The organism is uncultured Sunxiuqinia sp. (assembly GCF_947495665.1).
GTDB classification, from domain to species: Bacteria; Bacteroidota; Bacteroidia; order Bacteroidales; family Prolixibacteraceae; genus Sunxiuqinia; species Sunxiuqinia rutila.
This window is the reverse complement of record NZ_CANLZV010000007.1, coordinates 57672-115342: the sequence shown is the minus strand read 5'-3', so window position 1 is coordinate 115342 and position 57671 is coordinate 57672. Positions and strand designations below refer to the sequence as shown.

At 44.1% G+C, this 57671-nt stretch carries 46 protein-coding genes (2 of these 46 cut by a window edge); 27 read left to right on the top strand and 19 right to left on the bottom strand.

Going from position 1 to position 57671, the window contains the following annotated elements; all coding sequences use genetic code 11:
* Positions 1 to 202, top strand: the 3' end of a protein-coding gene (locus Q1A18_RS10635) for an OmpA family protein (RefSeq protein WP_299579420.1). It extends 1106 nt beyond the left edge of the window; 202 of the gene's 1308 nt are visible here — the last part of the coding sequence; its start codon lies beyond the left edge, outside the window; it ends in the stop codon at positions 200 to 202.
* 162 nt (positions 203 to 364) lie between these two features.
* Here Q1A18_RS10635 and Q1A18_RS10630 read toward each other — a convergent pair whose 3' ends face one another.
* From Q1A18_RS10630 to Q1A18_RS10620, 3 genes are all read right to left on the bottom strand, one after another.
* Entirely contained in the window at positions 365 to 1156 is a 792-nt protein-coding gene (locus Q1A18_RS10630; protein WP_299579417.1) for a DUF1080 domain-containing protein, read from the bottom strand.
* Positions 1157 to 1234: 78 nt separating this feature from the next.
* The gene (locus Q1A18_RS10625) at positions 1235 to 1489 is read right to left on the bottom strand and encodes a DNA-binding protein (protein WP_053186667.1); all 255 of its coding nucleotides are present in this window, start codon (positions 1487 to 1489) and stop codon (positions 1235 to 1237) included.
* Positions 1490 to 1811: 322 nt separating this feature from the next.
* Positions 1812 to 4757, bottom strand: coding sequence for a glycoside hydrolase family 3 N-terminal domain-containing protein (locus tag Q1A18_RS10620; RefSeq protein ID WP_299579407.1), 2946 nt, complete (start codon positions 4755 to 4757; stop codon positions 1812 to 1814).
* A gap of 110 nt (positions 4758 to 4867) precedes the next feature.
* Here Q1A18_RS10620 and Q1A18_RS10615 point away from each other — a divergent pair, with 110 nt between their 5' ends.
* From Q1A18_RS10615 to Q1A18_RS10600, 4 genes are all read left to right on the top strand, one after another.
* Entirely contained in the window at positions 4868 to 6022 is a 1155-nt protein-coding gene (locus Q1A18_RS10615) for a DUF1343 domain-containing protein (RefSeq protein WP_299579405.1), read from the top strand.
* A 5-nt stretch (positions 6023 to 6027) separates the two neighbouring features.
* Positions 6028 to 7470, top strand: coding sequence for a sodium:solute symporter (locus Q1A18_RS10610; protein WP_299579402.1), 1443 nt, complete (start codon positions 6028 to 6030; stop codon positions 7468 to 7470).
* A gap of 97 nt (positions 7471 to 7567) precedes the next feature.
* A complete protein-coding gene (locus tag Q1A18_RS10605; RefSeq protein ID WP_299579399.1) occupies positions 7568 to 9013 on the top strand; it encodes a hypothetical protein in 1446 nt (481 codons plus the stop codon).
* A 9-nt stretch (positions 9014 to 9022) separates the two neighbouring features.
* The gene (locus Q1A18_RS10600; RefSeq protein WP_299579396.1) at positions 9023 to 10045 is read left to right on the top strand and encodes an endonuclease/exonuclease/phosphatase family protein; all 1023 of its coding nucleotides are present in this window, start codon (positions 9023 to 9025) and stop codon (positions 10043 to 10045) included.
* Between the two features lie 142 nt (positions 10046 to 10187).
* Here Q1A18_RS10600 and Q1A18_RS10595 read toward each other — a convergent pair whose 3' ends face one another.
* Entirely contained in the window at positions 10188 to 11600 is a 1413-nt protein-coding gene (locus tag Q1A18_RS10595) for an HD domain-containing protein (RefSeq protein WP_299579393.1), read from the bottom strand.
* Between the two features lie 186 nt (positions 11601 to 11786).
* Here Q1A18_RS10595 and trxA point away from each other — a divergent pair, with 186 nt between their 5' ends.
* Positions 11787 to 12155 carry a thioredoxin gene (gene trxA, locus Q1A18_RS10590; RefSeq protein ID WP_299579389.1) on the top strand — a complete coding sequence of 123 codons (369 nt, stop codon included), beginning with the start codon at positions 11787 to 11789 and terminating at the stop codon, positions 12153 to 12155.
* Between the two features lie 29 nt (positions 12156 to 12184).
* Here the strand turns inward: trxA and murF are convergent, their stop codons facing one another.
* Both murF and Q1A18_RS10580 read right to left on the bottom strand, forming a co-directional pair.
* On the bottom strand, positions 12185 to 13483 hold the full coding sequence (murF, locus tag Q1A18_RS10585; protein ID WP_299579386.1) for a UDP-N-acetylmuramoyl-tripeptide--D-alanyl-D-alanine ligase: 1299 nt from the start codon (positions 13481 to 13483) through the stop codon (positions 12185 to 12187).
* 64 nt (positions 13484 to 13547) lie between these two features.
* Complete coding sequence (locus Q1A18_RS10580) at positions 13548 to 14999, bottom strand: SUMF1/EgtB/PvdO family nonheme iron enzyme (protein ID WP_299579383.1); 1452 nt, start codon at positions 14997 to 14999, stop codon at positions 13548 to 13550.
* Positions 15000 to 15318: 319 nt separating this feature from the next.
* Here Q1A18_RS10580 and porU point away from each other — a divergent pair, with 319 nt between their 5' ends.
* The 6 genes from porU (at position 15319) to Q1A18_RS10550 (ending at position 23629) form a co-directional block, all read left to right on the top strand.
* Positions 15319 to 18933: a type IX secretion system sortase PorU gene (gene porU, locus Q1A18_RS10575; protein WP_299579380.1), complete on the top strand. Its 3615-nt coding sequence runs from the start codon at positions 15319 to 15321 to the stop codon at positions 18931 to 18933.
* Positions 18934 to 19049: 116 nt separating this feature from the next.
* Positions 19050 to 20216, top strand: a complete 1167-nt coding sequence (gene porV / locus Q1A18_RS10570; RefSeq protein WP_299579377.1) for a type IX secretion system outer membrane channel protein PorV — start codon at positions 19050 to 19052, stop codon at positions 20214 to 20216.
* Entirely contained in the window at positions 20213 to 20701 is a 489-nt protein-coding gene (gene ispF, locus Q1A18_RS10565; protein WP_299579374.1) for a 2-C-methyl-D-erythritol 2,4-cyclodiphosphate synthase, read from the top strand. Before porV ends, ispF begins: the two co-directional genes overlap by 4 nt.
* Positions 20698 to 21060, top strand: a complete 363-nt coding sequence (locus Q1A18_RS10560) for a CoA-binding protein (protein WP_299579371.1) — start codon at positions 20698 to 20700, stop codon at positions 21058 to 21060. The genes ispF and Q1A18_RS10560 overlap by 4 nt, the downstream gene beginning before the upstream one ends.
* A 1-nt stretch (position 21061) precedes the next feature.
* A complete protein-coding gene (locus tag Q1A18_RS10555) occupies positions 21062 to 21394 on the top strand; it encodes a thioredoxin family protein (protein ID WP_299579369.1) in 333 nt (110 codons plus the stop codon).
* Between the two features lie 60 nt (positions 21395 to 21454).
* A complete protein-coding gene (locus Q1A18_RS10550; protein WP_299579366.1) occupies positions 21455 to 23629 on the top strand; it encodes a tetratricopeptide repeat-containing sensor histidine kinase in 2175 nt (724 codons plus the stop codon).
* On the opposite strand, the gene Q1A18_RS10545 is transcribed toward Q1A18_RS10550, so the two are convergent.
* Positions 23626 to 25626: a urocanate hydratase gene (locus Q1A18_RS10545; RefSeq protein WP_299579363.1), complete on the bottom strand. Its 2001-nt coding sequence runs from the start codon at positions 25624 to 25626 to the stop codon at positions 23626 to 23628. The genes Q1A18_RS10550 and Q1A18_RS10545 overlap by 4 nt on opposite strands.
* 392 nt (positions 25627 to 26018) lie before the next feature.
* On the opposite strand from Q1A18_RS10545, the gene Q1A18_RS10540 reads away from it, so the two are divergent.
* From Q1A18_RS10540 to Q1A18_RS10510, 7 genes are all read left to right on the top strand, one after another.
* A complete protein-coding gene (locus Q1A18_RS10540) occupies positions 26019 to 26612 on the top strand; it encodes a LemA family protein (protein ID WP_299579360.1) in 594 nt (197 codons plus the stop codon).
* Positions 26613 to 26623: 11 nt separating this feature from the next.
* Entirely contained in the window at positions 26624 to 27064 is a 441-nt protein-coding gene (locus Q1A18_RS10535) for a TPM domain-containing protein (RefSeq protein WP_299579357.1), read from the top strand.
* Between the two features lie 6 nt (positions 27065 to 27070).
* Positions 27071 to 27874 carry a TPM domain-containing protein gene (locus Q1A18_RS10530; RefSeq protein ID WP_299579354.1) on the top strand — a complete coding sequence of 268 codons (804 nt, stop codon included), beginning with the start codon at positions 27071 to 27073 and terminating at the stop codon, positions 27872 to 27874.
* A gap of 159 nt (positions 27875 to 28033) precedes the next feature.
* Positions 28034 to 29005: a hypothetical protein gene (locus tag Q1A18_RS10525; protein WP_299579351.1), complete on the top strand. Its 972-nt coding sequence runs from the start codon at positions 28034 to 28036 to the stop codon at positions 29003 to 29005.
* A 243-nt stretch (positions 29006 to 29248) separates the two neighbouring features.
* Complete coding sequence (locus Q1A18_RS10520) at positions 29249 to 30067, top strand: GIY-YIG nuclease family protein (protein ID WP_299579348.1); 819 nt, start codon at positions 29249 to 29251, stop codon at positions 30065 to 30067.
* A gap of 1322 nt (positions 30068 to 31389) precedes the next feature.
* Positions 31390 to 32106: a DUF6261 family protein gene (locus tag Q1A18_RS10515; RefSeq protein WP_299579345.1), complete on the top strand. Its 717-nt coding sequence runs from the start codon at positions 31390 to 31392 to the stop codon at positions 32104 to 32106.
* Between the two features lie 123 nt (positions 32107 to 32229).
* Positions 32230 to 32772, top strand: coding sequence for a transposase (locus tag Q1A18_RS10510; RefSeq protein ID WP_299579342.1), 543 nt, complete (start codon positions 32230 to 32232; stop codon positions 32770 to 32772).
* A 156-nt stretch (positions 32773 to 32928) separates the two neighbouring features.
* Here Q1A18_RS10510 and Q1A18_RS10505 read toward each other — a convergent pair whose 3' ends face one another.
* The 4 genes from Q1A18_RS10505 to Q1A18_RS10490 are packed head-to-tail and all read right to left on the bottom strand — an operon-like array spanning position 32929 to position 36179.
* Positions 32929 to 33699: a C4-type zinc ribbon domain-containing protein gene (locus Q1A18_RS10505; protein ID WP_299579339.1), complete on the bottom strand. Its 771-nt coding sequence runs from the start codon at positions 33697 to 33699 to the stop codon at positions 32929 to 32931.
* A 25-nt stretch (positions 33700 to 33724) separates the two neighbouring features.
* The gene (locus Q1A18_RS10500; protein WP_299579335.1) at positions 33725 to 34819 is read right to left on the bottom strand and encodes a Nif3-like dinuclear metal center hexameric protein; all 1095 of its coding nucleotides are present in this window, start codon (positions 34817 to 34819) and stop codon (positions 33725 to 33727) included.
* 31 nt (positions 34820 to 34850) lie between these two features.
* Positions 34851 to 35195 carry a MerR family transcriptional regulator gene (locus Q1A18_RS10495; RefSeq protein ID WP_299579331.1) on the bottom strand — a complete coding sequence of 115 codons (345 nt, stop codon included), beginning with the start codon at positions 35193 to 35195 and terminating at the stop codon, positions 34851 to 34853.
* Positions 35196 to 35207: 12 nt separating this feature from the next.
* Entirely contained in the window at positions 35208 to 36179 is a 972-nt protein-coding gene (locus Q1A18_RS10490; RefSeq protein WP_299579328.1) for a M23 family metallopeptidase, read from the bottom strand.
* A gap of 301 nt (positions 36180 to 36480) precedes the next feature.
* On the opposite strand from Q1A18_RS10490, the gene alaS reads away from it, so the two are divergent.
* Positions 36481 to 39099 carry an alanine--tRNA ligase gene (gene alaS / locus Q1A18_RS10485; RefSeq protein WP_299579325.1) on the top strand — a complete coding sequence of 873 codons (2619 nt, stop codon included), beginning with the start codon at positions 36481 to 36483 and terminating at the stop codon, positions 39097 to 39099.
* Positions 39100 to 39313: 214 nt separating this feature from the next.
* Here alaS and Q1A18_RS10480 read toward each other — a convergent pair whose 3' ends face one another.
* Together Q1A18_RS10480 and Q1A18_RS10475 are read right to left on the bottom strand one after the other, a co-directional pair.
* Positions 39314 to 39556, bottom strand: coding sequence for a DUF2007 domain-containing protein (locus tag Q1A18_RS10480; RefSeq protein WP_299579322.1), 243 nt, complete (start codon positions 39554 to 39556; stop codon positions 39314 to 39316).
* Between the two features lie 22 nt (positions 39557 to 39578).
* Complete coding sequence (locus Q1A18_RS10475; RefSeq protein WP_299579319.1) at positions 39579 to 39791, bottom strand: DUF2892 domain-containing protein; 213 nt, start codon at positions 39789 to 39791, stop codon at positions 39579 to 39581.
* Between the two features lie 225 nt (positions 39792 to 40016).
* Here Q1A18_RS10475 and ccsB point away from each other — a divergent pair, with 225 nt between their 5' ends.
* Positions 40017 to 43061 (top strand): c-type cytochrome biogenesis protein CcsB, encoded by a 3045-nt coding sequence (gene ccsB / locus Q1A18_RS10470; RefSeq protein ID WP_299579316.1) that lies wholly within the window; start codon positions 40017 to 40019, stop codon positions 43059 to 43061.
* Positions 43062 to 43243: 182 nt separating this feature from the next.
* Complete coding sequence (locus tag Q1A18_RS10465) at positions 43244 to 45115, top strand: long-chain fatty acid--CoA ligase (protein WP_299579313.1); 1872 nt, start codon at positions 43244 to 43246, stop codon at positions 45113 to 45115.
* Between the two features lie 74 nt (positions 45116 to 45189).
* On the opposite strand, the gene Q1A18_RS10460 is transcribed toward Q1A18_RS10465, so the two are convergent.
* Positions 45190 to 45630: a hypothetical protein gene (locus Q1A18_RS10460; RefSeq protein WP_299579310.1), complete on the bottom strand. Its 441-nt coding sequence runs from the start codon at positions 45628 to 45630 to the stop codon at positions 45190 to 45192.
* 118 nt (positions 45631 to 45748) lie between these two features.
* The gene (locus Q1A18_RS10455; RefSeq protein WP_299579307.1) at positions 45749 to 46537 is read right to left on the bottom strand and encodes an FkbM family methyltransferase; all 789 of its coding nucleotides are present in this window, start codon (positions 46535 to 46537) and stop codon (positions 45749 to 45751) included.
* A gap of 349 nt (positions 46538 to 46886) precedes the next feature.
* On the opposite strand from Q1A18_RS10455, the gene Q1A18_RS10450 reads away from it, so the two are divergent.
* Genes Q1A18_RS10450 through Q1A18_RS10430 form a run of 5 tightly spaced genes read left to right on the top strand, consistent with a single transcriptional unit; the run spans position 46887 to position 53005 of the window.
* On the top strand, positions 46887 to 47597 hold the full coding sequence (locus tag Q1A18_RS10450; RefSeq protein WP_299579304.1) for a 4Fe-4S binding protein: 711 nt from the start codon (positions 46887 to 46889) through the stop codon (positions 47595 to 47597).
* Between the two features lies 1 nt (position 47598).
* Entirely contained in the window at positions 47599 to 48774 is a 1176-nt protein-coding gene (locus Q1A18_RS10445; RefSeq protein ID WP_299579301.1) for a radical SAM protein, read from the top strand.
* 5 nt (positions 48775 to 48779) lie between these two features.
* Positions 48780 to 50348 (top strand): polyprenyl synthetase family protein, encoded by a 1569-nt coding sequence (locus Q1A18_RS10440; RefSeq protein WP_299579298.1) that lies wholly within the window; start codon positions 48780 to 48782, stop codon positions 50346 to 50348.
* An 11-nt stretch (positions 50349 to 50359) separates the two neighbouring features.
* Entirely contained in the window at positions 50360 to 51184 is an 825-nt protein-coding gene (locus Q1A18_RS10435; RefSeq protein WP_299579295.1) for a hypothetical protein, read from the top strand.
* Positions 51185 to 51211: 27 nt separating this feature from the next.
* Positions 51212 to 53005, top strand: a complete 1794-nt coding sequence (locus Q1A18_RS10430; RefSeq protein ID WP_299579293.1) for a prenyltransferase/squalene oxidase repeat-containing protein — start codon at positions 51212 to 51214, stop codon at positions 53003 to 53005.
* Here Q1A18_RS10430 and Q1A18_RS10425 read toward each other — a convergent pair.
* The 4 genes from Q1A18_RS10425 to Q1A18_RS10410 form a co-directional block, all read right to left on the bottom strand.
* The gene (locus tag Q1A18_RS10425; RefSeq protein WP_299579290.1) at positions 53002 to 54105 is read right to left on the bottom strand and encodes an alanine racemase; all 1104 of its coding nucleotides are present in this window, start codon (positions 54103 to 54105) and stop codon (positions 53002 to 53004) included. The two genes, Q1A18_RS10430 and Q1A18_RS10425, sit on opposite strands and share 4 nt — an antisense overlap.
* A gap of 354 nt (positions 54106 to 54459) precedes the next feature.
* Positions 54460 to 55737 (bottom strand): adenylosuccinate synthase, encoded by a 1278-nt coding sequence (locus Q1A18_RS10420; RefSeq protein ID WP_299579287.1) that lies wholly within the window; start codon positions 55735 to 55737, stop codon positions 54460 to 54462.
* A 186-nt stretch (positions 55738 to 55923) separates the two neighbouring features.
* Positions 55924 to 56364 (bottom strand): transcriptional repressor, encoded by a 441-nt coding sequence (locus Q1A18_RS10415; RefSeq protein WP_299579284.1) that lies wholly within the window; start codon positions 56362 to 56364, stop codon positions 55924 to 55926.
* Positions 56365 to 56431: 67 nt separating this feature from the next.
* On the bottom strand, positions 56432 to 57671 hold the 3' portion of the coding sequence (locus Q1A18_RS10410; RefSeq protein WP_299579281.1) for a bifunctional (p)ppGpp synthetase/guanosine-3',5'-bis(diphosphate) 3'-pyrophosphohydrolase. 1013 nt of this gene lie beyond the right edge of the window; the window shows 1240 of its 2253 coding nt (coding positions 1014–2253); its start codon lies off the right edge, out of view; it ends in the stop codon at positions 56432 to 56434.

Below are 57671 nucleotides of genomic sequence, written 5' to 3'. Positions count from 1 at the left end.
TGAAATTGGAACAGAAGCTTACAATATGAAGCTTTCAGAGCGTCGGGCGAATGCTGCAAGAACGTACCTGGTTGAAAAAGGTATTGCTGCCAGCCGGATTGTAAAAGTTGTTCCTTTAGGAAAATCTCAGCCGGTTGCTTCGAACAATACTGAAGAAGGACGTGCAAAGAATCGTAGAGTTGAATTCAAGCTTGTTAAATAAACCCATGCAGAGTTTGCGTGGAATTTGAGTTTTGAATTATATTCGGACTTGAAGAGGGATCAAATTTTGATCCCTCTTTTTATTTGCTTCAAGCCTTGCCTTGGATACTGCAGGCTAATATTTGTCTGGTTTTAGCCCCAAAGGGGCGAGCAGTTTGTCGGACTATAGATTGTCCGGAAACGATTTGATGTTTCTGATTTCAGCTTTGCGGATAAACAATTCGCCGCCTTCTGACTGGATCTGAATTTTCCCTTTGCTGAGTGGCTGAACCTGGCCGTTTACCAACAAGCCGGTATTGTCGCATTCCATCACTTTTACGCCATTTACCACATGAATGGCTTTCTGTCCAATGCAATAAAGGTCAATTACATTCCATTCTCCAACCGCTTTTTCCTGGTTCGAATTTTTACGGGCAATTTTGCCGCCTTCCTGGTCATTTCCAAAGGCCAGCCGGTCTCCATTGGCCGCGTAAACCAGTTTGTCCCCTTCTTTTTGAACCGGAATTTCAGCATACGGATCGCCCATCATATAGGCATCACCAATATTGCCATGCATGAGTTGCAGTTCAATGGAACTCATCCAAGTGTCTAATCCAGCGCCAAAGTCACCCACGCTGTGGTAAAGTAAGCCGCTGTTTCGAGTGGTGTATACGTCGTCGCCCCATTTGAATTCCATGCGAAAGTGGTAATTTTTATAGGCTTTTTTGGTGGCAATGGAGGCGTTTACATCTCCGGAAATCCGAAGCAGCTTTTCGTTGTTTTGCTCTACCACGGAAAATGTGCTTTTGGGAGTGGCTTTTTCCTTCAGGTCATCAAAGCCGGTAAGGGCAGTACCAATAAAAAATTCCCAGTTGGAGAGGTTTTTACCGTTGAATACCGCTTTCATTTTTTGTGCATGAGCATTTAAACTCAGGCTTAATGCTAAGACAATTAGCAGGCTTAGGTTTCGAGTCATAATTTTTGAATTTAGAGGGTGAAAAAAAAGCTGCCTTATCGAAATAAGGCAGCCTAAATATAATGTTTTAAATGTTTTTTAATGAACCTGCTCTGCAATAAGTTGTTGTGCGCGTTCTAATATTTTTGTGTCGTCAATTAATACTACTCCCCCGTTGGGACCTGGTTCGATATGAAGCCCTACTGATTTTCCACGGTCATAATTTGCACCTCCAAAATAATTCCTGACGGTTTCCACTTCGATATCAAACTCCTGTGCTATTTGGCGAATTGAACCGTCAGGTAAACTGTCTTTAATTTTACGCAATTCGTTAAAAGTGATTTTTTTATCCATGGCAGTAAAATTTTATAGGTTATTAAATAAATTCGTTTAAACTCCCCTTAAAGTTAAAATTAATAATCTAATAATATAGGTTTACGGATTAAGTTATATATGCGTTTGAAATCTTTTGCAAATTTTTAAAGGACGGTAAACATTTTTATTTGAAGGAAAGCTTCAATTGGAGCGCATTGTGAGTATTCCAAATTGATTTATAAGGGCTTGGGTGTTAAAGAACATTTTAACATTTTTTAGCAATTGTTCCGATCGATTTAACAATTGAAAATCAACTTTAGAGTAGTTGTTTAATAGAAGTAACAGGCTTCTGACGAATGGGTTACTTCAGACTATCGTAGATGGCTTGATGCAGGGCCGGACGAATATTCAGCTGGAATAGTTTGGGATTGTTCCGCGTGGGGTAAACACGGTTGGAAAAGAAAATGAACAAGAGCTTGTTTTTGGGGTCGGCCCAGGCAAAAGTGCCGGTAAAGCCGCTGTGACCAAAACTATCGGCACTGGCATCAACAGCAGGGTAGGCGTCTTTCAGTTTATTTTTATGGTTGTCGATGTAGGGTTTGTCAAAGCCCAGTCCACGCCGGTTGTCATTTTCCGGAAATTGAATGCGTGTGAATTCACGCACACTGGAGGAGTCAAGCAGTTGTTGGCCTCCATACCGCCCGTATTGCAGGTACATCTGCATGATTTTTGCAGCATCGGTCGCTGTGCCAAATAGCCCGGCATTACCCGAAACGCCCCCCATCATCGATGCACCTTCATCATGTACAAACCCCTGAAGCAGCTCCTTGCGAAAAGAATCATCCTGTTCGGTGGGCACAATCTGATTTACGGGGAAATGTTTATAGGCATTGTAGGTTACCGAATTGGCACCAAGAGGGGCGTAGAATTGGGTGCGGATATACTCTTCGTAATCTGTATGTGTGAGATCCTCAATGATACGGGGGAACAAGTAAAAAGCCAATTCCGAATAAGTATATTTTTTGCGCGGAAGCAATTCTGAATCCCGGATTTCACTGTATATATTATTGATGTAATTCTGGTTCATATAGAGGTTTGAAGCCACCCGCAGGTTGAACATGGCTGTGGGATGATCTTTGAAAACAGAAGATTTCAGTTTCCCGTTTTTTCGAAGGGTGTTTCGGTAGTGCGGAAGCCAGGATTTCAGCCGTGCCTGGTGAGCCAAAATCTCACGGCTTGTCATTTTTGCTTTGTCGGTATTTCTAAAGTCGGGCCAATAAAACGAGAAGGGCAAGTCCAGGTTGAATTTTCTTTCACCATACAGTTTGATCAGTGCCGGCAATGGTGCCGTAATCTTGGTCAGGGAAGCCCAATCGTAGATATCCGTCTTTTGAACGGGCCTTTTTTGCTGGTAGGTAAAGTAGCCATAGCACTCATGAAAAATGATTTTGCCCTCTTTGGCTATCAAGACCTGGCATCCGGGAAAAGCTTCTTCTTCTAATCCAAGATGGATAATACTGTCAACCTTGGATTTTAAATTGGAAGAGGATATGCCTACCTCCTCGGGAATGGTGTACTTAAAACGGTCATTTCTTTTTAGCTCAATTCCCTGGTTCAACTGGAAGGTATCGTTGACGTTTACCGGGAGCTTTCCGTTAACATCGATGGCTCCAAAAATGGCCTGAGCAGCCAATTCCTGGGTTATCTGGTTTTCCTGGTAAGTGACTAAGATGCCCTGAGAATTTTTGGCTTTGCTGAGATGGTTTAGCGCATACGGATTTCCAAACAGAACGACGATTTGCGGCTTTTGTGAAAGGGCTTCCAAGGCTTCGTTAATGACGGGGGTTAAACCGTAGTTGCCGGAGACACTCAAACGCATATCGTGAATTCCGGTGATGATTAAGTTGTAGCCATTCAGGTTGGACTTCAGTTTAGCAACATCCTGAGAAGTCGCGTTCTTAGGCAGGTTGAAAAAGTCAACTTTCATGTAGTTGGCCAGCATGCGCTGAAAGTGGGTCTCTTTATCGGTTCCAATGGAGAAGGCCGCTATTTCCAAAGTGTCCAAACGTTGCAGAGGGAGAAGTTGTCCTTCATTTTTTAGCAGGGTTAACGATTGCTCATGTAGCAGGCGTTTGGTCAGCTGGTATTGCGGATTGGCGTAGTCGGTCTCCAGCTTATTGGGGCTGGCCTCTTGGAAATGGTCCAGCTGAAGCCATTTTTTCAGAGCCAGCACTTTTCGGCATTTTTGATTGATGGCTTTCTCTGTTAGCCGCCCTTCGGCGATGGCTTTCTTAACCGCCTCAATTCGAACCGGCAGGTTGGGAACAATTTCCAGCAGGTCGTTGCCTGCCAGCAGCGCTCGTACGGTAGCTTCTCCATCCGAAAACTGTTTGCTTACGCCGTGCATATTCATGGCATCAGTAATCACCAGCCCCTTAAAGCCAAGATCATCAATGAGCTTGTTTTGGGTGACGTTTTGGGACAGTGAGGCCGGAATATCAGATTCAGGATCATAAGCCTCTACATGCAGGTGGGCGGTCATAATGCCACCAATTCCGTTTTCTATCAGTTGTTTGAACGGATACAGCTCCACCCGTTCCAGCCGTTCAAAGTCATGTTTAATAACCGGCATACCCAAATGCGAATCAGTTTGTGTATCTCCATGCCCGGGAAAGTGCTTGGCGACTGCCAGTACGCCGGCATCCTGCATTCCTTTGGCATAAAGCCAGGTTTTTCGGGCAACATTCTCCGGGGCTTCACCAAACGACCGGTAGTTGATTACCGGGTTGGCCGGGTTGTTGTTAACATCAGCCACGGGAGCATAGTTGACATGAACACCAATGCGTTTCATCTGGCTCCCGATTTCATAGCCCATGCGGTAAATCAGGCTGTCGTTTTGAATGGCGCCCAAAGCCATTTGTACCGGGTATTTGGGAGCTCCGGTCAGACGAAACCCCGGCCCCCATTCGCCATCCATGGTTACCAGCAACGGAATTTTGCTGTGCTTCTGCAGTTGATTGGTTATTTTCAGTTGGTTGGCCGGCGTTCCCTGCATGAAAATCAGGCCCCCAATGTGGTATTTCGAGATTTTCTCATATAGCGGACTTTGCTCGGAAAGCGCTTGTTTAGAATAAACCTGGGCAACGAAAAGCTGACCGATTTTTTCATCCAGAGTCATGTCCTTCAGGGTGCTGTTGACCCAGGGATCTTGCAGGTAATTTAAGAAAGCGGGATTATTTTGAGAATAACTTCCCAGGGCATAACAGCCCAATAGCATCGTAACGAGAAGCCGGTTTAGGATTTGCATATTTCTAGAATTTCAAGGAGCAAAATTAGCAAAGATTGAGGAATGCTAAAATGCGGTTTGTTATATCTGATGTTTTCTTAACTTCGTGATGAATAGAACGATTATTTATTATGCGTATTGTTTGGATGTTATTATTTCTGATCGGTTGTCAGGCTTCAGCCCAGGAAATTCAGCCCGGTGCAGAACGAACGGATTTGTACTTATCTCAGTTGGAAGGCAAAACCATTGGCTTGGTTTGTAACCACACTTCAACTGTTGGCGAGTTGCATTTACTCGATTTTTTACTGAATAATAAGCTTGCTGTAAAGCGCGTGTTTAGTCCTGAACACGGGTTTCGTGGAAATGCGGATGCCGGAGAAGTGGTCGCTGATCAGCGTGATCCTAAAACCGGTATTGAGGTGGTTTCGCTCTACGGGGAAAACAAAAAACCGCGAGCCGATCAGTTGGCCGATTTGGACGTTTTGATTTTTGACATTCAGGATGTGGGGGTGCGGTTTTACACCTACATCAGCACCATGCATTATGTAATGGAAGCTTGTGCCCAAAATAACAAACCGCTTTTTGTTTTTGACCGCCCCAACCCCAATGGCGATTACATTGCCGGCCCGGTTTTAAAGCCTGAATTTCGATCCTTTGTAGGGATGCACCCCATACCGGTAGTGCATGGCTGTACGGTTGGTGAGTTGGCTCAAATGATGAATGGCGAAGGCTGGCTGGAAAATGAGGTGGCCTGCGACCTGACGGTTGTTCCGGTGGCTAACTACACGCATGACATGCCTTACTCTTTGCCGGTAAAACCATCTCCTAATTTGCCCAATGACCAATCCATACGCTTATACCCTTCCTTGTGTTTTTTTGAAGCAACCAGTGCCAGCATTGGGCGCGGAACCTATTTCCCGTTTCAGGTTATTGGTTATCCGGATGAGCGAATGGGCGATTTTCAGTTTACCCCTGAAAGCATTGAAGGGATGTCTAAAAATCCGAAGCAACTGGGCAAACTATGTTATGGCGTTGACCTTCGCAATGCCCCGCTTGATGAAACGTTTACGTTGAAATACTTTTTGGATTTCTACCATAAGTTTGAGGATAAGTGTGAATTTTTAACCCGTGAGCGCTGGTTTAACCTGCTGGCCGGAACCGACGAACTGTTAAAAGAAATTCGGGCCGGGAAGAGCCTGGAGACTATTGAAAAAGGCTGGCAAAAAGAACTGGATGCCTACAACACCATCCGGAAGAACTATTTAATTTACCCCGACTTCAACTAATTGGCATGGATTCTTATTTGGCGCTGGCTATTGTTGTAGGCTATTTTATTTTGCTCATGCTTGTCTCATGGCTTACTTCGCGCCATGCCGACCAGTTCACTTTCTTCAATGCCAATCAATCTTCTCCCTGGTATTTGGTGGCCTACGGAATGCTGGGGGCTACCTTGTCGGGCGTAACCTTTATCTCCGTGCCGGCTGAAGTGGGAAACTCTGCCTTTTCGTATTTGCAGTTTGTTTTTGGAAATTTAGTTGGGTACTGGCTGGTAGCTTTTCTGTTGTTGCCTTTTTACTATCGTCTGAAACTGATTTCCATCTATTCCTTTTTAGAAGAGCGGATGGGAAGCTTAAGTCATCAAACAGCTTCGTTCTTTTTCCTGATTTCAAAATTGATTGGTGCTGCTTTTCGGCTTTACCTGGTGGCGGTGGTTTTGCAGTATGCGTTTTTTGGCGCTTTCGGAATACCATTTTGGGCGAATGTCTGCATTACGGTGTTTTTGATTTGGATTTACACGTACCGGGCGGGGATAAAAACTATTGTGTGGACCGATACCTTGCAGACGACCTTTTTGGTGCTGGCTGTTTTGTTGACGATCTTTACGATTAGTCGCTTGGATATGCAGGACAGCACCGCCGGTATCTTCAGCCGGGTTTACCATAGCGATATGTCGCAGGTATTCTTTTGGGACTGGCGATCGCCAAATTATTTCTGGAAACAATTTGTAGCCGGCATTTTCATGACCCTGGCCATCAATGGGATGGATCAGGATTTGATGCAGAAAAACCTGACTTGCAAATCGAAGCGGGAAGCGCAGAAAAACATGCTGGTTTTCAGTGTGCTGTTTGTGTTTATTGTAATGCTTTTTATGAGCTTGGGGACCATGCTCTACCAATTTGCTTCGCATTCCGGAATTGATGTGTCCAATGCCGGAGATGATTTGTATCCGATGTTGGCATTGAATCATTTGGGAGGTGCGGTGGCTATTGCCTTTTTACTTGGAATTACCGCGGCTTCGTTTTCCAGTGCCGATTCCGCCCTGACTTCAATGACAACGGCCTTTTCAATTGATTTCCTTCAGATGGATCAACTGAAGAATAATGCTAAAATGAAGTATCGGAAATGGATTCATTTAGGATTCTCTGGATTATTGGTTCTGGTCATTCTTATTTTTCATATTATAAACGACGAAAACGTGGTTATTGCCCTTTTTAAAGCTGCAAGTTATACCTACGGCCCCATTCTGGGCTTATTTGTTTTTGCCATTTTATTTCAACGAAAAGTGCGTGATCGCCTGGTGCCATTCATTGCCGTTGGAGCGCCAGTGCTTACATTTTTAATAGCCCGTTTTTCGAAACAATTATTTAACGGATATGAGTTTGGTTTTGAGTTACTGATATTGAATGGTTTACTTATGCTTTTGGGGCTAATTTTTAGTTCAGAGAAGAAATGAACCCACTGATTGTTAAAAATGTTAAAATTTGTAAAAATCATTTCGTACTTTTGAAATACTATTAGCAATCTTTTTGGCGTTTAACCTAAAACAGCTTGTGAAAAAAATACTACACATAATCATTGGGCTTTTAATTCTTGTAGTGGTTATTTCATGCGAGGACGAGAAGTACGTTTCTATCAATGAGGTGCAGTTAGCGTTTTCTGCTGATACGGTCATGTTTGACACCATTTTCACATCAATCGGTTCAACCACCCAACATCTTAAAGTTTATAACCCCTACGATCAGAAATTATTAATTTCGTCGGTTCGTTTGGCAAAAGGCGATGAATCGAAGTTTCGCCTGAATGTTAACGGGATCGCCGAAAATGAAGTGTTTGATTTGGAGATTCCTCCCCAAGACAGTATTTACATTTTTGTTGAAGTAACCATTGATCCTACGGGAAATAACATGGCCATGGTTGTTCAGGACTCCATCGAGTTTACGACCAATGCTTCGTTTCAGGATATTGATTTGGTTGCTTGGGGGCAGGATTTTCACCTGGTACGGGATGCTCGGATAAAAACGACGACTTGGACGGCGGATAAGCCTTATTTGGTGTATAACTATGCCTATGTGGACAGCGGAGAAGTGTTGACCATAGATCCTGGAGCAAAGATTTACTTTCATGATAATGCCGGATTGTATGTTCGGGGCCGGATAAAAGCGCAGGGAGAGTTTGGGCAACCGATTGTTTTTCAGGGCGACCGTTTGGAGGATGTTTATCAGGATGTGCCCGACCAGTGGAATGGCTTGTTGCTGTTCTCCGGAAGCCATGGCAATGTGTTTAACTATGCTGAAATTAAAAATGCCAATATTGGCTTGCAGGTTGGAAATATCGAAGATGAGGGTTATGCGTCGGTAGAGTTGGGCAACACAAAGATTTACAACCATGCTTATGCCGGTATTTTTTCCCTTAAATCGAAAATTAAAGCCTACAATTGTTTGATCACGAATTGCGGCTTTTATGCGGCCGCTTTGCTTGTTGGAGGCGAATACGATTTTTACCATACCACCATTGCCAACTATTGGGGCGGATTTTCCGGAACTTCGCGTTCGTCAGCTTCTTTGGTGCTTTCCAATTTGCTGATCATTGATCAGTCTTCAGGCGAAAGTGTCAGCTATGTGGGTGATTTAGAAAAGGCCAATTTTGCAAACAGTATTATTACCGGGAATATTAGTTCGGGCAACGAGCTGGAACTAGGTATATCAGATGAGGCTGGTTTTAACTACAATTTTGATCACTGCTTACTGCAGGTGTCTGACACCTTTAATATTTCAGATCCGGACTATTTTTCTGGAATTCTCCGTGGTATCGATCCTAAGTTTAAAGATCCCTACGAAAAGCTAAACTTCGAACTGGATACTTTAAGCCCTGCTAAAGATGCTGGTTTGCGTCGTATTGGCCAGCAGTATCCTTTGGACTTGCTGAATCAGGGGAGAACCGATGATGCCGGTCCGGATTTAGGCGCTTATGAGCGGATTGAGAAGGTTGCCCGGTAAAACGTTGTCATGGTCAAACTTGGACTGTGTTTGTTGATTTATTTTATCTTTAGTTGGAACCTTTTCGGGCAGTCAGAATCTCCATCTACGATTCATATCCTTTTTTACAATGTTGAAAACCTTTTTGATACGGTGAATGATTCATTGACCAATGATGATGAATTTTTGCCGGAAGGTGATCGGCGGTGGACCAACAGACGGTTTTATGAGAAGCTTAACCGGCTAAGCAAAGTGATTTTGGCAAGTGCCGGTTTTGAGCCTCCGGAAATTATTGGTTTGTGTGAAGTTGAAAATAGCCAGGTCCTTGAGAAGTTGTTGGAAACAACGCCTTTGAAGAATTACAATTATTCGGTGATTCACAAAGACTCGCCCGATGAGCGGGGAATTGATGTTGCTCTTTTATTTCGGTCGGATCGCATAACGCCTGTTGATTATTACTATTGGCCTGTTTATGATGGTAAGCAGCGGCTAATGACCACCCGTGAGATTTTGTCAGCTACTTTTCAATTACCCGGGCGGGATACGATTCATGTGTTTTTTAATCATTGGCCTTCGCGTTACGGAGGTCAAGCCGAAACAGAAAACGAGCGCATGTTGGCTGCAAAAACTTTGCGTGGGGCTATTGATGGTATTCAGCTTTTAAAGCCGAACCCCAAAGTGGTGGTGATGGGGGACTTTAATGACCAGCCTCAAAACAAAAGTTTGCTGGATGGTTTACAAGCGAAGCGGAAAGACAACTTAGCTATCGATGGCGAGCTGATAAATCTGGCTAGTAAGTGGAAGCAAGGAACGATAAAATACCGCCAGGCCTGGACGGTTTTTGATCAAATACTGGTTTCTGATCAGCTTTTGAAAGTTCAGGGGTGGCACACACGTCCTGAATTTGCTGCGCCGGTAACATTACCTTTCTTGCTTGAAGCTGACGCCAAATTCAAAGGTCAAAAACTAAATCGGACGTATGTTGGGTTCAAATACCATGGTGGGTTTAGCGATCATTTGCCTGTATTGTTAAAGCTGGAACAAGCGAATTAGACTTCGCCTAAGAAAAAGATTTCGCCTGATGTATCGGTGAATTGATGTGTAATTTCGACCCGAAGACTGTTGTTATGAACAGCAAAGGAGATCATTGCTAACAATGCTCTCCTTTGAGTATCTGGTGAATTCCTATAGATTTTTATTCTTTCACTGGTTTTAATCCCATTTTCTCCGCTACTTTAATCATGTATTCAAAGGCTTCGTCATGGTTGTTATGAATCTCTCCTTCAAGAATTGCTTCTTTGATGGCACTTTTTATATCACCCACCTCGCGGGAAGGGGAGAGATTGAAAACCTCCATAATCTCTTCGCCGGAAACCGGTGGTTGAAAGTTACGGATATGATCCCGCTCTTCCAGGTCTTTTAGCTTTTCGCGAACCAGTTGGAAGTTTTTGAGGTACCGTTTTACTTTGGTCTCATTCTTCGAAGTGATGTCTGCTTCACACAAGGTCATCAGATCGTCAATTTCATCACCGGCCTCAAACAGCAGACGGCGTATGGCCGAATCCGTGACTTCTTCTTCCGACAGAACGATTGGACGCATATGCAGGGAAACCATCTTTTGGATGTATTTCATTTTTTCGTTCATGGGCAGCTTCATGCGGCGGAAAATGCCGGGAATCATTTTCGCTCCGATAAAGTTGTGGGCATGAAATGTCCAGCCTTGACCGGGAATAAATTTCTTGGTGCGCGGTTTAGCAATGTCGTGGAGCAGGGCTGACCAGCGCAACCACAAGTTATCGGTATTTGGAACAATGCGGTCCAGTACCTCCAGGGTGTGGTAGAAGTTGTCTTTATGTCCAATGCCATTAACCTCTTCACGGCCTTTTAGCTGGTTTAGCTCGGGGAAAATGAGTTTCAATAAACCGGTTTTTTCCAGTAGCTTAAAGCCTTTGGAGGGCTTGTCGGCTAAAATAATCTTATTTAGCTCCTCAATGATTCGCTCGTTGGAAACAATTTTAATGCGGTCCTTATTTTGTGCAATTGCTTCGAGGGTTTTTTCTTCAATTATAAAATTCAATTGGGTTGAGAAACGGATGGCACGCATCATCCGAAGCGGATCATCGGAGAAGGTGATGGAGGGATCCAGCGGAGTGCGAATAATTTTTTTCTTCAAATCTTCAATTCCGCCAAAAGGATCAATCAACTCTCCAAATTGGTCCTTGTTCAGACAAATGGCCAGTGCATTAATAGTAAAGTCGCGCCTTTTCTGATCGTCTTCCAGAGAGCCGTCTTCGACAATGGGTTTCCGGGAGTCGTGCTGGTAAGATTCTTTTCGAGCTCCAACAAATTCAACTTCCAGTTCCTGATACTTTAGCATGGCTGTACCAAAGTTTTTGAAAACACTGACGGGTGTTTTGGGACCAATTCTGCGCGCTACTTTTTTGGCAAGTTCAATACCACTGCCTAAAGTGACCACATCAATGTCCGGTGAATTTCTTTTCAGTAATAAATCTCTGACAAAACCGCCTATAACGAAACAGGCTTGTCCTAGCTGATCGGCTTCTTCCGAAATGATAGAGAATATAGGGTGTTGCAAATGTTTTTTCATGAAATAAATAAGAGGTTTTAAACCTTAATAAAAGATGCAAGTGTGACAAATTGTTTAAAACTGTGCCAAAATTACAATTATTTCTCTACCTTAAAGTCTAATATGGGGTAGAAAATAAAAATGGCACGGCGATTGATATTTAGATATCTAAAAATTTATATATTTGCATAATAAAAATAGGAAGTCATGTTAGAACATTTAACCAAAGAGACATTTAAAGAGAAAGTTTTCAACTTTGAACAAAATAAAGATTGGAAATACGAAGGTGATGCACCTTGCTTAATTGATTTTTATGCCGACTGGTGTGGCCCATGTAAAATGATTGCACCGGTTTTGGAGGAGTTACAAAAAGAGTACGGAGAGGCCATCAAAATTTACAAGGTCGATACAGAAGATCAACGTGAATTATCGTCGATGTTCGGTATTCAGAGTATTCCATCCTTGTTGTTTGTTCCAAAAGATAACCAACCCCAGATGGCGCAAGGGGCTTTACCCAAAGCGACACTGGAGCAGGCAATTTCAGAAGTGCTTAAAGTAGAGAAGCCAGTTGCTTAACGTTTACAAAAGCACTTTAGAGAATAAATTTACTGAAACAAGGAAAGGACGCGTTCGAGTTTTATGCCGCGTGAGCCTTTAATCAGAATCAATTTATTCGCAAGTGGTTTTTGTTGATATAGGTAGTCAGTGAGAAGTTCGACATGGTCGAACTTTTCTGCTTTTAGAGCGTTCGTTTGCGTTTTTTCGAATTCAGGGCCTACCAGGAGGACTTTCTCCAGTTCTTGCGTTTGTAAGAAATCGACAATCTTTTGGTGCTCCATAGCCGATTGTCCGCCCAGTTCAAGCATATCACCTAAAATGACAATTTTGCCAGCATGATTCATTGCTGTGAAGTTTTTCAGTGCAGCCATCATGCTGGTTGGGTTGGCGTTGTAGGCATCCATGATAAGCTTGTTGCTGCCTTGGGTAATGAGTTGCGAGCGGTTGTTACTGGGCAAGTAGCATTCAATAGCTTTCTGGATGGCCAGCGGATCAATCTGGAAGTGCAGACCAATGCGGGCTGCTGCCAGTATGTTTTCAAAATTGTAGTTTCCAATCAGTTTCGATTTCAGGTAAAGCCAGCCTTTTGGGAAAAGGGCTTTTACGGTGAGGTAGTACGGTGACTCCTGTACTTCGCCACGAAGTTGTGCCTGTTCTGACTGTCCGTAGCTTAACTGCTCAAGCCCTTGGGCTTGTCGGATTAGCAGCTCATTATCCTGGTTGATAAAGCAGGCAGCCTGCTTATTGCGCAGATAGTCATAAAGCTCTGATTTGGTTTGAATAACTCCTTCAAAGGAGCCGAACCCTTCTAAGTGTGCTTTCCCGATGTTGGTGATTATGCCCAGATCCGGATCGGCAATTTGGCAAAGGGCGGCAATCTCTCCCGGATGGTTAGCACCCATCTCCACAACGCCAATCTCTGTTTGGCTGGTCATGGATAGCAAGGTGAGAGGAACGCCAATATGGTTGTTTAAATTGCCTTGGGTAGAACTTACCTTATACTTTTGTTGCAGAACGGATACGATCAGTTCTTTGGTGGTTGTTTTGCCATTGGTTCCGGTAATCCCCAGTACGGGTATTGCCAGTTGCTGGCGATGATGGGCAGCTAGTTGCTGCAGGGTAGTAAGCACATCGCGAACGACAAAGAATCGGTCGTTTTCTGGCAGGTTCATGCTGTCAACCACAGCATAGGCTGCTCCTTTCTCCAAGGCATCGGCAGCATATTTATTGCCGTCAAAGTTGGGCCCTTTCAGGGCAAAGAAAATGCACCCCGGAGTAATTTGCCGACTATCCGTCGACAGGATGGGATGCTTTAGAAACTGTTCGTAAAGTTGTTCAATATTCATGTGTTCAGAAAAAATAAAACCCCATTTTTTCAAATGAGGTTTAAATGGAATTTGCTTATTTTTTTTAGAACCCCTGAGGGCTTCCTACTCTTGTCATTGCACAACGGAAACCAATATCATTGCTTGCCTGATCTTGTTCCAGATAACGTCGTGTCCCAGGAATGAGCCAGTAAGCACGATCTTTCCATGATCCACCTTTGTAAACCCGCACGTTGTCTGAAATTAACGAGGTGAATTGTCCGGCTTCGTCTGACTTCAGATACATATCTTCAGTGGACAGCTGATCCTGTAAGGCTTGCCAGTCCGGTCCTTCAATGATCTGAGAACTGTAGTCTCCATCCTTAAAGTTTCGGTAATCGGCAATGGTGTCCTGAATTAACTCGCCATATTCGTTGCGAACCAGATTTCCATCTCCATCCCGGCGATATTGCGTGAACACATTTCCGCGGAAAGGTTGAAATTCGTCAACATCCTGTTGGTTCATCGGACGGTATACGTCAGCAACCCATTCGTTTACATTTCCGGCCATACAATACAGACCATAATCATTGGGATGGTATGAATTAACTGGAGCTGTAATGTCGGCGTTGTCATTAAGAGCACCAGCCATACCCATCATATCTCCACGACCACGAACAAAGTTTGCCATCATCTGTCCGCGGTCTTTTTTGGAGTCATCGCGCAGGTAACTTCCATTCCAAGGGTAAAGTTTGCGCTCAGTCAATAATTCGCCATCGGCATTTCCAATCAAACCGTAGGCTGCATATTCCCACTCTGCTTCGGTTGGAAGCCGGTAATTGGGGAGCAGAACTCCATCTTCCCACTTAAGCTTGCGCGCATTTCCGGCAGCATCTTCAATGGGATTATCGCCTTCTGTACCTTCATAAAGTCCGGCCAAATAGCTGTTTGTCGTGTAGACATTCTGACCTGTTTGGGTATTGTCGTGTTGCAGTACGCCACGATCAACCAGAATTTGCTCGTTGACACGATCTGTCCGCCATTTGCAATAAGCGTCGGCTTGCAACCAGCTAACTCCAACTACAGGATAGTCGCTGTAAGCAGGATGTCTGAAATAGTTTTGGATATAAGGTTCGTTATAGCCCAACTCTTTGCGCCATACCAAGGTGTCAGGCAGGGCCGCTTTGGCTTTTCCCGGGTGCTCCGGGTAAACCCGTTGAAGCCAGAAAATGAATTCACGGTAGTCAAGATTCGAAACTTCGGTTTCATCCATATAAAACGAAGCGACAGTTACCCGTCGGGGCATGTTGTTCCAATCATACATAACGTCTTGCTCCACACGTCCCATTGTGAATGTTCCCCCTTCGATGAAGGTGAGTCCGGGGCCTGTAATTTGGTTGTAATCGCCATCGGCTTGAAAACCTCCGTTGTCAGGATTGTTGTATTCCCATCCGGTTGTACTTGATGCTTTTTTTGCTTTGCCACCTTTCCCTAAAAGCCCACAACCTGCCATCAAGACAGCCAAACTTAAGAATAATACGGCCTTAAATTTCATCATCTGTATTTTCAGTTTGATTTTATTATGCACAAATATAACTAAATTGTTCTATTCTTATTGTTTGGTTTGTACAACTTTTTAATAAGAAATTGTTGAATAGTCTTTGTATTTTTGCCTATTTGCAAGAGAAAACGACATTATTCTCTTTGATTAATGATCCTTAATTGTTAGGGATTTATGGTTGAAGGAGTTTCATTTTTAAATCAAGAGTCTTGTTTTGATGAGATCATATTTGTTTATTTTAATTATTTTCTTGTACTCAGAAGCTGTGTCTGGCCTTCCTGATCAGCGTCAGATTTTGTGGCAGAATGCTGCAACGATGAGCGATCTTCAACCAGTGGGAATATTTGAGAATGCTTATATCACCGACGAAGGACTGCCCATTTACCAAGAGGTAATTGAACTGGAGGGACCCCATAAACGGATTGATCTGATCAACCTTGTATTTGAGACGATTGATGGCCAAGGAACGGAGTTGAAAGCACTAGCAGACTCGCTTGTAGTTAAGCCCCGCTATGTTTCTTCGGATGGGAAGTTTTTTGCCATGCTTCATTTTATGCCAGTTATTCGGGAAGGTAATTCGTTAAGACGCTTGGTTTCATTTGATATCGAGACATATACTGTGTCGGCGAAGTCCGTACGTCTGAAGAATGAGGTTCAGACGCGATCGTCGGTTTTGGCTTTCGGAAAATGGGTGAAAATAAAAACTACTGCTGAGGGAGTACATCAAATTACATACGCTCAGCTTCAGGAGTGGGGCTTTAGCCAGCCTGAAACTGTTTGTTTGTATGGCAACGGAGGTTATATGCTGCCAAAAATGAACGACGAATTCTACTGGGAAGACTTACAACAAAATGCAATTTTTCATGGACAGAATGGTCAGGGGGAAAAGTGCCTGTTCTTTTATGCTACCGGAACAGTGCGCTGGGAGTTGGATGGAACTACCAGACAGTTCGTTCATGCTCGAAACGATTATTCGGATCATGCCTATTACTTTTTAACGGATCAGGGCAGTCAAATGACGATTGCCACGGCCCCTGAAATTATAGCCCCTGCCAATTACCAGACTTCCACTTTCGATGAGCGATTGGTTCATGAACTGGAACAGGAAAACCTGATCCGGTCAGGACGAAGGTGGTTTGGTGAAAAGTTTTCGAACGGGCAAAGCCGGTCTGTGGTTTTACCACTTTCAAACCTGGCCGACGCGCGAACTGTTCATGTTGATTTGACCGGGGCCGGACGTTCGGGAAGTAGTTCTGCCTTTCAGGTGAGTTTTAACAATTCGGATGTTGATGCCTTAAATTTCACCCCAGTGAATATGGGCGATGCTGTTGCCACCTATGCCGACCTGGAAAGTACCTCGTACGAAGTTACCTCTTCCGAAGAACGCCTGAATGTTGGCTTGCGCTACAGCGCTTCGAACAACACTTCCTTTGCCTGGCTCGACTTTATAAGATTGAACTATCGGCGCAAGCTCGAGGTGAAGGATCAACTGCTGTTTCGTGATTTAGCCAGTGTTGGAAGCGGTATGCTGACCCAATTTGACTTAACCGTTTCCGGCGGCGATTGGCAGATTTGGGATGTAACTGATTTTACTCAGCCTGTATCCATGCCTTTTTCCATTGAAAATAGCCGGGCGAGTTTTAAAGCAGCTACCGATGAGTTGTGTGAGTTTGTGGCTTTCAATACGAGGGCTGAATTGCCCCGGCCGGACTTGGTTGGACCGATTGATGCACAAAACCTGCATGGCCTGACCGGGATGGATATGGTAATTATTACACATCCTGACTTTTTGAATGAAGCCAATGCCTTGGCTCAATTTCATGGGCAAAATGGAGCCTTGGCCGTTGAAGTGGTGACTCCTGACAAAATTTACAATGAATTCTCCGGAGGAGCGCCCGATGTAGCTGGTATCCGCAATTTTTTGAAAATGCTTTACCAGCAGCCGAGTTCATCGCTGAAATATGTGCTTTTGTTTGGCGATGGCAGTTATGACAATAAAAACATCAGCGGGGAAGCCACCAATCTTATTTTGACTTACCAGTCGCCCAATTCCCTGCTGCCAACTTCGTCTTTTGTTACCGATGACTTTTTTGTGCTTTTGGATGAAGGCGAAGGTGAATATCAGGGGATGATTGATTTGGGAATCGGACGTATTCCGGCCAATACCGTTGCTGAAGCAAAAATTGCCGTTGATAAAATCAGGAATTATGCCAGCAACAGCTCACTGGGCAATTGGCGCAATGTTATTGCCTTTATTGGCGACGATGAGGACTCCAATGTGCATATGACTCAAGCGGAAGGCTTGGCCACGATTGTCAATGAAACCAGTTCGGCATTTTATACCGATAAAATCTATTTTGATGCTTATCAGGAACAGTCAACAACCAGTGGCAACCGGTATCCGGAAGTGAACGAGGCCATTAACAATAGGGTAAAAGAAGGGGTGCTGATCCTGAATTATACCGGACATGCCAGCGAAACGACGCTGGCAGCCGAAAAGGTGTTGACCCCCAGTGAAATTGATAGCTGGTCGAACTACAATAAGCTCCCGGTTTTAGTTACGGCAACTTGTGAGATTAGTCGGTTTGATGCCGATGAGAAGAGTGGGGGCGAGCATATTCTTTTCAATCCCAATGGTGGAGGCATCGGCCTTTTCAGTACCACCCGGGTTGTTTATTCCAATCCGAATTATGTGCTGAACAAAGAATTTTATGCCCATGTATTTAGCCAGGATGAGCAAGGAAATAACCTGCGCATGGGCGATGTGCTGAAGCGCTCCAAAAACGGGGTCAATACCGGAATTAATAAACGAAGTTTTACACTCCTGGCCGATCCTGCACTGCGCTTGGCTTTCCCGAAATTTCATGTTCAAACAGAAACGATCAATGGTCAGCCAGTCAGTGAACTGACCGAAGGGTTAGGAGCCCTGTCGGTGGTGACCATTGCCGGGAAGGTCACAGATCATACCGGTAAGGTGTTGACCGATTTCAATGGCGAGTTGATGCCGGTGGTGTATGACAAGAAATATCCGGTGGAAACGCTGGGAAATAATGGTGAAGAGCCTTTCAGTTTTGAAATGCAGGATCATGTTATTTACAAGGGAGTTACTTCGGTGACTGATGGCCGGTTTGAATTCTCATTTATCATCCCCAAAGACATTTCTTATGCTGTGGGAAGCGGTAAAATCAGCTACTATGCTAGCAATGGCGAGCTTGATGCACATGGCGTTTTTGATGAGTTTGAGATTGGAGGTGCGGTTGATGGTTCCGTTAATGATACGGAAGGGCCTGCCGTTGATCTTTATCTGAATGGTCCGGAGTTTAAATCGGGCGACCGGGTTGGGAAAAATGCGGTTTTAATTGTTAATATTGAAGATGAGCATGGAATCAATACCATCGGGGTAGGAATCGGGCATGATATTACGCTGGTTCTGGATGATGACTATTCGAATGTGCTGGTGCTGAATGATTATTTTTTAAGCGAAAAGGACAGCTATAAAAAAGGACAGGTTATTTTTCCCCTGAACAACCTGAGTGTGGGGGAGCACACGCTCAAGTTTAAAGTGTGGGATGTGCTGAATAATTCAACGGAGGTTGAAATTCGGTTTGTGGTTGATTCCAAGCTCGAAATTGTAAGTTTGGAAACTTATCCCAATCCGGCCAGTGCTGTTGCTAACTTTGTTTTTACGCACAATCGTCCGGATGAATCGTTCGATACCCAGCTGGAAATCTACAACCTGTCCGGCAGTTTGGTCGAGGTGTTAAAACAGCGTCTGGGTTCAAACGGAACGGAAAGTTTACCGTTGGTGTGGCCAATCAATGAAAGCCAGATGTTGGTGCGCAACGGCGCTTACCTTTATCGGGTTATCATTACAGCCGACGATGGTTATTCGGCCAACAAAGCCGGTAAAATTATTATTTCGCGCTATTAGTTTGTTCTGTGATATACTTTTTACGCCTTACGCTACGTTCTCCATTTTGGGTTTCCTGCTTGGGAACTCTTTTACGATGATCTATATTTGCAATTCAATACCTTGAAATAGTGATAATGAAAAAACGATTTACAGTTCTTGCTTTTTTGATTGGACTTATGCTCTTCTCCAACGAGACTTTTGCACAGGCCACTTCATCAACAACAGGAGCTAACACAATTTTAACCGGTGTGCCTTTTCTGACAATTGCGCCTGACTCACGGGCCGGAGCAATGGGAGACGCCGGAGTTGCCTCTACGCCAGACATGAATTCTCAGCATTGGAATCCTGCGAAATATGCTTTTATCGATAGCGAGATGGGGGTTGCTCTTTCTTATACCCCTTGGCTGCGCAACCTGGTTGATGACATTAACCTGGCCTACCTGGTGGGGTATAAACGCCTGGATGACTTACAAGCGCTCAGTGCTTCGCTCCGTTATTTTTCATTGGGCGACATTTCGTTTATGAGTGATTATGGTGATTTTCAAGGTCAGCAAAGTCCCAATGAGTTTGCGATTGATGTGGCTTACACGCGTTTATTAAGCGACCATTTTTCCGGATCGGTGGCCATGCGTTACATCCGGTCGGATTTAACCGGCGGGCAGTTGGTTAATGGAGTGCCATCAACAGCAGGTAATTCTTACGCAGCTGACATTGCGTTTTATTACCAGAATGAAATGCGGGTGAACCGGAAGGAGTCCGTTTTTTCGGCCGGTATTAATATTTCCAACATCGGTAGTAAAATTTCCTATACCGACGGGCAAACCAAAGACTTTATTCCTACCAACCTGAAGTTGGGAGTCGGTTATCAAACCGAGATGGATCAATACAACACCATCGGTTTTTATTTTGATATCAATAAATTATTGGTTCCTACACCAAGTACAGATTCAGTTGATATTGTGGAAGGTGGTTTTAGCGAGGATAAATCGGTAATTTCCGGTATCTTCAGTTCATTTGGCGATGCGCCCGGCGGGCTGAAAGAAGAATTGCAGGAGATTAGCTATGCCGTGGGGGCTGAATATTGGTACAACAAGCAGTTTGCCTTGCGCGTTGGTTATTTTTATGAGAATGAAAATAAAGGAAACCGGAAATTCATGACAGCAGGAGCGGGCTTAAGATTGAATGTTTTTGCCCTCGATTTTTCTTACCTGATACCAACGGTGCGGAATCATCCGCTTGAAAACACCTTACGTTTTACACTTTCATTTGATTTCGAATCTTTTAACAACCAACGCCGATGATGCCATTTCGTATTGGGTACGGCTACGATGTTCATCGTTTAGCTGTCGGAGAAAGCCTGTGGTTGGGAGGGATCCTTATTGAACATGATAAAGGAACCGTTGCCCATTCCGATGGCGATGTGATTATTCATGCTTTATGTGATGCGATGCTCGGAGCCGTGAAGCTTCGCGACATTGGTTATCACTTTCCTGATAATTCAGCCGATTTTAAAAATGTGGATAGTAAAATATTGCTGGCCAAAGTAAAAGAGTTGGTCGAAAGTAAAGGCTACGTATTGGGGAATGCAGATATTACCATTGCAGCCCAAAAACCTAAGTTGAAAAATCATATTCCTTTGATGGAGCAAAAGCTGACGGAAGTGCTGCAGGCTGATGATCAGGCCATTTCAATAAAAGCAACGACCACCGAGCAACTTGGTTTTGAAGGAAGAGAAGAAGGCATGTCGGCGCATGCTGTTGTCTTATTAGTGAAAAAAGAATCATGAAAAAAAATACCTTGGTCATTGGGGCCAGCGAAAACCCCGATCGTTATTCTCATAAGGCGATCAAAGCTTTACGCAACAACGGACACCCGGTGGTGGCCATTGCTCCACGTGCAGGAAAAGTGGAAGATGTTGAGTTTGACACGTCTAAAAAGCCTTACTCCGAAATTGATACAGTAACGCTTTATGTGGGGCCGCGCCATCAGCCCGATTATTACGATTACCTTTTTGAGTTAAATCCCCGACGGGTTATTTTCAATCCGGGAACTGAAAACCAGGAGTTGATTCAAAAACTGGAGCACAAAGGAATAGAGGCCGAAGAAGCCTGTACATTGGTGTTATTAAGCATTGGGGCCTACTGATATGTATCAAACCATTCAAACACTGGAAGAATATCAAGCGCTGGTTGCCAATGAACCTGCGCTTTTGGTATACTATTCAACGGTTGAGTGCCAGGTATGCAAAGTGCTGAAACCGAAAGTGGGAGAAATGATCCGGCAGCACTTTCCAAAGGTTAAGCTGGCCTATGTCAATCTCAATGAGTCGCCGGAGTTGGCGGCCCAAAACCGTATTTTTGTGGTGCCAACCCTTCAGGTGATTCTAGACGGGCATGAGTATATTCGGAAGAGCAGAAGTTTCAGTATTCATGAACTCCAGGAGCAGTTAGCCAGACCTTATCAGTTAATGTTCTCCTAAAAAATTTGGAAAAACAGATAAATTAAGGTTATTTTTACTAGTAATATTAAAGTTTTTGCTTTGAGGAAACTAGTATTAAGTTTTTTTCTTCTTTTGTTTAGCTCCATGACTTCCATTCATGGGCAGGTCCAAACTTCAAAAATAGATAGTCTGCTTGAGGTTTTACCCCGTTTGCATGGTGCTGATCTGGCTGATGCCAGCCTTGAATTGGCAGACGCTTACCTGTATCTTACTCCGGAAAAAACGATTGAGTATGGAGAAAAAGCACTTGCTTTGTTAGCTGACTCCGACAGGTCAAATGAACTCTGTTATGCTAAGCTGTTAATTGGTACCGGCTATATTGCAATCGGTGAATTTAACAAAGGAGAAGAGTTTATTACCCCCGCATTGTCCCTTGCCCGCAAAATAAAAAATGCCAAGTATATCAGCATTGGGTTAAGTGCTTTGGCTGCCTTTCATATGAATACCGGAAATTATGCCAAAGCCATGGAGTTGTTTAAGGAAACCCTGGAAAAGGCAACGCAGGCAGGTTTACCCGACTGGGAGGCCCGGGCCAAGTTAAACATCGGATCTCTTTTAACCAACCAAGGCGACCGAGCCGGCGGATTGCGCTATATGACAGAAGCTTTGGCTTATTTTGAGTCTTCGGGCAATGCGCCTGTTGTAGCGCGAATCATGAACAATATTGCAGTCAACTATCATGCCTGGCGTGACTATGATCTGGCCTTAAAGTATTATCGTAAAACGCTTCGTGCCTATGAAGTCTCGGGCGATTTGCTTGGAAAGGTGGTTGTCTTGAATAACATTGGCGAAATATACAAAGATAAAGGGCAGTATGACATGGCCCTGCAGTACTACGATCAGATTTTTGACCTGGCAGAGAACAACTCAATCAGCGACTTTTACCTGGCTATTGGAAAGGTAGGATTGGCTGAGACCTATTTGCTAAAAGGCAATAATTCGTTGGCGCGCGATTATGCCAATCAATCCCTGCATGTTTTTGACTCACTTGGTATGAAGGAGGGAGAGATTAATGCCAATCTGATTCTTTCTCAGGTTAATATGCATGAAGACAAGCTGGTTCGGGCCAATGAAATAGTAGATGCCTGTTTGATTGAGGCGAAGGCTATTGGTTTGAAAGAGTTAATTCAAAAAGCCTATCTCTTGAAATCAGAAATTCTTCAGAAACAAAAAGACGATAGCGGGGCTTTGGAGAATTACAAAAAATATGTGGCAATTGCTGACTCCCTGAAACTGGAGAAGCAAACCCATCAATTGGCTCTTCACCGGGCGGAGTTGGATCTTTCAGAAAAAGAAAATGAAATTGAGTTGCTGCAGAAGGATAATGAAATCAAAGATTTGCAGCTGATCAAGCAAAAGTCTCAATCACGAACATTTATTGTTGCCATTGCATTGCTGCTGGCTTTGGTGGGCCTTTCGTTAAGCTACAATAAAGCCCGGAAAAGAGCGAATGACTTGTTGCAACAGAAGAATAAGCAAATTATTGAACAGCATGAAGAGTTGCTGCGGGTTAATCAGACCAAGGATAAGTTTCTGTCGATTATCGGGCATGATTTGCGGAACCCGATAGGAGCCTTTAAAGACATGGTGAGCCAGTTGGCCGAATTTCCGGAAATGTTTGATGAAGCACTGCGCAGTCAGATTCTTGAGGAACTTCGCGATGAAGCAGAGAGTACTTATTTTTTACTGGATAATTTACTTTTATGGGCTAAAGCGCAGAAAAACAGCATTCAATTTAAACCGGAGAAGCTGAAGCTAAATCTGGTGATTAAGAATAACATCATTTTAAATTCGCGAACTGCCACCCGTAAAAAGATTGACTTGAAGGCAAACATTCCTGAAGAAGTGCTGGTTTATGCGGACCACAACATGGTTGATCTGGTTGTTCGTAACCTACTCTCGAATGCCCTGAAATTTACACCGGAAAATGGGAAAGTTGACATCCTTGTAAAACCGGTGGATGCCAATTTCATCGAAGTAAGTATCAAGGACACCGGTGTTGGCATTGCAGAGAACGACCTCCCGAGGCTTTTAGATCCCAACGACCACTTGTCAACTTATGGTACGAGCAACGAAAAAGGCTCGGGACTTGGTCTGGTTTTATGCCGCGAGTTCATCGAAATGAACGGCGGGAAACTAGAAATTCAATCCCGAGTAGGACGCGGAAGTACCTTCAGTTTTACGCTAAAAAAATACAGGGCAGATCAAGCCTAAAACAGCCCTTTTAAAACCTCGTCAGAGCTTTCATGAGGTAAGGTGACCTTAAGGTTGGGATTGGCTTCCATGGCTCGCTTAATGGCAAAAACAGCCGATGAGTTCCCAGCCCAGTTACGACGGGCAATCCCATTATTCACATCCCAATGAAGCATCATTGCTAAGCGTTTGTCAGATTCGGCACTGCCATCAATGGTGAGACCAAAGCCGCCGTTGATTGACTCGCCCCAGCCAACGCCACCGCCATTGTGAATGGAAACCCAACTTGCTCCCCGGAATGAGTCCCCAATGACGTTCTGGATGGCCATATCAGCCGTAAAGGCAGAGCCATCATAGATGTTTGATGTTTCGCGGTAAGGCGAGTCCGTTCCTGAAACATCGTGGTGGTCGCGCCCCAGAACAATCGGAGCAGAGATCTTTCCATCCCGAATTGCTTGGTTAAAAGCTTGTGCCAGTTTGATGCGTCCTTCTGCATCGGCATAAAGGATACGGGCTTGAGAACCAACAACCAATTGATTTTTACCTGCTTCTTCAATCCAATGAATGTTGTCCTGCATTTGCGATTGAATTTCAGCGGGAGAATGTTGGTAGATTTCGCGCAGTACTTCTGCAGCAATTTCATCTGTTTGCGCCAGGTCAATGGGATCTCCCGAAGTACATACCCAGCGGAAAGGGCCAAAGCCGTAATCGAAGAACAGCGGGCCCATAATATCTTGGACATAGGATGGGTAACGGAATTGCTGATCCGCTTTAAACACATCCGCTCCGGCACGGCCAGCTTCCAATAGGAAGGCATTACCATAGTCCCAGAAATACATGCCTTTTGAAGTCAGTTTATTGATTGCTGCAACATGCCGGCGCAGGGTTTTATAAACTTCTTCTTTAAATTGTTCAGGTTGTTCGGCAAGCATTTGTTTGGCTGTTTCAAAATCGATTCCGGCAGGATAGTAGCCACCTCCAAATGGGTTGTGCAGTGATGTTTGATCTGAACCGAGATCAACCACAATATTTTCGTTCGCAAATTTCTCCCACAAATCAACAATGTTACCTTGGTAAGCAATTGAAACCGCTTCTTTGTTTTGTTTGGCTTCCTGCATCCGAACGATTAGCTCATCCAAATTTTCATAAACCTCGTCAACCCAGCCTTGCTCATGGCGAACCTGTGTGGCTTTGGGGTTAATCTCAGCAACGACTCCAACCATACCGGCAATCTTAGCTGCTTTGGGCTGAGCACCTGACATACCGCCTAAGCCGGAAGAAACGAAGATTTTTCCAGCCATGTCGGTGGCTCCTTGCAGGCGAGCGGCGTTCATCACGGTAATGGTGGTTCCATGCACAATCCCTTGCGGCCCGATATACATGAATGAGCCGGCAGTCATTTGTCCGTATTGCGTGACTCCAAGGGCATTCATTCGTTCGTAATCGTCGCGTCCGGAATAGTTCGGGATCACCATCCCATTGGTGACTACTACCCGTGGCGCATTGGGATGTGATGGGAAAAGTCCCATCGGATGGCCTGAGTATAAAACAAGGGTTTGCTCATCTGTCATTTCAGACAAGTATTTCATGCAAAGGCGGTACTGAGCCCAGTTTTGAAACACAGCTCCATTGCCTCCGTAGGTAATGAGCTCGTGTGGATGTTGGGCCACGGCATAATCCAGGTTGTTTTGGATCATTAGCATGATACTGGCTGCTTGGGTGGAATGAGCAGGGTAGTCGCTAATTGGCCGGGCTTTCATCTCGTAATCCGGACGAAGTCGAAGCATGTAGATTCGCCCATAAGTGTTGAGTTCTTCAGCGAACTCAGGTGCCAAAATGGCATGTTGCTCTTCCGGGAAATAACGCAGTGCATTTTTTAATGCTTGAATTTTTTCAGCTTTTGATAGAATGTCTTTTCGCTTGGGAGCGTGATTGATAGCCGGTTCATAGGCTTTTTTAGGGGGAAGTGGATTTGGAATACCTTCTCGGATTGCTGCTTGAAATTCGAATTTTGTCATAACCGGATTTTTTGGTTCACCTTTTGAATAATTAGCTCTGACGACAAATTTGGGACTTTCCCCGAAAAGAAACATTGATTTTCATTCGGTTTTGTAATATTTATACACCGGATATTCGGTTTTAGACGTTCAGATATTCGAAAGCTTACGATTAAGTTGAAGGATTGAAGGATTGAAGGATTGAAGGATTGAGGAGGGAGGAACGCGCAGACCAATTGTTGTAGTGATAGAATGTTGAATTAAACTATGAATAAATAATTTTGGAATATAAAACACCCATGACAAAAGAATTTGGAGATAAAGGATAGCGATTTTAAAAACCGGGACTGCCGTCCGAAAATCAGAATATCTGACAATCTTAATTCTTGAGTTTTGGCTTTAATTAAAAAAATATGAAGAAGACTTGGATCATTTTAGCTGCTATTGCAGTTGTTGTGTTGTTGATGTACTCCTCGGTTAAGGGGACTTATAATACGATGGTTACTCAGGATGAAGCCGTCAATGCCAGCTGGGCACAGGTAGAAAACGTGTATCAGCGGCGGGCTGATTTGATTCCGAACCTGGTGAATACCGTAAAGGGTTACGCCTCACACGAGCAGGAAACCTTGGAAGGTGTGATTGAAGCGCGTTCGAAAGCCACTTCGGTTAATGTGAATCCCGAAAATCTGAATGAGCAGTCTTTGCAACAGTTTCAGCAAGCGCAGGCCGGTTTGAGTTCAGCGTTGAGCCGACTGATGGTGGTTGTAGAGCGGTATCCTGACCTGAAAGCGAACCAGAGTTTCCTGGATTTACAGGCTCAGCTGGAAGGCACCGAAAACCGGATTACGGTAGAGCGTCGGAAGTTTAACGAGAGTGCCCGCGCATTCAATACCTACATTCGCTCTTTCCCAAAGAATATTTATGCCAATCTTTTCGGCTTTGAAAAGAAAGCCTACTTTGAAGCAGATCAAGGCGCTGAGAAAGCCCCTGAAGTAAGTTTCGACTAAAACAATAAACCATGTCAGTACAAGATTTTTTTACAGACAAAGAGAAAAAACAAATTACCGATGCCGTAAAAGCAGCCGAGTTGAACACTTCGGGCGAGGTTCGGGTGCATGTGGAGGGCAAATGCCCGGAAGATGTGCTTGACCGTGCGGCCTATTGGTTTGAAAAGTTAGCGATGCACAAAACAGCCCTTCGAAACGGGGTGTTGTTTTACTTGGCCGTAAGCGACCGGAAGTTTGCCATTTTGGGCGATGCCGGCATTAACGCCAAGGTTCCGGCCGATTTCTGGGATGAAATTAAAGAGCACATGCTTTCGAAGTTTAAAGAAGGCCGGTTTGCTGAAGGTTTGGCTGAGGGAATAGAGAAGGCCGGCGAGCAGCTAAAAGCCCATTTCCCTTATCAAACGGATGATGTCAATGAATTGTCGGATGAAATATCATTCGGAAAAAAATAGCGTAGCATGTTAAAAAGACTTTCATTTTTACTATTACTTTTTTTGAGTCTGGCCGTGTCGGCCCAGGATTTGCCTGAACGGCCTAATCCGCCGCGATTGGTGAATGACCTGGCCGATGTGCTTTCCAATGCCGAGGAACAGCGCATGGAAATGGAGCTGGCGCAGTTTGCCCGCGAAACCTCCAACCAGATTGCCATCGTAACAGTTCCTAGCCTGAATGGCTACGATGCGTCGAGCTTTGCTTTTCGCCTGGGCGAAGAGTGGGGCATTGGACAAAAGGACAAGGATAACGGCGTGGTGGTGCTGTTCAAACCAAAAACAGCCAACGAGCGGGGGCAGATTTTTGTTGCTGTGGGCTATGGACTGGAAGGGGTTATTCCGGATGCTGTGGCCAATCGCGACATTATCGACTACGAGATGATTCCCCGTTTTAAGCAAGGCGACACCTTTGGCGGTTTATATGCCGGAACACAGGTGATCATGGGATTGGCCCGGGGCGAATTCACGGCGCAGGAATACCATGAAAAAGCCTCGGAAGGAAGTGGCGGATTTCCGTTTATCTTCTTGCTGTTCATCATTTTCTTTTTCATTATTCCCATTTTCCGCGGACGACGACGCTATTACAGCACCGGAACGCGTGGAAGCAGTTTGCCATTTTGGTTGCTGATGGGCGACATGATGGGATCAGGACGCAGCCATGGCGGTTCGTTTGGAAACTTCTCCAGTGGAGGCGGAAGCTTCGGCGGTGGCGGTTTCGGCGGCTTCGGTGGTGGCGGTTTTGGCGGTGGTGGTGCCGGCGGAAGCTGGTAATGCCAGACACTATAAAATATGACATTCAAATCCGGCTTTTCGAAGCCGGATTTTTTTATTGGCCGGTTCTCATCAAAAAAATGACGGGGAACAAAACATTCGATTAAAACAGGAGTTGTTTTAGAAACATTGGGTAAAAGAAGCCAAAAACTGAAAAATATGAAGCGATCAAAAAGAATATTGCTAAGCGGCTTGGTGGGAACCATGCTGTTTGCCTGCGGAACGCAGACGAAAAAACCAGAAGCCGAAAAAGAGTCGGTGGTTGTAGAGCAAGCGGTTGAAAAAACGGTGTCAGGAAACTATGTGACGCCGGATTATTTTAAGCGCAGTGAAGGCTACGACTGGGTAGGCATAAAGGTGAGCCAACAGGATGAGAAGCAGTTGGCCATTTCCGTTCGGTCGCGGGCGGATAAAAAGCGGCCAACCTGTACATGGGATGTCACGGCCCGGGAAATTTCGGAAGGTGTTTTTCGTGCCGTGGTGGATGGAAAACCGGTTTTGTTTGCCTTTGAAGGCGATCAATTAACCATTAAAGCCGAAAAGGCGGAAGATGAAGGCGTGTTGTATTTCTATTGCTCAGGAGGAGCAACCGTTGCTGGCAGCTATCAAAAGATTGCCGGGGAGCTGGATCCGGAGCAGGTCGATCAAACCCTTTTTAGCCAGGTGCTGCAACTGCAGGGAATTGGCTTTCATGTTTCGAGTAAGATGAAGGAGGGTAAAAACTGGCTAACCATTGCACCCTTTGGTTTGGAGATCTCGAACCGTTCGGTTGAGCACGAAATGGATGGGCAGGTGGTTTGGGCCGAAGTGGAGGATCTGAACAGTGATGGCTCGCCCGAAGTGGTGGTTTTCATTCGCAACGAAGAAACCACCAAAGGAACGGTGATTGCCTATTCGGTCAACAATCGCAAGTCGATGAGCGATGTTTACTTTCAGGATATCAAATTCGATTCCTCCATCAACCAAGGCTACGAGGGCGGCGATGAGTTTGCCATTGTGGAAACGACCCTGAGCCAGCGCTTCCCCATTGCCGGAACCAACAAGCTGCGTCAGGTAAACTACGAAATGGTCAACGGGGAATCTTCGCGCGTGTTTAAAGTGAAAAGCGTGAACGAGTTTGAACGGCCGTAAGCTTTGGTGCGGATACGTGTAACAAGGGCTCCGATCTTTCTCCCCAAAAGATCGGAGCCTTTTTTTTGCACGTACTTTGGAGGAGGGGAGCCCCTTGATTTTTTGGCAAGGATTCACCTAACTACCCCTTGTTGGAGCAATCAGCTACTTAAAACGGAAATAAAAAGATACTTACGGATTCGTACATTTTGTAAAGTTTTGTAACTTGAACAGCGAAACCTGAAACGACCTAAACGTAAGCATATGAAACTTCATGAAGCAATAGAGAAATTATTACAACAAAATGGTAGACCAATGACTACTTCTGAAATTGCTTATGAATTGAATAAAAATAAGTGGTATCAAAAAAAGGATGGTTCAGAAATTCAACCTTTTCAAATTCATGGGAGAACAAGGAATTATCCACAACTTTTTAATCGTAACGGTTCAACTGTTTCATTAATCGGACAAAAAAACATTAAAGTTTCTTCTCCCATAATTCAGACTGAAAAACCTAAAACAAAAATTACAGAAGTTTCAAAAAATCTTGTGCTTTTGGAGAAAGTTTTAATGAATGAAAAAAACTTTAAAAATGCTTCAGATATTGATAATTTAGTACCATCTAATTCAGGACTTTATTGTATCCGAATTAAAAATTATAAAGTTTTCCCTGAGCCATTTGACAGAGTATTAGAAGAAAGAAAACACAACATAATCTACATTGGGATTGCATCTCAAAATCTAAAGAAAAGATTTTTAAATCAGGAATTGCGCGCAAACGGACACGGAACTTTTTTTCGTAGCATTGGAGCCGTTCTTGGTTTTAAACCACCAAAAGGTTCTCTAAAAAATAGAGCCAACAAAAAGAACTATAAATTTTCGACCTCCGATGAAAGTAAAATTATAGAGTGGATAAATAAAAATTTGCTTGTAAACTGGGTTGAATTTAATGACGATTTTGAGAGTTTAGAAACCAACTTGATCCAGAAATATCTACCTTTAATAAATATTGCAAAGAATCCTCTTTCAGTTAAAGAATTATCAGATTTGAGAGCAGAATGTGTAAGAATTGCGAACAGTTAAAAATGAAAAACCAGCTTGTAAAACAGTACATATTGTATTGCGGGGTTCATGGTGTATCGTTCGCTGGATTCTCGTTACTCAGTTCCATGTCCTTCGGACAGGAGCGCTCTCCGAAATCCGTAACGACAGCATGTACCAAGCGTTAGGCAACATTTTGAAATGAGACTCTATACAAATTGCAAAAGGTGTAAAAAAGAAATCAGATTCTCCACATGGGAAACCGATAGGACTCGTCTTGCAATGACACAAGGAAAAAAATTGGAGTTAAAGTGTAAATAATGTACACTATTGTAGTTAAAATACTGGTAATCAAAATGGTGACAAACTGTGAGTGGTATTTCTTTCTTTTAAATTAAAAATTACTCATCAAAGATATTCTAAATTCCCAAGATATTCTCAAATACAAGGTAATCCTATGTCATTGACAGTGTGTTAGTTGCAAGGGTTGAGCTCACAAATTGTCCTACATTGCTCACATTTTGTCCTATACCACTCACAGTTTGTCCTATCGTACTCACAACTTGTCCTAAGTCGCTCACAAATTGTCCTACAAGGTGTTAATAAAGTCCTTCCGTGGCTATATCAAGCTAATAACCAGCAACTTAAGAGGGAGTGAGAATAACACGCACATCGCCTTAAAAAGAACTCACTCACAGTTTGTCCTACTAACTGTTCATAGCTGCTCACAATTTGTCCTATTGTTTGTTGACACCCACTCACAGTTTGTCCTACCCCTGTTAACAAGCTTGTTAGTTTTTTCAGGAAAGTTTTTAACACATTTATCCTACCTTTGAAGCAGTAGGATAAAATTGCCAATCCCCATCTCCCCCTTGTTTGAGCAAAGCGGTAACAAGGAGTTCGCTTTGTGTCGTTTTTAACGACCATTAAAAAATCGGCAGCCAACTTTTGCTTCCGGTGGCGCGGAAATGAAAATCGGCAGCCAACTTTTGCTTCCGGTGGCGCGGAAATGAAAATCAGCAGCTAACTTTTACTTCCGGTGGCGCGGAGATGAAAATCAGCAGCCAACTTTTACTTCCGGTGGCGTGGAGATGAAAATCGGCAGCTAACTTTTGCTTCCGGTGCTGCGGAAATGAAAATCAACAGCCAACTTTTGCTTCCGGTGGCGCGGAAATGAAAATCAGCGGCCAACTTTTGCTTCCGGTGGCGCGGAGATGAAAATCAGCAGCTAACTTTTACTTCCGGTGCTGCGGAAATGAAAATCGGCAGCCAGTGACTACTGTTCTTTAATTTTTGCATTCCTATTGTTAAATTGATCATTTTGTTGTAATTTATGGTTCTTAATCATTTAAAAATCAATAGTTATGATCTTAAAAATTTTATACTCTTATTTCAGCCTTGCCCACTTAATCAGTCTTTCACAGCGGATGATACAGTTGGTGACCGACCGGTTTCCCGATCATCCAATGATTTCATCGTTGCTGGCCACCATTCGCCTTAAGCAGGAAATCGCTGTTCAGGCGGTTGGCAGCAGTAGCTGGCAAGCATTAACCAGTTTGATCCGGAAGGCCGATCAGCGGCGCGATAACAGTTACCGCTCCTTGCGCGATCATGTAGCAGCGGGTTTACTGCGCGAGAACGAGGAGTACCGGCTGGCTTGTGAGTCGCTGTGGCCTCTTTTTGAAAAAAACGGACTGAGTCTTTACTATGCTTCTTATGCTGAAGAAACAGCAGCAATTACGAGTTTGTTAAAGGACCTGAATGACCAGGCGATGCAAGCGCATCTGGTAACGATTCATGCGGTGGAATGGATAACCGAGCTGCATCGCGACAACCAGTCGTTTGTCAATCTTTCGCAGGAGCGGACTGCTGCCCGTTCGACCGACGACACGGTGACTGATAAAGAGGCTTTCGAGCAGTTAAAAACATCCTTGGATTTGCTGTGCAACATGCTTAATGCCCTTAATGCGCTCAACGAACCGGAAGGAATTCGTGAAACGGTTGAAGAACTTGATCAAGCGATTCGTGAGGCTACGGCAGCGGCGCGGCAAAGTGGCAGCCGTCCGGTGGTCAATCAGTAGGAGCGCCAGAGCAGATCCAGCGGCTTTGCAATAGGACTGTGGCTGGATCGGATTTTGAATCCGATCCATACTAACAATGGATTTGGAATCCATAAGGTCCAACTGTTAAATAACCTGATGCCCATGGGAATTCGTAATAAAATATCACCAGGATATGTCTACTATCTGACCTTAACGATTGTGGAATGGATTGATTTGTTTACCCGCCCGGTATACAAGCATCTGATTGTTGACTCTCTGAATTATTGTATTGCCCATAAAGGGTTAAGGGTGTATTGCTGGTGCCTGATGTCGAACCATTTGCACCTGATTGCCGGAGCTGATGATGACGATAGTTTATCTGATGTTCTTCGCGATTTCAAGAAATTTACCAGCAAAGCCTTGGTTGATGCCCTAAAAACAGGAACTGAAAGCAGGCGCGACTGGTTGCTGAATTTGTTCTGGTACGCGGGGAAAAACAATAAGAAGATACGCAACTACAAAGTTTGGCAGGATGGGAATGATGCAAAGGAAATCCATAGGACCATTTTTCTGGAAGAAAAGATGGCGTATATCCACAACAACCCGGTCAAGGCAGAGTTGGTGGGGAATCCGGAAGATTACTTATACAGTTCGGCAAGAGATTATGCGGGTGAAAAAGGATTGGTTAATATTGAATTTGTATGAATGTGATGATTCGTTTAGTAGGATTGCAAATCCCGGGTTAGATGGGATCGGATTGCAAATCCGATCCAGCTGCCTCCAGTACGAGTTAACAGCAACAAAAAAAAGCCTTTAGAGCATGCTCTAAAGGCTTTTGTATATCAATTGGTCAACGAGTGCTTACTCGCTCACTTGGTCTGGTTCCAGAATATCTTTGTCAACCAGGATTCGTCCGCAATATTCGCAAACGATAATTTTTTTGCGGTTGGCAATGTCCATTTGGCGTTGTGGTGGAATCTTCGCAAAGCAACCGCCACAAGCATCACGCTGAACGGTAACTACGGATAGTCCGTTGCGGGCATTTTTACGAATCCGTTTGAAAGCAGTTAATAAACGGGGTTCAATTGCGTTTTCAATTTTCTCCGCTTTTCCTTTCAGCTTTTCCTCTTCAATTTTCGTTTCAGCGGTAATTTCTTCCAACTCTGATTTTTTGCGATCCAGGTCTTCCTGACGTTCCGAAAGCAGTGTTTTAGATGATTCGATGGCTTCTTTTTTAGAGGCCAGTTCCGCTGTAAACTCTTTAATGCGCTTTTCAGAAAGTTCGATTTCCAGCTTTTGGAATTCAATTTCCTTGTTCAGCGAATCGTATTCGCGGTTGTTGCGCACGTTGTTTTGCTGCTCGGTATACTTGGCAATCAGGGCCTCAGATTCTTTGATCGCAGCTTTCCGGTTTGTGATAGACGTTTCAAGGGTTTTGATGTCATCACTGTAATTGTTAACACGGGTAGTTAAGCCAGCAATGTCGTCTTCCAGGTCTTGTACCTCAAGCGGAAGCTCTCCGCGAAGCGTTTTAATCTTGTCGATTTCAGAAACAACTGTTTGCAACTCGAAAAGGGCTTTTAGCTTTTCGCTAATTGGAACTGATTTGTCTTCTTGGTACTGTGTATTCATATTTGGAATGCTCTAATTTTCTATGTTAAAGGTAGTTTACCGGGTTGGTGTTCACCTCAGATAAACGGACTGCAAATTTAGGGAATTTTTTTGTAAGTAATTCATAAAAAACTTCTTTAGTGAATTGCTCGCTTTCAAAATGCCCAATGTCGGCCAATACCATTTTGTTTTCAGCTTCAAAAAACTGGTGGTATTTCAAGTCGCCGGTCACAAACACATCGGCTTGTTCCCGAATGGCTTGTTTGATTAAAAAGCTTCCGGAACCCCCGCAAACCGCAATCCTTTTCACCTTTTTATCCAGCAAAGGACTGTACTTGATCAGGCCTGTTCCAAATATTTTTTTGAGTGAACGCAGAAAGCGTTTTTCATCCATTTCGCGCGGAAGTTCGCCCACCATGCCAATGCCTACCTGCGGGTGTTGGTTGTCGATGGAATAAATGTCGTAAGCCACTTCTTCGTAGGGGTGCGCCTGAGTTAAGGCCTGCACAACGGCTCCCTGCAAGTGAGCCGGGAAAATGGTTTCGATGCGAAGTTCATTTTCGTAGTGAATTTCGCCGGGTTTCCCCACAAATGGGTTGGTGGTGCTATTGCCTCTGAAACTGCCTTTTCCGGCAATGGAGTAGGCACAGGAATCGTAATTCCCAATTTGTCCGGCTCCTGCGGCAAACAAAGCTTCCTGTACCTTTTCGGCATGATCGAATGGTACAAAGGTGACCAGCTTTTTGAGCTGCCCGCTAACAGGCGATAAGATGCGGCAGTTCTCCAGTCCAATTTTTTCACAAATCTTGCCATTCACTCCCTCGGGCACACTGTCGAGGTTGGTGTGCGAGGCATAAATGGCAATGTTATGCTGAATGGCTTTGATGACGCAACGTTCCACTTCGTTTTTGCCGTTCAGTTTTTTCAGCCCGCCAAAAATCAGCGGGTGATGCGCAATGATCAGGTCACATTTGCGGGCAATGGCTTCGTCCAGCACCGTCTCAGTCACGTCGAGGGTGATGAGGGCCTGTTTGACTTCCTTGCCCGGTTCTCCAACCAGCAGGCCTGCATTATCGTAGGATTCCTGGTAGGCCAGGGGAGCAACTGATTCGAGGTAGCTTGTAATTTCGCTTAATCTCATAGTGTATGTTTTCAGATTCAGGCCGATTGGTTTAGGACTCGTCCATTTTTGCCTGAATTTCAAGCAGCATGTGTTTGATGGATTTCAACCGATCGACTAATTCATGTTTGTTGAGCGTGTCTTCCTTGTTGTCTTTCAACTTTTGCTTGGCTCCTTTCAGGGTCAGGCCACGCTCTTTTACCAGGTGGTATATCAGTTTAATGTTTTCAATATCTTCCTTTGTAAACAGGCGGTTACCTTTCTTGTTCTTTTGGGGTTTCAGAATGTCGAATTCCTTCTCCCAAAAGCGAATGTGAGAGGTGTTGACCTGAAACATGTCAGCGACTTCTCCAATCGTGTAAAAGACTTTTTCTATCTTGGGTTTTTTGTAAGGCACGGTCACCTGGTTTTAATCATAGGATTGTCCCATGTTGGACGAAATGGCAATCATCCGTTCGTATTCCTGAGGCGTTAAGTCCTTGAAATAGTAATATTGCGGATTTACGGCTCTTCCGTTTTTGTGCACTTCGTAGTGTAAGTGCGGGCCTGTTGATTTTCCGGCATTACCCACGTAAGCAATTACGCTACCCCGTTTTACCTTTTGGCCTTTTTTCACATTGAATTCGTTGAGGTGTCCGTAAAGGGTTTCGTAACCAAAGCCATGGTCAATAACCACCCATCTTCCGTAACCTCCGCGCGAGGTTTTTACTTCTTTCACCACGCCATCGCCGGTAGCATAAACCTCGGTGCCAATAGGGGCGGTAAAGTCCATACCATAGTGAAACTTCCGGATTTTATAAACCGGATCAATGCGGAAACCCCAGCCGGAAGCAGTTCGTTTCAGGTCTTTATTGGAGATGGGCATTACTGCCGGAATGCTCGAAAGCATTTGTTCTTTGTCTAAAGCCAGCTTGAGTACCTCGTCGTAAGATTTGGATTGAATGTAGGCTTCTTTGGCAATGATGTCCAGCTTACGCGCCGTATTGATTACCAGTTCCGAATTGTCCAGATTTTCCAGGTGGGCGTATTTGTTAACACCACCAAAACCGGCTTTACGCAAAGAGTTGGGGATCGGATCTGCTTCAAAAATAATCCGGTACAGGTTGTCATCCCGGTGCTGAATATCGGTCAAAACCTCTTCAATGCTTTCCAGGTTCTGATACATCAATTCATACTGTGACATCAACCGCTGGTTCTCAAGTTTTAAGCCGCGCATCTTTGGCGTTTCGTAAAACTGAAGGAAGATAATAGCCAACACGGTTCCAACGACGATACTGGATGAGAAGAAGACTAAAAAACGGTGGATTTTCGATTTTAAGTTGCGTTCAACCTTTTCGTAACTGAGGGTTTCGGGGTTGAATTTATACTTAACTTTTGCCATAAAAAACCAATTTCTTTTTTACAGGATGTAACAAATTTAAGTAATTAATCTAACTTTGCAAGACTTAAAAAATCAGGCAGATTAACTACGAAAACGCAAAAGTAATTGAAATATTGAGTTAATAAGTTTGATTGCAGTGCTGAGAGGTGCTTTTTAACAAAAATTAAAGGTATTCAATCCTGTAATCCAGAAGGGGAGGATTCAGTCGGTTTTGGTAGGGCTTTCTTGCGAACAGCCTGGCTGGGGCATGACTCCTGATTCGAAAATTACAGCATCATATAAATTTGAAAAAGACAGACACATGAATTCCAAAGCGATCAGGAAGGCTTTCCTGGATTTTTTTATTTCAAAGCAACATACCATAGTCGATTCGGCTCCCATGGTGGTAAAAAATGATCCAACGCTGATGTTTACCAATGCGGGAATGAATCAATTCAAAGATATTTTTCTGGGGAACCAACCGGCCCAATCGGCACGGGTAGCTGATACTCAGAAATGTTTACGCGTTTCGGGTAAGCACAACGACCTGGAAGAAGTAGGACACGATACCTACCACCACACCATGTTTGAAATGTTGGGTAACTGGTCCTTTGGTGACTATTTCAAAGAAGAAGCCATCAACTGGGCGTGGGAATTTCTGCATGATAAAATGGGAATTCACGCGGACCGCATGTACGCGACTGTTTTTGAAGGAAGTGAAGACGATAAACTGGCTTTGGATGAAGAAGCCAAGCATTTTTGGTTACAGCACTTGCCGGCACACCATGTGTTGAACGGAAGCAAAAAAGATAATTTCTGGGAAATGGGCGAAACGGGTCCTTGTGGTCCTTGTTCCGAAATTCACGTGGATTTGCGTGATGATGATGAGCGAGCCAAAATTCCCGGAGCAGAACTAGTGAACCAGGATCATCCGCTGGTGATTGAAATCTGGAACCTGGTGTTTATTCAGTTTAACCGCAAAGCAGACGGACGTTTGGAAGAACTTCCGGCTAAGCATGTGGATACCGGAATGGGCTTTGAACGCCTGTGCATGGTGTTGCAGAATAAAAAATCGAATTACGATACCGATGTCTTTCAAACCATCATTGGGAAACTGGCCGGACTGTGTGGTAAAAAGTATGGCGAAAATGAGAAAGATGACATTGCCATGCGCGTTATTGCCGACCACTTGCGGGCCATTGCCTTTGCCATTGCCGATGGACAGTTGCCGTCAAACAACAAAGCGGGTTACGTTATCCGTCGTATTTTGCGGCGCGCAGTACGTTATGGCTATACCTTCCTGAATTTCCGCGAGGCATTCATTTACCGCCTGGTGGAAACGCTGAAGGAAAACATGGGCGATGCTTTCCCCGAATTGCAGGCTCAGCAAGAACTGATTGAAAAGGTAATCAAGGAAGAGGAAGAAAGTTTCCTGCGTACGCTGGAAACAGGAATTCGCTTGCTGGATGAAGTGATGGTTAAAGCGAAAAAAGAAAATGTGTCGGAAGTTGCTGGCAAAAGCGCTTTCGAATTGTACGATACATTTGGGTTCCCGCTGGATTTAACGGAGCTGATTCTGCGTGAAAATGGCTTAACGGTGAACCGTGCCGAGTTTGATTCAGAAATGAAGAAACAAAAAGACCGTTCGCGGAATGCGGCAGCGCAGGAAACCAGCGACTGGGTAGAGCTGAAGAAAATTGATGAGGTTAAGTTTTTGGGTTACACGACCTTGGAAGCCGATATTCAAATTGCACGTTACCGCCAAGTGAAGCAAAAGGATAAGCAGTTTTTCCACCTGGTTTTTGATCAAACACCTTTCTACGGAGAGTCGGGTGGTCAGGTTGGTGACACAGGCTACATCGAATTCAATGGGGTGAAAACAAGTATTGTTGACACGCAAAAAGAAAATAACCTGATTGTGCATATTGCCAAGGAATTGCCGGCTGATCCATCAGCAACTTTCCGGGCTGTGGTTAGCAATCAGAAACGAAAATTGACGGCCAATAACCACACGGCAACACACTTGCTCGACCAGGCTTTGCGCGAAGTGCTGGGAACGCATGTGGAACAAAAGGGGTCGTTGGTGAATGCCGATTACCTGCGGTTTGACTTTGCCCACTTCCAGAAAGTGTCGAAGGAAGAGCTGGATCAGATTCAGGCTCGTGTTAATGAGTTGATTCGTCAGAACTTTCAACAGGAAGAAAAGCACGATGTTCCCTTTGCCGAAGCACAGGAAATGGGAGCGATTGCCTTGTTTGGCGAAAAGTACAGCGACAAAGTGCGGGTGATTAAGTTTGGCGACTCGGTGGAATTGTGTGGTGGAACGCACGTTCCTGCAACCGGACAAATCGGGTATTTTGTCATTACTTCAGAGAGCGCTATTTCGGCAGGTGTTCGGCGTATTGAGGCCATTACGGCTGATAAGGCGGAAGCATTCATCACTAAAAACATGGATGAATTGCACGAAGTGCGTGGTTTGTTCAGCAATACTAAAAACCTGAAAAAATCGGTTGAAGATTTGCAGGATGAAAATGCCAAGTTGAAAAAGCAACTGGAGGCCTTTGAAAAGCAAGCTGCAGCTGGGGTGAAGGATGAACTGAAAAAGAAAATTACCGAGATTGATGGCGTGAATGTGATTGCCGAAAAAGTGGCGTTGGATTCTCCACAAGCCATCAAGGATTTGGCTTTCCAGTTAAAAGGCGAGGTGGATAACTTGTTTTTGGTGCTGGGCGCTGAAATCGGTGGAAAACCAAGCCTAAGCATTATGATTGCCGATAACCTGGTGAAAGAAAAAGGACTGAACGCCGGACAGATTGTACGTGAAGCAGCCAAAGAAATGAAAGGTGGCGGTGGCGGCCAGCCATTTTATGCTACGGCTGGTGGAAAAGACGTGGCCGGTATTGAAGCGGCTATTGCCAAGGCAAAATCATTTGTCGGATAAAACCGGCTCTGTTCAAAAAGATATAAGATTGAAAGGTTTCACTTGCATGGTCAGGTGGAACCTTTTTTGTTGCGCTGAAGTCTTGTTCATGCAACGAAGAACATACCTTCCCTAAATCACTTATTCGTTTAGACAATAAGCGGGGGAGCCTTCGGGGGCATTGGATTCTCCTTTCGAACTACTTGCTGAAACGATTCTCTTTTGAATGGAAGGTTTAATCGATGTAATGAAACTCTTTAAGCAGTTGACGTGCCAAGGCTTCATCGTCACGGTTAATAATAATTTCTACCGGCTCAAAGCCGCCCGCTGAAACTTGCCAGGGGGCAATTTGTCCCATCAGATGATTGCTCATGAGGGTGACAATGCCCCGGTCATTCAGCAATTGGTTGACCATTTCGGCCTCTAAAGGCTTACCGCTGTATATAACCAGGGTTTCGTGCTGCGTTTCTTTGGTCATCGTTTTGGTTTTTATGGCCCGGTCAAAGTTTGTCCGACTTTCCACAGGTGTTTATTCCCAAGGGAAGATACAGCGGACAAAAACTCACCACGCTGGTTAATAAAAATACACAAGCCAGAATTAGCAGAATAAGTCCCCAAATTCCGGTAAGTATGCCGGCAAAGTAAAGAATTGCGATAACAACTGCAATTACAGAGCGAATCACGCGATCGGCCATTCCCATGTTCTTTTTCATTGTATCTGAATTTTAGTGTTAAAGTTGCTCTCTTTTACCTACGGAATCCGGTTTGGGTTTCGAATGGCGCTTTGTTTTTTTGAACTGTGTTCTTGCTCTTTCGAGCCGAATTTTAAACCAAAAATCCCAATAAATGTTAATGTGATAGCTATTTAAATAAAAGCATTTTTTTACTCAGTTTTAAAAATTTACTTTACACTTCTTTTTAACAAAAGCCACTATCTAATGAATAAAATCTATCAATTCCTGGTTTCCACTTCTTTTATGGGGTTCTTATTGCTGATTATGGCCTTTTCGATGGCCATTGCTACATTTATTGAGAGTAGTTACGGTACTCCGGCAGCTAAGGCCCTGGTTTATAATACCCATTGGTTTGAACTTGTTTTTTTACTACTGGGCATCAGTTTGATTCATAATTTCTTCAAGTACCGCCAATTTACGGCCAAGAAACTGACCATTGGCATTTTTCACTTATCATTTATTGTTATTTTGATTGGTGCAGGCATTACACGGTACATTAGCTTTGAGGGAATGATGCATATCCGCGAGGGAGCTTCAGCCGATTATATTGTTTCAACCGATTCGTACTTCACGGTAGAAACTGACCAGCAAAAGTTATCCGATAAGGTTTTGTTTTCAGAATTGAGCGCAAAAGAATTCAGTGGAAAACTGACGATTGAAGGAGAGCATGTACGTGTAAAATCGGTTGGCTTTGTAAAAGATGCCGTGGGAACGCCGGTAGAGACTGAATCAGGAGATCCGGTTGTTGATTTTGTAATTTCAGCCGGACAAGGTATGGAGAGCTTTACTTTTGGTAAGGGGCAATTGGTTAACCTGGGGCCTGCTACGGTGGGTTTTGAAGGGCAGGCCGATGTTCGTTTTGAACAAGAAGGTGCGAAACTGTTTGTTGTAGCAGATCGCGACATGGAAATACGCTCCATGGCAGGAGGGGAGCCGGAGCAGGTGCCGGCAGGAACCCGCTCTGAAGTCAAGTTGATGCATTTGTACGCGTTTGATGGTTATCTGGTGTTGGTGAAAAAGTTTTATGAACATGCCAGTTTGCGGGTGAGTAAATCCGGTTCCGGCGATACGGGTGAAGATGCTGTTATTGTTGAAATCTCCAATGGAGAGCGGCAGGCGATTGTCAATGTTTTTGGGCGTGCTGGTCAAATTGGTGCCCCGGTAACTTATATGATTGGGCAAACCCCGGTTAAGTTAACCTATGGTTCGCAACCGGTTAAGCTGCCCTTCCGTTTACGATTGAAAGACTTTCAATTGGAGCGTTACATTGGTTCTGAAAGCCCTTCTTCGTTTGCCAGTGAAATTGAATTGATTGATGACGAACGGAATGTGCAACGCGATGTTCGTATTTTTATGAATAATACCCTGAAGTACCGCGGATTTCGCTTTTATCAGTCGTCGTATGACCAGGATGAATTGGGAACAATTTTATCGGTAAATAAAGACTTTTGGGGAACTTTGGTAACTTATATCGGCTATTTCCTGTTGACTGTGGGGATGATTTTATCGCTGGGAAACAAGAATTCCTATTTCCAGGTTTTGGTGCGTCACCTGAAGCAGTCAAGCAAAATCAAATTTGCAGGTCTGTTTTTGGGACTTATGCTCCTTGGAGGGGCCGGGCAGGCTCAAAGTACTGCTGGTATTCCCCGGCTGGATGAAGAATTGGTGAGTGATTTTTCGGAGTTGTGGGTGCACGGGCATGACGGCCGTATTGAGCCGATGTCTACTTTGTCAAGCGAAATTCTTCGGAAACTGAGCCGGAAGTCATCGCTCAATGGCATGTCTCCTGATGAAGTTGTGTTGAGTATGAATTTGTATCCCGAGCTGTGGCGTTCGATACCCTTCATCAAGATTGACAAGGAGATTGCGGCTTCTATAGGAGTACGTGAAAAATATGCACGAATTATCGACTTGTTTGATCTGGAAGGAAACTACCGGATTACCGAGCAAGTGCGGGCTGCTTTTGCCAAAGCACCGGCTTTGCGAAATAAATTGGATAAGGAATACATTTTCCTGGACGAGCGGATCAACATCAGTTTTATGGTTTTTAAAGGTGATTTGCTAACCTTCTTTCCGCCGGTAAACCAAACAGATGCCTGGTGGGCTGTAGGAAGCACCCCAACGGGGTATCCTGCCAACGATTCCCTTTTTGTCAATCGCAGCTTCAACCTGCTGGCTGGAGGAATTGAGTCGGAAGGCGGCGAGATTCAACCCCGACAGATTATTGCAACGATCGCGGCTTTTCAACAAAAATTTGGCGCGGAAATTTTACCGTCAGCACAAAAGAAATCGGCTGAAATGGTTTACAACAAATACCAGCCCTTTAAGCGGGTTTTTCCGTGGTATCTGTTAACCGGTTTTATTTTACTAGCCATTTTATTTGTCAATATCTTCCGGCAAAAGCCCATTCACCGGGTCACCCGAATCACCTTTAGCGGGCTGATCTATTTGGGCTTTGCAGTGCATACGATAGGCCTGATTGTTCGCTGGTATATTTCGGGACGTGCCCCTTGGAGTAATGGCTACGAATCGATGATTTATGTTGCCTGGGCTGCCATGCTGGCCGGAATTATCTTTGGGCGAAAGTATCCGATGGTTTTGGGTACTGCGGCCGTTTTAACCGGTATTACCCTGTTTGTCGCTCATCTCAATTGGATGAACCCTGAAATTACGCCGTTGGTTCCGGTGCTGAAATCCTATTGGTTGATGATTCATGTGTCCATCATTACAGCAAGCTATGGTTTTCTGGGGCTAAGTGCTTTCCTGGGCATCCTGGTGCTCGTATTGTATGCTTTAATGAATCGAAGGAATCAAAAGAATATCGACTACTTTATCGATCAGTTGACGACCATCAGCGAACTTTCGGCGACCATTGGTTTGTACATGCTTACCATTGGAACCTTTCTGGGAGGGGTTTGGGCTAACGAAAGCTGGGGGCGCTACTGGGGCTGGGATCCTAAAGAAACCTGGGCTTTAATTACAGCGGTCATCTATGCGTTCATTGTACATATGCGACTGATCCCTTCGCTACGGGGGCGTTACAACTACAACCTGGCTACGGTTATTGCCTTTACATCGGTACTGATGACTTACTTTGGTGTGAACTATTTCTTGTCAGGACTACACTCCTATGGAAAAGGTTCGGCTGATGGCATTCACTGGGCGGTGTATGTTTCGTTCGGTTTAATTACGGTTTTGGCACTGTGGTCGTACAGCCAGTACAAGAAGTATGAAGCAATAGACGAATAGAATAACGTGTTAAAAAAAAACATTTTATATTCCTGTAAGTGTTTGCTGGATAGCGGGGTATCGTTGTTTTGATTTGCTCTAAATAGATTTTATCCATATCTGAATAGATTTATATCAATTTTCTAGAATTCCTGAAATGTTAACTTTGTCGGGTTAACTTGAGTGTAACTAAACAGAGAAATATGGAAAACATGGTTAGGAGGACATTTGACATCCTTGACTGGTGTGAAACAAATTATCCTCGCGAAGATGCGCTGGGCGGAAAAGCCAATGGCAAGTGGTACACCTATTCAACTTCGGAGTATAAAGCAAAGTCCCACCTATTTGCAATGGGCATGTTGGCTAAGGGACTTCAGAAAGGGGATAAAGTAGCAACAGTTACAACTAACCGTCCCGAGTGGAATTTTGTGGATATGGGACTGGCCATGGCCGGTTTGATTCATGTGCCCATTTATCCAACTATTGGCGATGATGAGTATCGCTTTATTCTGGAACATGCAGATGTTCGCTATGTGGTGGTAGGCGACAATAAATTGTATGAAAAAATAAGTGCAATAGCAGCCGAGATCCCGGCAATCGAAGGAATCTATGCTTTTGAAGATTTTGAGGGCTGTCCGCATTTCAGAGAGATTATGGAGCTGGGGGAAAGCAAGCAAGCAGAGTGGTCTCCGATCCTGGAGCAAATTAAATCCGCTGTTTCTCCGGATGATCTGGCAACAATCATTTATACATCAGGAACAACAGGTGTGCCTAAAGGAGTGATGCTTACCCAAGAGAACTTGGTGGCCAATTTTACAAGTCATGCCCGGATGCATAACCTGGGGAAAGACCATCGGGTGATCAGTTTTCTGCCGCTTTGCCATGTGTACGAACGAAGTGTCAATTATCACTTTCAGTACAAAGGAATGGGGGTTTATTATGTTGGAAACCTGGGGCAAATTGTGCCGGCAATCAAAGAAATCAAACCTCACATGTTCAACTCGGTTCCCCGTTTGCTTGAGCGGGTTTATGACGGGTTTATATCGAAAGGGAAAGAACTTACCGGCCTTAAAAAAGTGATTTATTTTTGGAGCGTCAGTTTAACGCGTCACTTTGAATACAACAAGAAATACAACTTTTTTCTTCGGATGAGAATTCGGGTGGCCGACAAGTTGGTTTACTCGAAATGGCGCGAAGCTTTAGGAAACAACATTGTTTATGTGGTTTCGGGTGGAGCCGCTTTGCAACCCCGGATTGCGCGCGTAATGGGCATGGCTGGCATGTACACGCTGGAAGGCTATGGTTTGACTGAAACCTCGCCGGTAATTGCTGTAAATAACCCGGCATTGCGCGAAATGAAAGTCGGAACAGTAGGGCCGGTTCTCGATAATGTGGAAGTTCGGATTGCTGATGATGGCGAAATTCTGTGCAAGGGCCCATCAATCATGAAAGGGTATTACAAGGCACCGGATCTGACAGCCGAAGTGATTGATGAAGAAGGTTGGTTTCATACCGGCGACATTGGTGTTTTGGAAGAAGGGAAATACCTGAAAATTACCGACCGCAAAAAGGAGATGTTCAAGATGTCAGGCGGAAAGTACATTGCGCCTCAGATGATTGAGAATAAGTTGAAAGAATCATTTTTTATTGAGCAGGCTATGGTGATTGGTGAGAATGAAAAATTTGCCAGTGCCCTCATTTCGCCGAATTTTGAATATTTGCACGACTGGTGTTCGCAACACAAGATTCACTTCCGCGACAATGAAGATCTGGTTCAAAAGAAAGAGGTCAATTCTCAGTTTTTTAAAGAAGTTGCTGCCATAAACAAGACACTGGGACAGCACGAAGAAATTAAACGTTTCCGCCTGGTTTGCGAGGAATGGACCCCTCAAACGGGCGAGCTTTCACCGACCTTGAAGTTGAAGCGCAATTTCGTTACCAAGAAATACAAGCACATTATTGATGCAATTTATGCTGCAAAGACACCGAATGGGGGCAATGGGTTAAGGCTACCCAAAGTGAAGGTGAATTTACGCTTTGATATGAATGAGCTACTGAAAAGAATTAAGCTGTAATAGCAAAGAGGCTGTTTCGAAAGGAAACAGCCTCTTTGTTTATGTTTTTTTGCCAATCTTCTGAAATTAACAGCTTAAGCGATAACTCTGCTCCATGGAATGGCTGCCAGCATAATGATATAGGCAATTCCGAAGAAGACCAGTGACAGTCCAAACTTTTTTCGCGAATGGGAGGCTTTTTTCGACTTGCTGCGACCGATATGAACCAAGACAACAGCAATAAGCATCATTAAGAAATGTTCGACGGCGTAAAAGCGTAAATCTGCGTTTTTCATGGCTGCACCAAAGTTTTGGAAAGCCGCACTGGTAATGGGGCTTAAGAAAAAGTACAGCACCAGCCCGGTTAGCAGCTGAAGGTCCATGGCGGCCGTGAAAATGATTCCCAGAATGTTATCGGATTTTCCCCATTTTTTTTGACTAAACCAGCCCATGAAATATTTGAGCAGGGAGACTAAGGCAATCAATAAAATTAACCACCGTAAGGTGTTATGCAGATGTAAGAATCCTGTGTACATAGTTTCAATTTTAAATTATTCTCTTTAAACGTTTTGCCGGACTTTTGGTTGAGAATATTTTGTTGAATCGAAAGGATTCTATTTGTAAATTTCTGGTTTAATATGCCAGAGTGCTCGTTTACAGCTGAATGTATTGGCCGGCCAGTTTGTCAAGCTTGTCGGCATGAAAGAAAAAGATATCACGCGATTCATGCTCAGTAGCCGGTCTTAACTTTCCGTTCAGTAGGATAACGGCTTTATAGTTTCGGGCATTGAAAAAATCAAGCATCTCCCGGCGTTTTTCGCCACCACTTTCAACCAGTAATGTTGGTTGAAAACGATTAATCAGAGGCTCCATCTCGGGCAGGACCACCGTTTCAAATCCTTCAATGTCGCACTTGATAAAGTCGATGCGATTCAATTCAGCGAATAACTCACTGCCGCGTCTCATTTCAGCTTCTGAAACAATGTCGGTTTCGTCAGCGGCCTGGCTGGGTTTGTCAATGACAAAATGGGAGCCCGAACCCACATATCCTTTTTTGATTCGGGTGTTGTTTCCCAGCTGAATTCGTTTGTTTTCGTTGCCTAGTGCAAAAGGATATATCCGGACATTGTTAAGGCGTTTGGTATTTTTTTGAAGTACTTGCCTTACTGGCGCCACAGGCTCTACGGAGTGCACCTGCCCCTGTTTCCCCACCAATTTCGAAAACCAAACGGTGAGGTAACCCAGGTTGGCACCAATGTCAATCACAAGCTCTCCCGGGTGGATGATCTGCTTGAGAAAATAGGGGTATTCAAACGATTTGCTCAGCTTTAGCAAACCGGTGTTGAACGTAAAGAAATACGCTTTGCTTAATACGTAAAGGTAATTTTCAAACGAGAGCGAACGGTAGAGTATTGTCCGGATAATAGTTCCAATTTTTTTCATTGGTTGAATCGATTCTGATTTTTGGAATTAGCAGCAGGAGTATTGAGTTCAATACTGCCTAAACTACAAATATAGTATTTCCTTTTTCTTTATAACCTGTCATCTTGGTCTGAAATAGCTATAACTTGTTGTATTTTTATTGCTTTTGAAATTCAAAAAGTAAAATCTTTTCAAGATATGGGGCACCACTTTTTTTGTGAAAACTTGTTAATGCTGTTGTATAAGTTTGGGAATGATTTCCCAATTGAGTGGATTTTAATTTATTTAGCTAACTAAATGTACCGAAAGCATGATTCAAACTACATGTATTCTTTTTTGTCGATGTGGAGCAGGTGTAATTTCGAAGGAAATGACAGACCAACTGGCTGAGAGCTTTCATCAGCTGGATGTGGATGTTTATGAGTTGAATGATTTATGTGCGTTTTCGGTGAACGAAAAAGATGTTCTGGAGCGGATTGCCGAAAAGTACTTGCGCAAAATTGTGGTGGCCTGCTATCCGCGTGCGGTGAAGAACATGTTTAAGCAGGCTTCGATTAAACTGGAAAATTTTGAGGTGCTCAACTTCAGGGAATTTACCGTAGATCAAATTCTGGATAAGTTGAAAACGGATTACCAGTTGAAGGAAGGGAAAGCGCGCTATCAAATTCAAATGAATGAGTTGTCAGTACCTGCCTGGTTTCCGGTGATTGACGAGTCGCGTTGCACGCTTTGTGGACAATGTGCTCGTTTTTGTCTGTTTGGAGTTTATGCTTATGACAAAAAAAGCCTGACGGTGATTAATCCGTTGGCATGTAAAAATAATTGTCCGGCTTGTGGCAGAACTTGTCCAGCCTCGGCCATTATGTTTCCGCGACTGGTTGAGAATACGGCATTGGCCGGAGCCGAGCCGGGAGAAAAATCTCCGCGGTCATCTGCACCGAAAGAAGGATTGTTTGTTTTGCTGAATGAGCGTAACCAAACGCGGAAATCAATATTTAAACAGGACGTGGTTCAGCTGGCTGAGGAAGAACGACGGAAAGCCTTGGAAGAGTTTAAAAAAGGGATTGGAAAAGAAAAATAGCATGCTGAAACAACTACTGTTTAAGACGGATAAAAAGTGTCTCTATAAATTTGTGTACAACCTTGGAATAAAAGGAACACTGAGCTTTAATCGTTTTCAGAAGCGACTAAAGAAAGGCACGTTCTTTCCAGCCTTTCACTTTATTTCAGTAACCGATGACTGCAACCTGAATTGCCAGGGATGTTGGGTGACTGGGAAAAAGAAAAATAGCCGTCTGACAGCTGAGCAAGTCGATCAGATTATAACCGAAACCAAAGCTCAGGGCTCTTATTTCTTTGGAATTTTGGGAGGAGAGCCTTTAATGTACAAACCACTTTTTGACGTTTTCAACAAACATTCGGACTGCTATTTTCAGCTGTTTACCAATGGTACTTTATTGTCGCCGGAGGTGGCAGAAAAGTTGAGGCAATGCGGCAACGTTTCGCCCTTGATCAGTTTTGAAGGAGATGAGGACGTGGCGGACGTGCGTCGTGGCGGAAAAGCAGTTTATCAGCGAACCCGGCAGGCAATTGACCATGCAACAGATGCCGGCCTGGTTACCGGAGTGGCCATGAGTGTTTGCAAGTCAAATTTAGACCTGGCGCTTTCGCCTGATTTTATTCAGTCATTGATCAATCAGGGAGTCACTTACCTGTGGTATTATATTTTCAGGCCGGTGGGCGAAAACGCTTCGGCCAATTTGAGCCTGAGTCAAGAGGAAATACAACAACTTCGGCAGCATATGGTCGAAGCACGCACCAAATACAAGCTGGTTATTATTGATGCTTATTGGGACGGCGAAGGACGTGGATTATGTCCGGCAGCCTCGGGGCTGAGCCATCATATCAATGCCTCCGGATACATCGAGCCATGTCCGGTTATTCAGTTTGCCACCGACAGGATTGGCGATAAGCCCTTGGCGGAGATTTATCGTTCATCGGCCTTTTTGAAGGAGCTGAAGCATGAAATCCCCCGGCAGACATCGGGCTGTATCATTATGGAAGACCCTGAGTGGCTGGTGGACTTTGTGGAAAAACATGGTGCCAAAGATACTTCAGGAAGAGGCAATGAAGCGGAACGCTTGCGTGCCATGGAGCGAGTATGTAGTCATGGCTCAGGGAAGCCTGTTCCGGAGAAAAACTGGGTGTATAAATTTGCTAAAAAACGAGCCTTTTTTGGCTTGGGCGCTTACGGATAAAAAGCATGATCAAGACGCAACGACGACTCATAGTACCAACGGATGTAAAAATGCGGAGTGCCCTTCGAAAGGAAGCGGCCCGGCTGATTGTAGAAAAAAACATCTTACCACCGGTTGATTTTGACCGCCTGGAAGAACTGGCCGGGGAGCTTATTCAGCGCTTGGGTGCAGACCAGGTGTTTCTTGAGTTTGCGATTGTGCTTTGTGGAAATGAAATTTGGCGTGAAGTGGTTGCTGCTACTCCTTTTAATCGCCGCTTGCTGTTGCTCCCGCAATGCCTGAAAAATACTTCAAGTTGTCAGGCCGAAATGGATTCGCTGGGACTGATTTGTGCCGGGTGTAAAGGATGCCAGATTGATTCGGTGCTGAATAAAGCCGAAGCTTTGGGATATACCACCTTGGTTGCAGAAGGCACAACAGTTGCTGTTGGTCTGGTCGAAGAGGGAGCCATTGATGCTGTTATTGGCGTGAGTTGTATGCCGGTGTTGCAGCGCTCATTCGAACCCGTTTCGCGAGCTGCAGTTCCTGTTATGGGCTTGCCCTTGTTGTATGATGGTTGCGAAAATACCAATGTTGATTATGGTTGGTTGTTTGAAGAAATGCACAGCTTGAAACCCAATTCAAGCAAGCAGCCCTTGTCGGTTTCTTTGCTGAAAGATCAGGTGTTGGATTATTTTACGGAATTCAACCTTCAGGAATTTTTTCAAAAGCATGATTCGACTGAAAAGCTGGCAAAACGCATGTTGTTAATGGGGGGACAACGCATTCGCCCCTTGCTGACCGTATTGGCTTACCGGTCTTATACCCCTGAAATTTCTGAAGAAATACAAGCCGCTTTGGCACTAATTATTGAATGTTTCCATAAGGCCTCGTTGATTCACGATGATATTGAAGATGACGATGATTTTCGTTACGATCAGGAAACGTTGCATAAAACGCATGGCATTCCTCAAGCCATTAATGTGGGCGATTACCTGATTGGGAAGGGCTATCAATTGTTGGCTGATTTGCCAATCGAGCCAGCGGTTTTAGCTGAGTCGTTGCGCGTGGTGGCTTCTTCTCACCTTAATTTGGCAACAGGGCAGGGAGCCGACCTGATGCTGGATCAGAACCGGGAAGCTCTCACGGTTGATCAAATTTTAAAAATCTTTACCCAGAAAACCGGAGAAGCGGTAAAAGTAGCTTTGCTGCTTGGAGCCATTCATGGTGGTGCATCTGCCAGTGAACTCAGCCGGCTGACGGTTTTTTCAGACTGGTTTGGCATTGCCTATCAAATTCGGGATGACTTAAATGAATTTCAGGATGAACAGCATCAGGACCAAGTGCATCATTTTCCGTTTCTGTTGGCTTTGTTGAATGAACGATTTATTGAAAAAGGGAAGTCGGAATGTTTAGCCGATTTGGGAAAAATGAAAATTCAGCAAATTCGTCAGCTGATTGTTGATGAGCGAATAGATGAATATGCGGAAGCTTTTTTGAAGTTGTATGTGGAGAAGTGTTATCACGAATTGGATCAACTTCAAAACCTGAAACTAAAACTGAGTCTGTATGGAGTGATGGGAAAAATTTTCTGACGGGCTGAAATATGAAACCTTCCTTCAATCATCAACCAATCTATCAACAATTTATTGAGCGGGTCCAAATCGGCTTGGATTTGTTAGATGCTGAAAGTCAGCACGAAGTTAAAGTGTTTATTGCTGAGCAGCAACATGTGGATGGAGCTTTTACGGATCGTGGTGGCCGGCCGGATTTGTACTATTCATTATTCGGATACTGGTTGGCTTTAGCGATGAATCAAAACGATGTGTTGACAGGTCTGAAGGCGTTTGCTCAAAACACGAGGAATGAAGAAAGTGTTGTTGATCGTTTGGCTTTGATGTTGATTCAGCAAAGCCTGTTGAAGAAACGAATCCGTGGTTGGGCGCTCATTCGGGCTTTTCTTCGTGATGATCATCCCATTAATTTTTCCTACCAGTTGTTTCTGTCGCTTTTGGTTTTGGATGCCGGCTATGGCAGGAAGCGCTGGATGTATGCTGTTCTTACATTGTTATTAAGATTTTATAAAATGCCGGAAGGGGCACCATGCAGCTTGGTTGCTGCGCTGACAGTAGCTCGTTATGAAGTGGGGTTGCCAACAGCAAAAATGCAACAGCAACTACTCACGTACTTTGAAGACGGAATAGGTTTTCGGGCGTTTGAGCAGGTGCAATCAGGCGATCTGCTGTCGATGGGAGTGGCCTTATTCGCTTTGCAAAAATCGGGTTTTGACACGCGCCTGATTGCCCCGACTTGCTTTGATTTTGCCCAGCAGTGTTACGATAAAGGGGCTTTCTTATCGGGAGACGGTGATGCAAATCGGGATGTGGAATATACTTTTTATGGGCTGCTGGCTTTAGGCTGTTTAAAATAAAACTAACGAACTAAACTGAACCTGATTATGACTGAAGAAAACTGGCAAAAACGTTTTGATGAGCTGTCCGGTATTTTACTGGATGAGATGAATCCGGAGGGATTCTGGACCGGCGAGTTGTCGTCCAGTGCGTTGGGCGTGGCGGTGGCTGTTGCGGCGCTTCACGTTCACGATAAGGAAGCCAATCAGTCTGCTATAAAAGGAGGCCTGAATTGGTTGAAAAAGCATATAAATGCTGATGGAAGTTTTGGTGATACGCCCCAAAGTCGGGGCAATGTGAGCACGAGTTTACTGGTTTATGCCGCCACCAATTTATATGCCGGAGAAGATGAGGCGATTGCGGGGCTCCAGGCCAAACTATCCAAATACCTGGCTGAGCAGGGCATTGATTTGCAGTCGTCTCAAGTTGCGGAAACGATTCTTAGTCATTACCAAAAAGATTATACGTTTTCTGTTCCCATTCTGACCATGTGCGGTTTGTGCGGCATTCCGGAGAAAGAGGCTTTCCGGCCGATTCCGCAACTGCCTTTCGAACTTGCTTTATTACCCCGCAATTTTTACCGATTGCTCAATCTTAGTGTGGTTAGTTACGCTATTCCGGCGTTGATTGCCGTGGGAATCGTAGTTTTTAAAAAGAAAAGGACCAATGCCTTGGCACGAGCCGTAAGAGGCAGAGCAATCCGGCCTGCTTTGGAGCTGTTACGAAGCTTGATGCCGGAGAGCGGTGGCTTTTTAGAGGCCATGCCTTTGACAGCTTTTGTTTGCTTAAGTTTGGTTGAAGCGGGCTATAAGGATTTGGAAGTGGTTGAAAAGGGCATTGGTTTTTTGAAGCGTACCCAGCGCGAAGATGGCAGCTGGCCAATCGATATAAATTTGTCCACCTGGGTTACTTCTTTGTCGGTGAAAGCACTCCGCTCAAAGATGGATACTGTCTTAACACCGGATGTAAAAGAGAAGTTGGTCACTCATTTGAAAGAAGTCCAGAACCAGGAAATTCATCCGTTTAACGGGACTGGTCCGGGAGGATGGGGCTGGACGAATCACAGTGGCTCAGTACCAGACGGCGATGATACCCCAGGAGCCATTTTAGCACTTCTTCAACTTCAGCCAAAGAGCGAAGTGAAAAAGCAGGTACTGGCTGGGTGCAACTGGCTTTTGCAGCTTCAAAATAAAGATGGCGGCTTGCCCACTTTCTCTAAAGGTTGGGGGCGCTTGCCATTTGATCAGAGTTGTGCCGACTTGACCGGGCATGGCTTGCTGGCTTTGTCGGCCTGTATGGAAGCTTTCCAGGACGAGATGGATCGGTCCAGTCTGAAACGGTATCAGCGTGCTTTTTTTCGAGCGTTAGCATATTTGCAGAAGAAGCAGCGGGCAGATGGAAGCTGGCTGCCTTTGTGGTTTGGAAATCAACAAACAGATGATCATTCTAATCCGGTTTATGGAACGGCCAGGGTGCTGACTTATTTGAAGGATGTCTCGGCTTATAGTTGGATTGATGTCACTACGAGGCAGCAATTGCAACAGTTGATTTTGGCTGGTCAGCAGTTTCTGGTTAGTGTTCAAAATCAGGATGGAAGTTGGGGAGGAGCCAAAGAGGTGCCCGGCTCAATGGAGGAAACTGCGTTGGCAGTTTCAGCACTGTCAGGCGGGCGCGCGAACGCAGCCTGTGTTGCTGGATTGCAGTGGTTGGATGACTGCTATCAGCAACATGGTTTAAAAGCGTCGCCCATCGGGCTTTATTTTGCTTCGTTGTGGTATGATGAAAGACTGTACCCGCTAACGGCTTACCTGGAAGCCTTGGGTAGAATGCAAACGACTTAGTTGGTTGATTTTGGGATTAACGAAATTAGTTCGCCATCTGTTGTGTAATAATTTCCCATTAGGTTAACGGTCAAACAGCTGTGTACCGGAATAATTTCAACCAGATCGCCTACATTGATCAGGTTAAAATCCTTGTAGGTTAGTTTCAGAATACCTGTTTCCTGCGACATTTCGCAAAGGTAGTTTTTCTCATCCAGCAAGATCTTTTCATCGTCTTTACGAACGACGATCTGTCCGTACAGGCTCTTCCCATCCGTATTGATAATGGAATCCTTGGAAATATGGATGGCTCCGCCGTAAATGGTAATCTCGTTGCGCGAGCCGTGTTTGGCAATTACCGGGCATACGAGCCGGATGGCAATGTCTTCAAAATTACAGCTTCCCAGTTTGAGTTGCATAAGGTCGTAGAAGACAAAGTTCCCGGGGCGAATTTCATCTACCCCATCAAAGTTTTCGCAAATGCTTTCCGAAGGCGTGTCGCCCATGGAAACAAGCAGGTTGGGCCAATCTTTTTTGTATCGGTTTCTGAGTGAACGCATTTTCAGCAGGGCATCAAAATGAAAATTGAAGATCTCATGCCTGCTTTTGGCTTTGTAAGTATGACCTGCGTGGGTCAAAAATCCCTTGAATTGAATGGCTGAGGTTTGCTTAATAATTTCCAGCAGACTGTCTATCTGATTGGTTTTACTGGCCATAATTCCAGTTCGGTTGTGCCCCGTGTCGATTTCGATAAACAGTCCTATTGGTGATTTTATAAATTTAGCGAGTTGTGTCAGGATGTCTTTATTCTCAACAATCAGGTTGAGGTTTATTTTTTTTGCCAGCGAATTGATTTGGTTTATTTCCAGTATGTTGACTGGTACGGCGATGGTAATGTCGTTCCATCCATGCTGGGCAAAATAGGTGGCCATTTGAACAGAGGACACCGTGATGGCGGTTACTCCATGCTCACGAAACCATTCCCCCACAACAGCTGATTGATGGGTTTTAAAATGTGGTCTGAAAAACAGTTTTTTAGCTTTAGCTTTTTCAGCCATTCGGGCAATATTCCTTAAACATACTTCTTTGTCAAGGATTAAGGTCGGGCGCACAATGTTCATAAACGTTCATTCATTTTTGGTTTCAAAAAACTACTATTTTGAGACTTTTCTGTTAAGAAAACTCGTTGAACGTCCCTGCTGTAAAACGGTTATGGTTTTACTTTTCTCTATGTAAATCGCAAATACCTATTCCGGGTAGTATCTTTTTAAAAGTCCCATCTTCTGTAAAATAATTATCCTCCTAAGCACCAAAAAAAAGATGAAAATGTATTTATAGAAGAAAATAAAAAGCCTTCTGGAATAAGCATGCTAAAAATAGTATTTTAAGTGAACTTTAAAAAGAAAATGAAATGATTTAAACGAAAAAGAGCCCTTATTTAGGGCTCTTTTGAGGTATTTTATGAATTTGGCTTGTTATTCTTTAACCGTGTGGATGGTTTGTGCCCGGTTAGGTCCAACCGAAGTGATCGTAATTGGAACGCCGGTTTCATCTTCAATGAAGCTGATGTAGTTGTTCAGCTCTTCCGGAAACTCATTTGGATGAGTGAGTTTTGTCAAATCTGTTTTCCAGCCAGGAAGCTCGACATAAATTGGTTTTACCTGGTCGTCCAACTCAAACGGAAACTTATCAACAACTTCACCGTCAATTTCGTAGCCCACACAAACTTTAATGGTGTCAAAGTCGTCAAGAACGTCTCCTTTCATCATGAAAAGTTCGGTTACACCATTAATCATGATGGAATATTTCAGAGCAACCAAGTCAAGCCAGCCACAACGCCGTGGGCGTCCGGTTGTTGATCCGTACTCATTTCCTGCATCGCGCAGTTTTTGGCCGGTTTCACAGTGAAGCTCGGTTGGGAAAGGTCCCATACCTACGCGTGTGCAATAGGCTTTGAAGATTCCGAATACTTTGCCAATTTTTTGTGGCGCAATTCCCAGTCCGGTACATGCTCCTGCACAAATGGTGTTGGACGAAGTAACAAAAGGGTATGATCCAAAATCGATGTCCAGTAGAGTTCCTTGTGCACCTTCAGCCAAGACCGATTTTTCTTCCTGCAACAGGTCGTTAACCATGTGCTCGCTGTCAACAAAGGTAAATTCTTTTAAAATCTCAATGGCTTCGAACCACTCTTTCTCAACCTGTTCAAGAAGCTCTTTGTAGTCGAACTGGAAGAATTTTTCAAGCATTTCTTTGTGAGCGTTCGTGCGTTGAGCGTATTTTTCTTCAAAATTTTCGCCCAAATCACCAACACGCAAGCCATCCCGTCCAATTTTATCTTTGTAGGTTGGTCCAATCCCTTTTAAGGTTGATCCGATTTTTGTATCCCCTTTGGCTGCTTCCGAAGCTGCGTCAAGCAATTTGTGAGTTGGTAAAATCAGGTGGGCTTTTTTAGAGATGTACAGGTTTTTGTGCAAGTCCAGACCGTGCTTTTTCAACGAGTCAATTTCTTTCTTAAAAACCAAAGGATCCAGCACAACACCGTTTCCAATGAGGTTGACTTTATTTTCGTGGAAGATTCCTGACGGAATAGAGTGTAATACTTGCTTGAAATCGTTGATTTCTAGTGTGTGCCCAGCGTTTGGTCCACCTTGAAACCGAGAAATGGCATCGTATTTTGGGGTTAAGACGTCTACAATCTTTCCTTTTCCTTCATCTCCCCATTGGAGACCTAAAATAACATCTACTTTCATTCTATTTGGGTTACAATTTTAAAGCATAATTAAACCGCAGAGTTTAATGCTTTCATCCTGAAAGTGTTCTGCGGTGCCAAATTGTGTATTATTTGGCGAATAAAATTACAAATTATTTTTTCATTCGGGCATAAAAAAGCCTCTGTTTCATCAGAGGCCGTTTATTTATAATGAGTTTAATAGAAGTTAAGGTTCAATGCTTTCTCCGTAAATGTACAGGGTGTGGTGCGAAAGCTTGAAATTATACTTCAAACAGGCTTCTTCAATAATTTCACGAATACGTGGATCGTAAAATTCCTTGACAATGCCGTTGTTGGTGTCAATCAGGTGGTCGTGTTGCAGGGTGGCAAATGCTTTTTCAAACTGAGCAATGTTTTTGCCAAACTGATGCTTAACGACGAGTTTGCATTCCAGTAGTAAGTCAATGGTGTTGTATAGCGTTGCCCTGCTGACCCGGTAATTTTTATTTTTCATCGAAATATAGAGCGATTCAATATCAAAATGCCCTTCACGAGAATAAATCTCGTCAAGAATGGCAAAGCGCTCCGGGGTTTTTCGGTGCCCATTCTTCTCCAGGTATTCTGTGAACATGTTTTTCACAGTATCTTTCGTTTTATGGTTATTCATATTTAAACCAATTTTAAATAAAGCACAAAAATAGTAAAAAATGGGGATTGTTTAGACTAAATATAAACTAATTCTCAACTTTTTCAATTCGCTCAATGGTGTCTATTCCTTTGATTTTCATTAATCGTGAAATTAATTTATTTAAGTCATCCAGGTTGTGGATATAAATAAACAGGTCTCCTTCGAAAATACCATCGTGGGTGTCAAACATTACCGTGCGCATGTTGATGTTGTTCTGCTTGGAGATGATGTTGGTTACCTCGCTGACAATTCCTACCCGGTCGAAGCCGTTTATCTTGATGCGGGTCAGGTAGGAGCGTTTTTTGAAGTTCGTCCATTCTGCTGTAATAATTCGGTCGCCTTGTTGCGACATGAGCTTGTTTGCTTCAGGACAATTCCGCTTATGAATAATGACGTGGTTATTCGAGCTCATGTAGCCCAGCACATTGTCGCCCGGAATGGGTTGGCAGCATTTGGCCAGGGTATAGGTGCTTTCGTCCGGATCTTCTTTCAGCAAAAAGGTGTTTTTCTTGTTGATCTGTGTTTTGGGCAACTCAAGTTCCAATTCGCTTTCTTCTTTTTTGTTTTTTCCGAAAGAAAGTTTCCAATACTTGGCAAGTTTGTTTTCACGACGAGTTTTTAATATGCTTTCCAGGTCGTCAATCTGAATGAATCCCATACCTACATGGGCGTATAGCTGGTCTTTGTTGGACAGGTTGTAGTGGGATGCCAGTTTTTTCAGGGTGTCGGACGAAGGTTTTATTTTGTGTTCTTTCAGCTTTTCTACAATAATTTCACGGCCTTTCTCCAAGTGCATCTTCTTGTCCATTTTGAACGCTTGCTTCACCTTGGTTTTTGCTTTGGCCGTGGTCATAAACTGCAGCCATGAAAGATCGGGTGTCTGGGTTTTGGAGGTAAGTAATTCAATCTGATCGCCACTTTGCAGGACATGACTAACAGGTACCAATTTGTGATTGACTTTGGCTCCAATACAATGATTGCCCAGGTCGGTGTGAATTTCATAGGCGAAATCGATGACTGTGGCACTTTTGGGCAAGTTGATCATGTCACCTTTCGGAGTGAAAACAACGATTTCGGATGAAAATAAATTCATCTTAAATTGATCCAGAAACTCCATGGCATCCGATTCGGGGTTCTGGAGCATTTCCCGGATTTTTTCCAGCCATTTGTCCAGCTCTGTTTCCGGAGAATGAACGCCTTTGTACTTGTAGTTGTAGTGTGCGGCAAATCCACGCTCGGCCACTTCGTCCATGCGTTCGGTTCGAATTTGGACTTCAACCCACTTG

What these genes read in the sequence shown, in the direction of transcription:
- Q1A18_RS10490 (WP_299579328.1), bottom strand. Translation starts at nt 36,179, where the DNA reads ATGGCAAAAGTTAAGTATAAATTCAACCCCGAAACCCTCAGTTACGAA.
- porU (WP_299579380.1), top strand. Translation starts at nt 15,319, where the DNA reads ATGAGCGATCTTCAACCAGTGGGAATATTTGAGAATGCTTATATCACC.
- Q1A18_RS10530 (WP_299579354.1), top strand. Translation starts at nt 27,071, where the DNA reads ATGTTAAAAAGACTTTCATTTTTACTATTACTTTTTTTGAGTCTGGCC.
- Q1A18_RS10420 (WP_299579287.1), bottom strand. Translation starts at nt 55,737, where the DNA reads ATGAAAGTAGATGTTATTTTAGGTCTCCAATGGGGAGATGAAGGAAAA.
- Q1A18_RS10415 (WP_299579284.1), bottom strand. Translation starts at nt 56,364, where the DNA reads ATGAATAACCATAAAACGAAAGATACTGTGAAAAACATGTTCACAGAA.
- Q1A18_RS10560 (WP_299579371.1), top strand. Translation starts at nt 20,698, where the DNA reads ATGAAAAAAAATACCTTGGTCATTGGGGCCAGCGAAAACCCCGATCGT.
- Q1A18_RS10515 (WP_299579345.1), top strand. Translation starts at nt 31,390, where the DNA reads ATGATCTTAAAAATTTTATACTCTTATTTCAGCCTTGCCCACTTAATC.
- Q1A18_RS10535 (WP_299579357.1), top strand. Translation starts at nt 26,624, where the DNA reads ATGTCAGTACAAGATTTTTTTACAGACAAAGAGAAAAAACAAATTACC.
- Q1A18_RS10525 (WP_299579351.1), top strand. Translation starts at nt 28,034, where the DNA reads ATGAAGCGATCAAAAAGAATATTGCTAAGCGGCTTGGTGGGAACCATG.
- Q1A18_RS10545 (WP_299579363.1), bottom strand. Translation starts at nt 25,626, where the DNA reads ATGACAAAATTCGAATTTCAAGCAGCAATCCGAGAAGGTATTCCAAAT.
- Q1A18_RS10555 (WP_299579369.1), top strand. Translation starts at nt 21,062, where the DNA reads ATGTATCAAACCATTCAAACACTGGAAGAATATCAAGCGCTGGTTGCC.
- porV (WP_299579377.1), top strand. Translation starts at nt 19,050, where the DNA reads ATGAAAAAACGATTTACAGTTCTTGCTTTTTTGATTGGACTTATGCTC.
- Q1A18_RS10600 (WP_299579396.1), top strand. Translation starts at nt 9,023, where the DNA reads ATGGTCAAACTTGGACTGTGTTTGTTGATTTATTTTATCTTTAGTTGG.
- Q1A18_RS10625 (WP_053186667.1), bottom strand. Translation starts at nt 1,489, where the DNA reads ATGGATAAAAAAATCACTTTTAACGAATTGCGTAAAATTAAAGACAGT.
- Q1A18_RS10435 (WP_299579295.1), top strand. Translation starts at nt 50,360, where the DNA reads ATGAAACCTTCCTTCAATCATCAACCAATCTATCAACAATTTATTGAG.
- Q1A18_RS10630 (WP_299579417.1), bottom strand. Translation starts at nt 1,156, where the DNA reads ATGACTCGAAACCTAAGCCTGCTAATTGTCTTAGCATTAAGCCTGAGT.
- Q1A18_RS10460 (WP_299579310.1), bottom strand. Translation starts at nt 45,630, where the DNA reads ATGTACACAGGATTCTTACATCTGCATAACACCTTACGGTGGTTAATT.
- Q1A18_RS10580 (WP_299579383.1), bottom strand. Translation starts at nt 14,999, where the DNA reads ATGATGAAATTTAAGGCCGTATTATTCTTAAGTTTGGCTGTCTTGATG.
- Q1A18_RS10430 (WP_299579293.1), top strand. Translation starts at nt 51,212, where the DNA reads ATGACTGAAGAAAACTGGCAAAAACGTTTTGATGAGCTGTCCGGTATT.
- Q1A18_RS10440 (WP_299579298.1), top strand. Translation starts at nt 48,780, where the DNA reads ATGATCAAGACGCAACGACGACTCATAGTACCAACGGATGTAAAAATG.
- Q1A18_RS10500 (WP_299579335.1), bottom strand. Translation starts at nt 34,819, where the DNA reads ATGAGATTAAGCGAAATTACAAGCTACCTCGAATCAGTTGCTCCCCTG.
- Q1A18_RS10615 (WP_299579405.1), top strand. Translation starts at nt 4,868, where the DNA reads ATGCGTATTGTTTGGATGTTATTATTTCTGATCGGTTGTCAGGCTTCA.
- ispF (WP_299579374.1), top strand. Translation starts at nt 20,213, where the DNA reads ATGATGCCATTTCGTATTGGGTACGGCTACGATGTTCATCGTTTAGCT.
- Q1A18_RS10475 (WP_299579319.1), bottom strand. Translation starts at nt 39,791, where the DNA reads ATGAAAAAGAACATGGGAATGGCCGATCGCGTGATTCGCTCTGTAATT.
- Q1A18_RS10595 (WP_299579393.1), bottom strand. Translation starts at nt 11,600, where the DNA reads ATGAAAAAACATTTGCAACACCCTATATTCTCTATCATTTCGGAAGAA.
- trxA (WP_299579389.1), top strand. Translation starts at nt 11,787, where the DNA reads ATGTTAGAACATTTAACCAAAGAGACATTTAAAGAGAAAGTTTTCAAC.
- Q1A18_RS10480 (WP_299579322.1), bottom strand. Translation starts at nt 39,556, where the DNA reads ATGACCAAAGAAACGCAGCACGAAACCCTGGTTATATACAGCGGTAAG.
- Q1A18_RS10510 (WP_299579342.1), top strand. Translation starts at nt 32,230, where the DNA reads ATGGGAATTCGTAATAAAATATCACCAGGATATGTCTACTATCTGACC.
- murF (WP_299579386.1), bottom strand. Translation starts at nt 13,483, where the DNA reads ATGAATATTGAACAACTTTACGAACAGTTTCTAAAGCATCCCATCCTG.
- Q1A18_RS10455 (WP_299579307.1), bottom strand. Translation starts at nt 46,537, where the DNA reads ATGAAAAAAATTGGAACTATTATCCGGACAATACTCTACCGTTCGCTC.
- ccsB (WP_299579316.1), top strand. Translation starts at nt 40,017, where the DNA reads ATGAATAAAATCTATCAATTCCTGGTTTCCACTTCTTTTATGGGGTTC.
- Q1A18_RS10445 (WP_299579301.1), top strand. Translation starts at nt 47,599, where the DNA reads ATGCTGAAACAACTACTGTTTAAGACGGATAAAAAGTGTCTCTATAAA.
- Q1A18_RS10505 (WP_299579339.1), bottom strand. Translation starts at nt 33,699, where the DNA reads ATGAATACACAGTACCAAGAAGACAAATCAGTTCCAATTAGCGAAAAG.
- Q1A18_RS10450 (WP_299579304.1), top strand. Translation starts at nt 46,887, where the DNA reads ATGACAGACCAACTGGCTGAGAGCTTTCATCAGCTGGATGTGGATGTT.
- Q1A18_RS10425 (WP_299579290.1), bottom strand. Translation starts at nt 54,105, where the DNA reads ATGAACATTGTGCGCCCGACCTTAATCCTTGACAAAGAAGTATGTTTA.
- Q1A18_RS10620 (WP_299579407.1), bottom strand. Translation starts at nt 4,757, where the DNA reads ATGCAAATCCTAAACCGGCTTCTCGTTACGATGCTATTGGGCTGTTAT.
- Q1A18_RS10540 (WP_299579360.1), top strand. Translation starts at nt 26,019, where the DNA reads ATGAAGAAGACTTGGATCATTTTAGCTGCTATTGCAGTTGTTGTGTTG.
- Q1A18_RS10520 (WP_299579348.1), top strand. Translation starts at nt 29,249, where the DNA reads ATGAAACTTCATGAAGCAATAGAGAAATTATTACAACAAAATGGTAGA.
- Q1A18_RS10610 (WP_299579402.1), top strand. Translation starts at nt 6,028, where the DNA reads ATGGATTCTTATTTGGCGCTGGCTATTGTTGTAGGCTATTTTATTTTG.
- alaS (WP_299579325.1), top strand. Translation starts at nt 36,481, where the DNA reads ATGAATTCCAAAGCGATCAGGAAGGCTTTCCTGGATTTTTTTATTTCA.
- Q1A18_RS10465 (WP_299579313.1), top strand. Translation starts at nt 43,244, where the DNA reads ATGGAAAACATGGTTAGGAGGACATTTGACATCCTTGACTGGTGTGAA.